The 56318-nt window shown below is 45.9% G+C and carries 64 protein-coding genes and 2 tRNA genes (2 of these 66 only partly in view); 11 read left to right on the top strand and 55 right to left on the bottom strand.

What is annotated here, in order from left to right; translation table 11 throughout:
* A protein-coding gene (locus PKF022_RS04475) for a hypothetical protein (RefSeq protein WP_216231726.1) crosses the window boundary here: on the top strand, positions 1-87 show its end. 96 nt of this gene lie to the left of the window's left edge; 87 of the gene's 183 nt are visible here — the last part of the coding sequence; its start codon lies beyond the left edge, outside the window; the stop codon is at positions 85-87.
* A 60-nt stretch (positions 88-147) separates the two neighbouring features.
* On the opposite strand, the gene bamC is transcribed toward PKF022_RS04475, so the two are convergent.
* The 9 genes from bamC to PKF022_RS04430 all read right to left on the bottom strand — a co-directional run bounded on the left by bamC (position 148) and on the right by PKF022_RS04430 (position 11576).
* On the bottom strand, positions 148-1293 hold the full coding sequence (bamC, locus tag PKF022_RS04470; protein ID WP_281777468.1) for an outer membrane protein assembly factor BamC: 1146 nt from the start codon (positions 1291-1293) through the stop codon (positions 148-150).
* Positions 1293-2165, bottom strand: a complete 873-nt coding sequence (dapA, locus tag PKF022_RS04465; RefSeq protein WP_281777378.1) for a 4-hydroxy-tetrahydrodipicolinate synthase — start codon at positions 2163-2165, stop codon at positions 1293-1295. The genes bamC and dapA overlap by 1 nt, the downstream gene beginning before the upstream one ends.
* 77 nt (positions 2166-2242) lie before the next feature.
* Entirely contained in the window at positions 2243-2806 is a 564-nt protein-coding gene (locus PKF022_RS04460; protein WP_281777377.1) for a class I SAM-dependent methyltransferase, read from the bottom strand.
* A 9-nt stretch (positions 2807-2815) separates the two neighbouring features.
* The gene (locus tag PKF022_RS04455) at positions 2816-4018 is read right to left on the bottom strand and encodes a tryptophan--tRNA ligase (RefSeq protein WP_281777376.1); all 1203 of its coding nucleotides are present in this window, start codon (positions 4016-4018) and stop codon (positions 2816-2818) included.
* A gap of 28 nt (positions 4019-4046) precedes the next feature.
* On the bottom strand, positions 4047-4898 hold the full coding sequence (locus PKF022_RS04450; protein WP_281777375.1) for a 3',5'-nucleoside bisphosphate phosphatase: 852 nt from the start codon (positions 4896-4898) through the stop codon (positions 4047-4049).
* A gap of 9 nt (positions 4899-4907) precedes the next feature.
* A complete protein-coding gene (gene zapE / locus PKF022_RS04445) occupies positions 4908-6011 on the bottom strand; it encodes a cell division protein ZapE (protein ID WP_281777374.1) in 1104 nt (367 codons plus the stop codon).
* Positions 6012-7448 (bottom strand): dihydrolipoyl dehydrogenase, encoded by a 1437-nt coding sequence (gene lpdA, locus PKF022_RS04440; RefSeq protein ID WP_216231722.1) that lies wholly within the window; start codon positions 7446-7448, stop codon positions 6012-6014.
* A 12-nt stretch (positions 7449-7460) separates the two neighbouring features.
* Positions 7461-8672, bottom strand: coding sequence for a 2-oxoglutarate dehydrogenase complex dihydrolipoyllysine-residue succinyltransferase (gene odhB, locus PKF022_RS04435; RefSeq protein ID WP_216244677.1), 1212 nt, complete (start codon positions 8670-8672; stop codon positions 7461-7463).
* Positions 8673-8720: 48 nt separating this feature from the next.
* Positions 8721-11576 carry a 2-oxoglutarate dehydrogenase E1 component gene (locus tag PKF022_RS04430; protein WP_281777373.1) on the bottom strand — a complete coding sequence of 952 codons (2856 nt, stop codon included), beginning with the start codon at positions 11574-11576 and terminating at the stop codon, positions 8721-8723.
* 299 nt (positions 11577-11875) lie between these two features.
* Between PKF022_RS04430 and PKF022_RS04425 the strand changes: the two genes are divergently transcribed.
* Positions 11876-12574, top strand: a complete 699-nt coding sequence (locus tag PKF022_RS04425) for a helix-turn-helix domain-containing protein (protein ID WP_281777372.1) — start codon at positions 11876-11878, stop codon at positions 12572-12574.
* Between the two features lie 77 nt (positions 12575-12651).
* Here the strand turns inward: PKF022_RS04425 and PKF022_RS04420 are convergent, their stop codons facing one another.
* The 16 genes from PKF022_RS04420 to PKF022_RS04340 form a co-directional block, all read right to left on the bottom strand.
* Positions 12652-12936, bottom strand: a complete 285-nt coding sequence (locus tag PKF022_RS04420; protein WP_216231718.1) for an H-NS histone family protein — start codon at positions 12934-12936, stop codon at positions 12652-12654.
* 189 nt (positions 12937-13125) lie between these two features.
* Positions 13126-13533, bottom strand: a complete 408-nt coding sequence (locus PKF022_RS04415) for a PaaI family thioesterase (RefSeq protein ID WP_281777371.1) — start codon at positions 13531-13533, stop codon at positions 13126-13128.
* A 34-nt stretch (positions 13534-13567) separates the two neighbouring features.
* Positions 13568-13644, bottom strand: a tRNA-Pro gene (locus PKF022_RS04410).
* A 25-nt stretch (positions 13645-13669) separates the two neighbouring features.
* On the bottom strand, positions 13670-14020 hold the full coding sequence (locus PKF022_RS04405; protein ID WP_216190180.1) for a MerR family transcriptional regulator: 351 nt from the start codon (positions 14018-14020) through the stop codon (positions 13670-13672).
* Positions 13998-14321, bottom strand: a complete 324-nt coding sequence (locus tag PKF022_RS04400; protein WP_068321512.1) for an integration host factor subunit alpha — start codon at positions 14319-14321, stop codon at positions 13998-14000. The genes PKF022_RS04405 and PKF022_RS04400 overlap by 23 nt, the downstream gene beginning before the upstream one ends.
* A gap of 49 nt (positions 14322-14370) precedes the next feature.
* Positions 14371-16827 (bottom strand): phenylalanine--tRNA ligase subunit beta, encoded by a 2457-nt coding sequence (gene pheT / locus PKF022_RS04395; protein ID WP_281777370.1) that lies wholly within the window; start codon positions 16825-16827, stop codon positions 14371-14373.
* Positions 16828-16857: 30 nt separating this feature from the next.
* Positions 16858-17904, bottom strand: coding sequence for a phenylalanine--tRNA ligase subunit alpha (pheS, locus tag PKF022_RS04390; RefSeq protein WP_281777369.1), 1047 nt, complete (start codon positions 17902-17904; stop codon positions 16858-16860).
* A gap of 25 nt (positions 17905-17929) precedes the next feature.
* Entirely contained in the window at positions 17930-18295 is a 366-nt protein-coding gene (gene rplT, locus PKF022_RS04385; protein WP_011902675.1) for a 50S ribosomal protein L20, read from the bottom strand.
* 25 nt (positions 18296-18320) lie between these two features.
* A complete protein-coding gene (gene rpmI / locus PKF022_RS04380; protein WP_011902674.1) occupies positions 18321-18518 on the bottom strand; it encodes a 50S ribosomal protein L35 in 198 nt (65 codons plus the stop codon).
* Between the two features lie 127 nt (positions 18519-18645).
* A complete protein-coding gene (gene infC, locus PKF022_RS04375; RefSeq protein WP_205627502.1) occupies positions 18646-19170 on the bottom strand; it encodes a translation initiation factor IF-3 in 525 nt (174 codons plus the stop codon).
* A 42-nt stretch (positions 19171-19212) separates the two neighbouring features.
* Positions 19213-21135, bottom strand: a complete 1923-nt coding sequence (thrS, locus tag PKF022_RS04370; RefSeq protein ID WP_281777368.1) for a threonine--tRNA ligase — start codon at positions 21133-21135, stop codon at positions 19213-19215.
* Between the two features lie 100 nt (positions 21136-21235).
* Positions 21236-21312 (bottom strand) — tRNA-Val (locus tag PKF022_RS04365).
* A gap of 18 nt (positions 21313-21330) precedes the next feature.
* Positions 21331-23364, bottom strand: a complete 2034-nt coding sequence (locus tag PKF022_RS04360) for an HD domain-containing protein (RefSeq protein WP_281777367.1) — start codon at positions 23362-23364, stop codon at positions 21331-21333.
* A gap of 21 nt (positions 23365-23385) precedes the next feature.
* Complete coding sequence (locus PKF022_RS09645) at positions 23386-25221, bottom strand: alpha/beta fold hydrolase (protein ID WP_348773178.1); 1836 nt, start codon at positions 25219-25221, stop codon at positions 23386-23388.
* Between the two features lie 81 nt (positions 25222-25302).
* Entirely contained in the window at positions 25303-25953 is a 651-nt protein-coding gene (locus tag PKF022_RS04345) for a CoA transferase subunit B (protein ID WP_281777366.1), read from the bottom strand.
* A gap of 42 nt (positions 25954-25995) precedes the next feature.
* Positions 25996-26697: a CoA transferase subunit A gene (locus PKF022_RS04340; protein WP_216231710.1), complete on the bottom strand. Its 702-nt coding sequence runs from the start codon at positions 26695-26697 to the stop codon at positions 25996-25998.
* A gap of 158 nt (positions 26698-26855) precedes the next feature.
* Between PKF022_RS04340 and PKF022_RS04335 the strand changes: the two genes are divergently transcribed.
* The 4 genes from PKF022_RS04335 to PKF022_RS04320 all read left to right on the top strand — a co-directional run bounded on the left by PKF022_RS04335 (position 26856) and on the right by PKF022_RS04320 (position 30438).
* Positions 26856-28526 (top strand): electron transfer flavoprotein-ubiquinone oxidoreductase, encoded by a 1671-nt coding sequence (locus PKF022_RS04335; RefSeq protein ID WP_281777365.1) that lies wholly within the window; start codon positions 26856-26858, stop codon positions 28524-28526.
* A gap of 84 nt (positions 28527-28610) precedes the next feature.
* On the top strand, positions 28611-28997 hold the full coding sequence (gene gloA / locus PKF022_RS04330) for a lactoylglutathione lyase (protein WP_281777364.1): 387 nt from the start codon (positions 28611-28613) through the stop codon (positions 28995-28997).
* Positions 28998-28999: 2 nt separating this feature from the next.
* Positions 29000-30172 carry a GNAT family N-acetyltransferase gene (locus PKF022_RS04325; protein ID WP_281777363.1) on the top strand — a complete coding sequence of 391 codons (1173 nt, stop codon included), beginning with the start codon at positions 29000-29002 and terminating at the stop codon, positions 30170-30172.
* Positions 30169-30438 (top strand): DUF1289 domain-containing protein, encoded by a 270-nt coding sequence (locus tag PKF022_RS04320; protein ID WP_281777362.1) that lies wholly within the window; start codon positions 30169-30171, stop codon positions 30436-30438. Before PKF022_RS04325 ends, PKF022_RS04320 begins: the two co-directional genes overlap by 4 nt.
* Before the next feature lie 35 nt (positions 30439-30473).
* Here the strand turns inward: PKF022_RS04320 and PKF022_RS04315 are convergent, their stop codons facing one another.
* Both PKF022_RS04315 and PKF022_RS04310 read right to left on the bottom strand, forming a co-directional pair.
* Complete coding sequence (locus PKF022_RS04315; RefSeq protein WP_281777361.1) at positions 30474-32081, bottom strand: ABC-F family ATPase; 1608 nt, start codon at positions 32079-32081, stop codon at positions 30474-30476.
* A gap of 103 nt (positions 32082-32184) precedes the next feature.
* Positions 32185-32895 (bottom strand): queuosine precursor transporter, encoded by a 711-nt coding sequence (locus tag PKF022_RS04310; protein ID WP_281777360.1) that lies wholly within the window; start codon positions 32893-32895, stop codon positions 32185-32187.
* A 104-nt stretch (positions 32896-32999) separates the two neighbouring features.
* Between PKF022_RS04310 and PKF022_RS04305 the strand changes: the two genes are divergently transcribed.
* A complete protein-coding gene (locus tag PKF022_RS04305; RefSeq protein ID WP_216231704.1) occupies positions 33000-34178 on the top strand; it encodes an acyl-CoA dehydrogenase in 1179 nt (392 codons plus the stop codon).
* Positions 34179-34186: 8 nt separating this feature from the next.
* Here the strand turns inward: PKF022_RS04305 and mnmH are convergent, their stop codons facing one another.
* From mnmH to PKF022_RS04220, 17 genes are all read right to left on the bottom strand, one after another.
* Entirely contained in the window at positions 34187-35260 is a 1074-nt protein-coding gene (gene mnmH / locus PKF022_RS04300; RefSeq protein WP_281777359.1) for a tRNA 2-selenouridine(34) synthase MnmH, read from the bottom strand.
* 6 nt (positions 35261-35266) lie between these two features.
* The gene (locus tag PKF022_RS04295) at positions 35267-35686 is read right to left on the bottom strand and encodes a thioesterase family protein (protein WP_216214645.1); all 420 of its coding nucleotides are present in this window, start codon (positions 35684-35686) and stop codon (positions 35267-35269) included.
* Positions 35687-35708: 22 nt separating this feature from the next.
* Positions 35709-36053: a TIGR01244 family sulfur transferase gene (locus PKF022_RS04290; protein ID WP_216214643.1), complete on the bottom strand. Its 345-nt coding sequence runs from the start codon at positions 36051-36053 to the stop codon at positions 35709-35711.
* A 56-nt stretch (positions 36054-36109) separates the two neighbouring features.
* Positions 36110-36556, bottom strand: a complete 447-nt coding sequence (locus PKF022_RS04285) for a YeeE/YedE family protein (protein WP_281777358.1) — start codon at positions 36554-36556, stop codon at positions 36110-36112.
* Position 36557: 1 nt separating this feature from the next.
* A complete protein-coding gene (locus PKF022_RS04280) occupies positions 36558-36995 on the bottom strand; it encodes a YeeE/YedE thiosulfate transporter family protein (RefSeq protein ID WP_281777357.1) in 438 nt (145 codons plus the stop codon).
* A gap of 19 nt (positions 36996-37014) precedes the next feature.
* Positions 37015-38136 carry a YeeE/YedE family protein gene (locus PKF022_RS04275; protein WP_281777356.1) on the bottom strand — a complete coding sequence of 374 codons (1122 nt, stop codon included), beginning with the start codon at positions 38134-38136 and terminating at the stop codon, positions 37015-37017.
* A 21-nt stretch (positions 38137-38157) separates the two neighbouring features.
* Positions 38158-38469 (bottom strand): hypothetical protein, encoded by a 312-nt coding sequence (locus tag PKF022_RS04270; RefSeq protein ID WP_216214634.1) that lies wholly within the window; start codon positions 38467-38469, stop codon positions 38158-38160.
* A gap of 77 nt (positions 38470-38546) precedes the next feature.
* A complete protein-coding gene (locus tag PKF022_RS04265) occupies positions 38547-39467 on the bottom strand; it encodes an MBL fold metallo-hydrolase (RefSeq protein ID WP_281777355.1) in 921 nt (306 codons plus the stop codon).
* 43 nt (positions 39468-39510) lie between these two features.
* A complete protein-coding gene (locus PKF022_RS04260; RefSeq protein ID WP_281777354.1) occupies positions 39511-39948 on the bottom strand; it encodes a DsrE family protein in 438 nt (145 codons plus the stop codon).
* A 20-nt stretch (positions 39949-39968) separates the two neighbouring features.
* On the bottom strand, positions 39969-41699 hold the full coding sequence (soxB, locus tag PKF022_RS04255; protein WP_281777353.1) for a thiosulfohydrolase SoxB: 1731 nt from the start codon (positions 41697-41699) through the stop codon (positions 39969-39971).
* Positions 41700-41746: 47 nt separating this feature from the next.
* Entirely contained in the window at positions 41747-42385 is a 639-nt protein-coding gene (soxX, locus tag PKF022_RS04250; protein ID WP_281777352.1) for a sulfur oxidation c-type cytochrome SoxX, read from the bottom strand.
* A 19-nt stretch (positions 42386-42404) separates the two neighbouring features.
* Positions 42405-43220, bottom strand: a complete 816-nt coding sequence (soxA, locus tag PKF022_RS04245; RefSeq protein WP_281777351.1) for a sulfur oxidation c-type cytochrome SoxA — start codon at positions 43218-43220, stop codon at positions 42405-42407.
* Between the two features lie 52 nt (positions 43221-43272).
* Entirely contained in the window at positions 43273-43581 is a 309-nt protein-coding gene (soxZ, locus tag PKF022_RS04240; RefSeq protein WP_068321433.1) for a thiosulfate oxidation carrier complex protein SoxZ, read from the bottom strand.
* Between the two features lie 54 nt (positions 43582-43635).
* On the bottom strand, positions 43636-44088 hold the full coding sequence (gene soxY / locus PKF022_RS04235) for a thiosulfate oxidation carrier protein SoxY (RefSeq protein ID WP_215361666.1): 453 nt from the start codon (positions 44086-44088) through the stop codon (positions 43636-43638).
* Between the two features lie 81 nt (positions 44089-44169).
* A complete protein-coding gene (locus PKF022_RS04230; protein ID WP_281777350.1) occupies positions 44170-45261 on the bottom strand; it encodes a c-type cytochrome in 1092 nt (363 codons plus the stop codon).
* Complete coding sequence (soxC, locus tag PKF022_RS04225; RefSeq protein ID WP_281777349.1) at positions 45245-46645, bottom strand: sulfite dehydrogenase; 1401 nt, start codon at positions 46643-46645, stop codon at positions 45245-45247. The genes PKF022_RS04230 and soxC overlap by 17 nt, the downstream gene beginning before the upstream one ends.
* A 35-nt stretch (positions 46646-46680) precedes the next feature.
* Entirely contained in the window at positions 46681-46968 is a 288-nt protein-coding gene (locus tag PKF022_RS04220; RefSeq protein WP_281777348.1) for a metalloregulator ArsR/SmtB family transcription factor, read from the bottom strand.
* Between the two features lie 160 nt (positions 46969-47128).
* On the opposite strand from PKF022_RS04220, the gene modB reads away from it, so the two are divergent.
* From modB to PKF022_RS04205, 3 genes are read left to right on the top strand one after another with little or no spacing between them, the layout of a single operon-like run.
* Positions 47129-47782: a molybdate ABC transporter permease subunit gene (modB, locus tag PKF022_RS04215; protein WP_281777347.1), complete on the top strand. Its 654-nt coding sequence runs from the start codon at positions 47129-47131 to the stop codon at positions 47780-47782.
* Positions 47782-48891 carry an ABC transporter ATP-binding protein gene (locus PKF022_RS04210; RefSeq protein WP_281777346.1) on the top strand — a complete coding sequence of 370 codons (1110 nt, stop codon included), beginning with the start codon at positions 47782-47784 and terminating at the stop codon, positions 48889-48891. Before modB ends, PKF022_RS04210 begins: the two co-directional genes overlap by 1 nt.
* Positions 48892-48912: 21 nt before the next feature.
* Positions 48913-49812 carry a prenyltransferase gene (locus PKF022_RS04205; RefSeq protein ID WP_281777345.1) on the top strand — a complete coding sequence of 300 codons (900 nt, stop codon included), beginning with the start codon at positions 48913-48915 and terminating at the stop codon, positions 49810-49812.
* 90 nt (positions 49813-49902) lie between these two features.
* Here the strand turns inward: PKF022_RS04205 and PKF022_RS04200 are convergent, their stop codons facing one another.
* The 8 genes from PKF022_RS04200 to PKF022_RS04165 all read right to left on the bottom strand — a co-directional run bounded on the left by PKF022_RS04200 (position 49903) and on the right by PKF022_RS04165 (position 54220).
* Positions 49903-50121: a DUF2892 domain-containing protein gene (locus PKF022_RS04200; RefSeq protein ID WP_216231688.1), complete on the bottom strand. Its 219-nt coding sequence runs from the start codon at positions 50119-50121 to the stop codon at positions 49903-49905.
* Between the two features lie 18 nt (positions 50122-50139).
* The gene (locus PKF022_RS04195) at positions 50140-50457 is read right to left on the bottom strand and encodes a metalloregulator ArsR/SmtB family transcription factor (protein ID WP_281777344.1); all 318 of its coding nucleotides are present in this window, start codon (positions 50455-50457) and stop codon (positions 50140-50142) included.
* Between the two features lie 11 nt (positions 50458-50468).
* Positions 50469-51446, bottom strand: a complete 978-nt coding sequence (locus PKF022_RS04190; RefSeq protein WP_281777343.1) for a rhodanese-like domain-containing protein — start codon at positions 51444-51446, stop codon at positions 50469-50471.
* Between the two features lie 10 nt (positions 51447-51456).
* Positions 51457-52083 carry a hypothetical protein gene (locus PKF022_RS04185; RefSeq protein ID WP_281777342.1) on the bottom strand — a complete coding sequence of 209 codons (627 nt, stop codon included), beginning with the start codon at positions 52081-52083 and terminating at the stop codon, positions 51457-51459.
* A 7-nt stretch (positions 52084-52090) separates the two neighbouring features.
* Entirely contained in the window at positions 52091-52324 is a 234-nt protein-coding gene (locus PKF022_RS04180; RefSeq protein WP_281743416.1) for a hypothetical protein, read from the bottom strand.
* A 17-nt stretch (positions 52325-52341) separates the two neighbouring features.
* Positions 52342-52908, bottom strand: coding sequence for a DUF6691 family protein (locus PKF022_RS04175; RefSeq protein ID WP_281777341.1), 567 nt, complete (start codon positions 52906-52908; stop codon positions 52342-52344).
* 1 nt (position 52909) lies between these two features.
* The gene (locus PKF022_RS04170; RefSeq protein WP_281777340.1) at positions 52910-53437 is read right to left on the bottom strand and encodes a YeeE/YedE thiosulfate transporter family protein; all 528 of its coding nucleotides are present in this window, start codon (positions 53435-53437) and stop codon (positions 52910-52912) included.
* Positions 53438-53635: 198 nt separating this feature from the next.
* Positions 53636-54220 (bottom strand): rhodanese-like domain-containing protein, encoded by a 585-nt coding sequence (locus tag PKF022_RS04165; protein ID WP_216231681.1) that lies wholly within the window; start codon positions 54218-54220, stop codon positions 53636-53638.
* 200 nt (positions 54221-54420) lie between these two features.
* Here PKF022_RS04165 and PKF022_RS04160 point away from each other — a divergent pair, with 200 nt between their 5' ends.
* Positions 54421-54729, top strand: a complete 309-nt coding sequence (locus PKF022_RS04160) for a high-potential iron-sulfur protein (protein WP_216231680.1) — start codon at positions 54421-54423, stop codon at positions 54727-54729.
* A gap of 82 nt (positions 54730-54811) precedes the next feature.
* Here the strand turns inward: PKF022_RS04160 and PKF022_RS04155 are convergent, their stop codons facing one another.
* The 3 genes in view from PKF022_RS04155 to PKF022_RS04145 are tightly spaced (at most 29 nt apart) and all read right to left on the bottom strand, a layout consistent with a single transcriptional unit that may run on beyond the window.
* Positions 54812-55528 (bottom strand): Crp/Fnr family transcriptional regulator, encoded by a 717-nt coding sequence (locus PKF022_RS04155; RefSeq protein ID WP_281777339.1) that lies wholly within the window; start codon positions 55526-55528, stop codon positions 54812-54814.
* Between the two features lie 10 nt (positions 55529-55538).
* Positions 55539-56156: a class I SAM-dependent methyltransferase gene (locus PKF022_RS04150; RefSeq protein ID WP_281777338.1), complete on the bottom strand. Its 618-nt coding sequence runs from the start codon at positions 56154-56156 to the stop codon at positions 55539-55541.
* 29 nt (positions 56157-56185) lie between these two features.
* A protein-coding gene (locus PKF022_RS04145) for an O-succinylhomoserine sulfhydrylase (RefSeq protein WP_281777337.1) crosses the window boundary here: on the bottom strand, positions 56186-56318 show its final stretch. It continues 1076 nt past the right edge of the window; 133 of the gene's 1209 nt are visible here — the last part of the coding sequence; its start codon lies beyond the right edge, outside the window — the gene reads right to left on this strand; it ends in the stop codon at positions 56186-56188.

Here is a 56318-nt window from a genome sequence, read left to right as displayed (position 1 = left end):
GCTGCTCCAGCTGCTCCTGCTGCTGAAGCTCCTGCTGCCGCTCCTGCTGCACCAGCTGCTGCTCCTGCTGCTGACGCTAAGAAGTAATCTTCTTCATGAAGAAAAAAAGCCGCTGAAAAGCGGCTTTTTTATTTGCATTAAATCGCCTTACTTCGTCAGTTGATCAGTTAACAAAGTCAACAACTGGAAGCCAGCAGGTGTATTTTCAGGTTTGCCATCTGCATTTTGTACATACACATTGGCAGAATTCTCACCCGTGCTCTTCACAATCACCTGATACTTTTTAGCCTTCAGACTAGAGTCATCTTTGCTACTAAACAGATTTGAGAAGAATCCTTTGGTATCACCCAAGTCTTTTGGATTAACGTAGCGCACAAAGTAAACACCAGCGGTACGGTTACGATCTTCTACTGTAAAGTTTGAGCGGTCCAAAGCTAAACCAACATCGCGCCAAGAACGATCAAAACTCGCACTCAGTTCGATATAGCCCTGGTTAGGACCTTCTTGAACAAACTTCGCTTTAGGAGTCTTAGGACCAAGCGGCGCCGCAACCATTGCCTTCGCCTGCTCTTGCGTCATTCCCAAACGTTCCATGAGGCGCTGCAAAAATACTGCCTCAAGCTCTGGATCATTGGGGCGCGCAGTCCAAATGGTGTACAAACAGTTACCAGTGGTATCGGAGACGCACTTCTCTAAAGCGCCCTTTTGAGTAATATAAATTTCAGTTTCATTTGGCTTGGCAACTTCCAAACGGGTTTTATATTTATCCCGCTCACCAGTATCCGCTATTGAGTCTAAGACCTTATTCAGCGTTGATCGAATCCAGTCTTGCTGAATCTTCGCGCGATTTTCTGCCCAATCGGTTTCCATAATGCCGGTAGATGGTGAGTCAACTACCAACAAGAAACCATTCTCTTGCCAGAAATCTTTAACTTGTGGATATAACTCAGCAGCAGGTTTTTCGACAACCAACCAACGTCTTTCACCATCTCGCGCAATACGCATGCCTGGAATACCAGTCATCACATTACTTCTCATCTGTATAGACTTCTTGGCGGCAGCATTGTATTCGGACATCGTAGCTGTACCGTCTTGAACAATATAGCGACGATCTGCTTGGGCAGTAATTAAGTCAGGTGGATACGATAAATTTGGACCGCGTACTGCACCAGCACTCTTGTAGTCAACCGTATCGCTACTGGTCACTGACTTACATGAAGTTAACGCAACCGATGCAATCGAGAGCAAAGCCAAGATCGATAAATATCGACGGATTAATGGAAGCAAATTCATCATAATAAGTTGGCCTGTTTTAAAGCTGCCTTTAACGGCTCACGTAGGGAATTGCTTAAGGGAGTTAGCGGCAAACGAATGCCGGCAGTAATTTTGCCCATCTCATGCAGAGCCCATTTAACCGGGATCGGATTTGCTTCTGTAAACATGGCTTTGTGAACTGCAATCAATTGATATTGAATTTCACGAGTACGCTTTACATCATCCGACATGGCGGCAACGCAGAGCTCATGCATTAAACGAGGCGCAATGTTGGCGGTAACTGAAATATTTCCTTTGCCACCCATCAACATCAGCATTGCAGCAGTGAGATCATCACCAGAAAACACGGAGAAGTCTTGATGACCGGCGCGCTTGAGATCATTCATTAACAAAGTGCCACGCTCCAAGCTACCGGTAGCTTCTTTAATGCCGATAATGCCTGGCACACCGGCCAAACGAACAACAGTATCGCCATTCAAATCAGCAACCGTTCTTCCAGGAACGTTATACAAAATAACTGGCAGATCTACTGACTCAGCAATCTTTTTAAAATGGGCATACATACCATCTTGGGTAGGTTTGTTGTAGTACGGAACTACTTGCAAGCTGGCATCTGCGCCTACTTGCTTCGCGTATTTGGTTAGCTCAATTGCTTCAATCGTAGAGTTGCCACCAGTACCAGCAATCACCGGAATGCGTCCAGCAATCTGCTCGACTGTTACGCGGATGAGTTCGCAATGCTCTTCAACAGAAACTGTAGGAGATTCACCGCTGGTGCCAACAATTACAATTCCGTCAGTGCCTTCAGCGACATGCCAATCCAATAAGGAGCGCAGACTTTTGTAATCTAAGCTGCCATCTTCAAACATCGGGGTAACAATAGCGGGCATGCTGCCAGCGATGGGCTTTTTACTACCTTTGGAATGAGCTGTATTTGTCACCGAATATGCACCGATTTTTAGCTGTCTTAACCCTGAAATTGTAACGGAATGCGCTGTTTTAGCTCACCTTTTACAGCGCATAGGCGCTGAACCATAGCTGGTTTGGGCTCATCCACATAAATATCCTCATAAGCCACTACTTTAAGCTCGTGGCGGGCTGCAAATGCGAGCAATTCCCCAGGATTAAGAAGGAAATTTGGGTTCGAAGGCTTACCAAATTCCCCATTACCCAGGGCAAAGGTTTCATAGATTAAGACGCCCCCTGCTTGCAGCATTTTGGGTAGTTTGTCTAAATGTGGCCGATACAGGTAATTGGTTACAACAATAGCGCTGAAATTACTCCCTATGAGGGGCCAATCCGCTTGTTCAAGATCGCAACTCTGAAGAGAAATCAGCGGATGGTTTAAAGACTCTATTGCTGCAAGATTTTGGTCAACTGCCAATACCTGGTGGCCTGCATTTGCCAGCCACTCTGAATGACGCCCAGATCCACAGGCAAGATCCAAAACAACACCATCCTTTGGAATGAGCGGGGAAAACCGCTTCACCCAAGCAGATGCATTGGAAATCACATCATGGGCATTAGGCAAGATTAATCCTCAATCGTAAGCCAGTCCCATAGACTCGCGAACCTCACGCATGGTTTCTTGAGCAACCTTACGTGCCTTATCGCAACCATCAGCAATGATGGAGCGTAACAAACTAGGATCATCTAAATACTTCTGCGCACGCTCAAACATGGGTTGCTGCTCAGCCAGGATCGCATCAATAACAGGCTGCTTGCACTCCAGGCAGCCAATGCCAGCGGATTTACAACCCTTATCTACCCACTGCTTAGTCTCCTCATTAGAGTAGACGGTATGCAGCTGCCAAACCGGGCAACGTGCTGGGTCACCAACGTCGGATCTACGAACGCGAGCAGGATCTGTAGGCATCGTGCGAATCTTCTTAATCACATCCTCCGGATTTTCACGAATACTAATCGTATTGCCATAGGACTTGGACATCTTCTGTCCATCAATACCAGGCATGCGAGAGGCCGTAGTCAATAATGCTTGTGGTTCAGGCAGGATAATTTTGCGAGCACCCTCCAAGAAGCCAAAGAGTCTCTCGCGGTCAGCCATAGATAGGCTTTGCGCTTCTTGCAGCAATGCTTTTGCTTGCTCTAGAGCTTCGTCATCTCCACGCTCCTGAAAAGCAACGCGTAATTCGGCGTACATCTTGGCGCGTTTGCTTCCTAATTTTTTAACAGCTTCTAATGCTTTTTCTTCAAAGCCAGGCTCACGGCCATACAAGTAATTAAAGCGACGGGCTACTTCACGAGTCATCTCTACGTGGGGCACCTGGTCTTCGCCTACAGGAACAAACTGAGCGCGATAGATCAATATATCTGCGGCTTGGAGCAATGGATAGCCCAAGAAACCATAGGTTTGCAGGTCTTTTTCTTTGAGCTTTTCGATCTGATCTTTATAGGTAGGCACGCGTTCCAACCAACCCAATGGAGTACCCATTGAAAGCAATAAAAACAGTTCGGCATGTTCAGGCACTTTGCTTTGAATAAACAAAGTGGCTTGGTTTGGATCTACGCCAGTTGCCAACCAATCAATCACCATATCCCATACGGATTGCTCAATTACATCTGGGGTTTCATAGTGGGTAGTTAATGCATGCCAATCGGCTACAAAAAAGAAACAGGGGTATTCAGACTGCAAACGTACCCAGTTCTTTAAAACACCGTGGTAGTGACCTAAGTGCAAATTACCGGTTGGGCGCATACCAGAGAGAACGCGTTCAGCAAACATCTGTATTTTTTTCTATGTGATTAATTATTTAGTGGAAGGCAGACCATACTGGAGTCAGGTGGTCTGGTAAGTGTGGCAAATTACCTAAGTCAATGTGGCTCTCATTCGGGTCATGAAAGTCTGAACCGCGAGATGCTAAAAAACCATACTGCTGAGCAATCTTTGCAAAAGTTTTATATTGATCTGGACTGTGACTACCGGTAATCACCTCAATCGCCAGGCCGCCAAGATCTTTAAAGTGCTTGTAGAGCTCGTCCATCTGCATTGCATTCAATCTACTGTAACGACCGGGATGGGCAATAACAGCCACACCCCCTGCCGACTTAATCCAGTGAACTGCATTATCCAAGTTCGCCCACTGATGCGGGACATATCCCGGCTTTCCTTCAATTAAGTAATTCTTGAATACATGTTCAGTATTGCGGCATACGCCCTGCTCTACTAAAAAACGTGCGAAGTGAGTTCTAGAAATTAAGTCGTGGTTACCTGCGAAATGCAGTGCCCCTTCATAAGCACCCGCAATACCGACTTTGAGTAATTGCTCGGCCATCAGTTTGGCGCGATTCGCGCGACCATCTCGCGTTTGACGCAAACCTTCAATAATTCCAGCATGCTCTGCATCAATTCCAAGGCCGACTATGTGAATGGTCTCACCCATCCAGGTGACAGAAATTTCTACTCCAGAAAGGTAATCAATTTTTAATGTGCTAGCTGCCTCTCGGGCACGCTTCTGGCCGCCCAACTCGTCATGGTCAGTCAGGGCCCACAAATGCACTCCATTTGCTTTGGCGCGCTCGGCCAATTCTTCGGGCGTCAAAGTACCGTCAGAAATCACTGAATGGCAATGCAAATCTGCATTTAGGGGTGAAAAGCTGCTCATGACCCTATTTTAGGTCAAGCTGGTATCAATTACCCGACGCGGCGCGTCGAGGTAGTCACGAGACTGCATCTCGATCAAACGGGACACGGTTCTGGAGAATTCAGCGGTAATTTGACCCTCGGTATACAAATCCGGGGCTGGAACCTCAGCAGAAATGATGAGCTTGATCTTATGGTCGTAAAGGACATCAATGAGCCAAATAAAACGACGGGCCTCATTAGTCATTCTGGGTGGCATATAGGGCACCCCTGACAGAATGACTGTATGAAACTGGTTAGCAATCTCCAGGTAATCATTTTGAGAGCGTGGACCGCAGCACAGAGTTTTGAAGTCAAACCAGACCACACCGTCTGCCATGTGTAAGGGTCGCAGTTCACGGGACTCAATATTGAGTACAGGATTACGGGTCTCCTTTTGATTGCCAATGAGTGTTTGAAACATTTGTCCTAGCGTTGCTTGGGTCTCGGCATTGACGGGTGTTAGGTAAGCCTCCACTTGGGCCATCTGCACGCGGCGGTAATCATTGCCTGCGTCCACATTGAGCACGTCAAGCTTTTCTTCAAGTAGCTTGATGGCAGGAATCAATCGATCACGATGTAAACCATTGGGATATAGCTGATCTGGGCGATAGTTAGATGTCATCACAAACTGCACGCGATCAGCAAAGAGAGCGCTAAGAAGGCGATACAGAATCATCGCATCGGCAATGTCGTTAATATGAAACTCATCGAAACAAATCAAGCGATAACGATTCGAGATGCGCTTAGCTAATTCATCTAGCGGATCTGCTAGGCCTGATAGCTCATGGAGCTCACGATGGACTTCGCGCATGAACTCATGAAAATGAATACGGATCTTTTTTTCTAGTGGCGAAGCTGCATAAAAGCAGTCCATTAAGAAAGACTTGCCGCGTCCTACCCCACCCCATAAATACAGACCACGTGGGAGATTCGGCTTGAATATCTTTTTCTTTAGGGTATTACTGCGGATTTCCTTGTATGCAATCCACTCGTCTTCGCATTTCTGTAGACGCTCTACAGCGCGAAGCTGCGCGGGATCACTCTGATACCCGCGCGTCTTTAACTCTTGTTGGTAAAACTCAATGGTTTTCAATTACATATTTAATGCACGTGAGTCTGTCGCTAACGCTGCTTCGCGCATCACTTCAGACAAACTTGGATGTGCATGACAGATACGAGCAATATCTTCTGCTGCTGCTTTGAATTCCATAGCTACTGCTGCTTCAGCAATGAGGTCAGAAGCATTAGCACCGATGATATGAACGCCAAGGATCTCATCTGTCTTAGCATCAGCCAATACTTTGATGAAACCATCAGCACGACCCATGCCTAATGCACGGCCGTTAGCAGCAAATGGGAATTGACCTGCTTTATAAGCAACACCAGCTTCCTTGAGCGCTTGCTCTGTTTTACCAACCCATGCAATCTCAGGATCGGTATAAATAACCCAAGGAATGCAGTTGTAATCGATATGTGGTTTTTGACCAGCAATCACCTCAGCAACTAAGACACCTTCGTCTTCTGCTTTGTGTGCCAACATTGGTCCACGCACTACGTCACCAACGGCGTACACGCCAGGTGCTGCAGTAGCGCAAGTGTGGTCATCAATAGGAATGAAACCACGCTCATCCACTTTGAGGCCAATCTTGTCTAAACCTAATTTGTCAGTGTTTGGTACGCGACCCACTGAAACAATTAAGCGATCACATTCCAACTTAGCAGCTTTACCAGCGCTGTCAGTGTAATTAACTACTACACCTTTCTTATCAGCCTTCACATCGCCAATTTTGACGCCAGTATTAATGCTCAAGCCTTGTTTTGCAAAAAGCTTCTGCGCTTCTTTAGCGATACCTGCGTCGCAAGCAGCTAAGAATGAAGGCATTGCTTCCAGCACGGTTACTTCAGCACCGAGACGACGCCATACAGAACCTAACTCTAAGCCAATAACGCCTGCACCAATTACGCCTAATTTCTTAGGGGCAGAATCAAACTTCAAGGCGCCTTCGTTATCGCAAATCAATACGTTATCTACAGCGATACCTGGAAGATGACGCGCCTTAGAACCAGTTGCAATGATGACATTCTTTGCAGTAACGGTTTCTTTGTCTTTGCCATCAATCTTCACTTGATAACCATCAGCGCCCTTGCCTTCAAATGACGCATGGCCTTTTAACAAAGTGATTTTGTTCTTGCGGAACAAGTACTGAATACCACCAGTCATCTTGGTAACGATGTCATCTTTGCGGGCGATCATCTTCTTAGAGTCGATGCTAACTGCACCCACTTTAATTCCGTGATCAGCAGCATGATGATTGATCTTCTCGAATTCCTCAGAAGAGGCCAACAAGGCCTTAGAAGGAATACAACCAACGTTCAAGCATGTGCCACCTAAACGTGGCTCACCCTTAGGATCATCATAAGAACTAGATTCAGCACAGGCAACCTTAAAACCGAGTTGCGCTGCACGAATTGCGGCGATGTAGCCACCAGGGCCACCACCAATAACTACTACGTCAAAAGCTTGGCTCATGATCTTCCCTTCTTACAAATCAAGGAGAAGACGTGAAGGATCTTCCAACGCATCCTTCATGGCAACCAAACCAAGCACAGCCTCACGGCCGTCAATGATGCGGTGATCGTATGACAAAGCAAGGTAGTTAATTGGGCGAACAACTACTTGACCGTTTTCAACAACAGCACGGTCTTTAGTAGCGTGAATACCCAAAATTGCAGATTGCGGTGGGTTGATGATCGGCGTAGAAAGCATGGAGCCGAATACGCCACCGTTAGAGATGGAGAATGTACCGCCTGTCAATTCTTCAATAGACAACTTACCTTCGCGAGCTTTAGTGCCGAACTCAGCAATCTTCTTCTCGATATCAGCCAAATTCATTTGGTCAACGTCACGCAAAATTGGAACTACCAATCCACGTGGCGAGCTCACAGCGATACCGATATCAAAGTAACCGTGGTAAACGATGTCATTACCGTCAACAGAAGCATTCAAAAGTGGGAATTTCTTCAAAGCGTGTGTCGCTGCTTTTACGAAGAAAGACATGAAGCCTAACTTCACGCCATGAGTTTTCTCAAACTGGTCTTTGTACTTATTACGCAAAGCAATCACTGGACCCATGTTGACTTCATTGAAAGTAGTCAAGATGGCATTGTTCGCCTGTGACTCAAGCAAACGCTCAGCAATCCGAGCGCGCAAGCGGCTCATTGGAACGCGCTCTTCTGGACGATCGCCCATTGGAATTGGTGCGCTTGGCAATGCAGCAGACTTAGCGCCACCTGCAGAAGCATTCAATGCATCACCTTTAGTGATACGACCATCTCGCCCAGAACCGGCAACTTGACCAGCATCGACACCCTTCTCAGCAAGAATTTTTGCAGCTGAAGGAGCTGCGGCTGCGCCAGCTTTAGCTGCAGGAGCGGCTGCTTTTGCCGGTGCTGCGGCTGCAGGAGCAGCAGCTGGTGCAGGTGCGGCAGCAGCAGGAGCTGCAGCTGCAACAGCAGTGCTATCAATCTTTGCAATTAATTGCTCAGCAACCACAGTACCGCCGTCAGCAACAACGATCTCTGTGAGCACGCCAGCTGATGGAGCTGGTACTTCGAGTACCACTTTATCTGTTTCGATTTCGATCAAGATCTCGTCTTGACCAACAGCGTCGCCAACCTTCTTTTTCCATTGCAACAAAGTTGCTTCAGCAACTGACTCTGAGAGTTGGGGAACTTTAACTTCGAAAATAGCCATGATTAATCCTGTTTATAAATATGTGTGTATGTTGAGTTATGAATACGATTATTTCGTAATCACGTAACCTTTGAGTTTGGCAAATGCCGCATTCAGTAAAGACTTCTGCTGTTCTTGGTGGAGATGGGCATAACCACAAGCTGGTGATGCTGATGCAGGACGGCCTGCATAGCCCAACTTCATGCCATCAGACATGTTTTCCAAGATATTGTGTTGCACAAAGAACCAAGCGCCTTGGTTTTGTGGCTCGTCCTGACACCATACAACCTCTTCTAGCTTTGGATACTTCTTCAATTCAGTAGTCACTGCTTTGTGCGGGAATGGATACAACTGCTCCAAGCGAATAATGGCAACATCGCCAATCTTCTTCTCGGCGCGTTGCTTCACCAAGTCGTAATAGACCTTGCCAGAACACATTACCAAACGGGTAACCTGCTTAGCGTCGATAGATTCATCACGCTCACCAATCACAGTTTGGAAGCCACCTTTTGTGAATTCAGACAAAGGTGATGCAGCTTCTTTATTACGCAGTAATGATTTTGGAGTCATCAAGATCAGCGGCTTGCGGAACTGACGAATCATTTGACGACGTAATACATGGAAGATTTGCGCTGCAGTAGTCGGCTGAATGACTTGCATATTGGTATCAGCACACAACTGCATGAAACGCTCAAGACGTGCTGAGGAATGCTCAGGTCCTTGACCTTCATAACCGTGCGGCAACATCATTACCAAGCCATTAGCACGACCCCACTTCACTTCGCCAGAGGCGATGAACTGGTCGATAACCACTTGAGCACCGTTTGCGAAGTCACCGAACTGGGCCTCCCAAATAGTTAAAGTGTTTGGCTCTGCTGCAGCGTAACCGTATTCAAATCCAAGTACAGCCTCTTCAGACAGAATCGAGTCAATCACCACAAATGGGGCCTGATCTTTAGTAACGTGCTGAAGTGCGATATAGGTGCCGGTATCCCATTTCTCACGGTTTTGCTCATGCAATACCGCGTGACGGTGGGTAAAGGTACCGCGTCCACTATCTTCACCAGATAAACGAACTGGATAGCCACTTGCAACTAGGGATGCGAAAGCCATGTGCTCACCCATACCCCAGTCAATATTCGCTTCACCACGTCCCATTGCAGCACGGTCGTTATAAACCTTGGCAACCAATGGATGCGCTTTAAAGCCCTCTGGAATAGTGGAGATCTTTTCAGCCAAACGCTTCCACTCTGTCAATGGAATCGCTGTATCAGCTTCATCAGTCCACTTCTTATTCAAGAATGGAGACCAATCCACGGCAAACTTGCCTTTGAAGTTACTCAATACTGGATCGGACGTTTGCTTACCCTCATCCATTGCAGCGCGATACTCTTTAACCATCAGGTCACCAGTACCAACCGGCAATACACCTTGAGTTTCTAACTTGTCAGCATAGAGCTTACGGGTGCCAGGGTGTGCTGCAATGATTTTGTACATCAATGGCTGAGTCATTGCAGGCGTATCTTGCTCGTTATGGCCAAGCTTACGGAAGCAGATAATGTCAATCGCCACGTCTTTATGGAACTTCATGCGGAACTCAACAGCCAGCTTGGTTGCCAAGACTACCGCTTCAGGATCATCACCATTCACGTGCAATACAGGAGCATCAACAATCTTCATGACGTCCGTACAGTACAAGCTAGAACGCAAGTCACGCGGATCAGAAGTTGTGAAACCAATTTGGTTATTAATCACGATGTGGACTGTGCCACCGGTAGAGTAACCACGAACCTCAGACATCGCTAAAGTTTCTTGCATTACACCCTGACCTGCAATCGCAGCGTCACCGTGGACCAATACTGGCATAACTTGATCGCCCAACATATCGCCACGACGCTCCATACGAGCACGCGCAGAACCTTCAACTACTGGGTTAACGATTTCCAAATGGGATGGATTAAATGCCAATGACAAGTGAACCGGACCGCCAGGAGTCGAAATATCGCTTGAGAAACCTTGGTGATATTTAACGTCACCGGCAGGTAATGTTTCTGGGCCCTTATGCTCAAACTCAGCAAATAAGTCTTTAGGCATTTTGCCTAAGGTGTTTACCAATACGTTGAGACGACCACGGTGGGCCATACCAATGACGATCTCTTGAACACCTTTGTTACCCGCATCACGAATCAACTCGTCCATACAGGCAATAAAGCTCTCACCACCCTCAAGGGAGAAACGCTTTTGACCTACATACTTTGCCTGGAGGTAACGCTCAAGACCTTCAGCAGCAGTCACACGATCCAAGATCTGACGCTTTTCATCCACATTAAATTGTGGGGTTGAGCGAATGGACTCCAACTTCTCTTGCCACCACTTCTTAATTTTTTGATCGGCAATAAACATGAACTCGACACCAATCGTGCCGCAATAGGTTTCGCGCAATGCCTGGAGCAAATCGCGCAGAGACATTTCGTTCTTGCCGAAGAATGTATTGCTTGTATTGAAGACGATGTCCATATCGCCATCAGTAAAGCCATAGAAAGCGGGATCTAACTCAGGAATATCCTGGCGCTCTGTCCGCTTCAATGGATCTAAGTTTGCCCAGCGATTACCGACGTTACGATACGCGGCAATTAACTGCTGAACAGCAACGCGTTTGCGGCCCATCTCTGAGTCAGCCGAATCAGAAATCGTTCTGATTGGACCTTGCTTAGCGCGCTCAGCAAATGAAGCAACAATCGGTCCGTGTGCAATGTCAGTTCGAGATGAACCATCAACTGCTGGAACCTGTTTCACGTTATCGAAATAATCTCGCCAATGATCAGCTACGGAAGCTGGATCGTGCAAGTAAGATTCGTAGAGTTCCTCTACGTAGGGGGCGTTTCCGCCGAAGAGATAGGAATTATCTCTTTGATCCTGCATCATGATGCTCACCTTTCATCGGGTTTCCCGATTAAAAACTGTGGTTAAAACCATCCGCTCTACGGCTATACCGCTTCACGAATTGATCTGTGCAAATACCGGTACTACAACAGTAATTTAACACGAATGACCATTGATTCATAAAGGGCTTTCCCTGATTTAAGGGGTTTTGGGGGTATCCCCTTATTTAAGGTAATTAATAAGAAGTTTCCTACCTTGCTTTAAAGATTCGCCGACAGATTCAAATGATTTTGATTTTTATTCTCTAAATCTTCAAACAAATAAATGAGATTAAGGGAAATATGAACTCAATGACCCCAGAAACTGAATACCTCAGCACCCGTCAAAGCGCCAAGATTTTGCAAGTTTCCTTGGGTACCGTTCAAAAAATGGTTGAATTAGGTGAGTTAATCGCCTGGAAGACTCGTGGCGGCCATCGACGCATATTGGCAAGCTCTCTAGATCAGCAGCTACAGCGAAGAAAAAGGGCTATGCGGCAAAAGACCACCCAGAACTGTGTTGCCATGGGAATCTTTAGAAGATCTGAAAATGGGCAAGAATTAATAGATGCCATTGCCGATTGGCAGCTCAAAGTGGATATGGAAATGGCAGTCGATAGCCTAGAGGGCCTGATGAAGGCTGTTTCAATAGCCCCCGATTTAATCTTTTTAGATGCCCTCATTCCGCCGGTAGAGCAAGTGCATTTGATCCATTATTTGAGTAAAAACAAGGACACACAGCGTATACCTATTCTAGTAGATGAAGGTTTTATCAAACTTCATCCAGGGGTAGTCACTCTAGTTGATGAGAATTCTGGGGGCAAGCCCCCATTAAGCGAAAGCATCAAAATGGAGCTGGAAAACGGCTTAATTGACATGAATCCCCTCATTATTGGCTATCCAGCCACCAATCCTGAGATAGAAGGCAGCTGGGCACATGGAAGTAGACATGAGCTACTTGAGCCCCTCTTTGTTGAGGCCCTCGCTAGAAAGTGCGCATAGCGCGCAATTAGATGCTAAGGAAATGATAAAGGCCGCTATTAGCGGCCTTTATCCTAAAACTCAATTAATACAGTAACTTAGATTAAATAGCTACTACGATCCCTGCCCTCGATCCATTTAGGAGCTTTGCCGCGACCGGTCCAAGTTTCGCCTGTGGACGGGTTACGGTATTTAGGGGCAACCTTGCCACCAGCACTCTTAGCGCCCGCTTTACGGCTAAATAGGTCTGAGGCGCTCAATCCATATTGCTCAATAATGAGCTTGGCTTTGGCAATACCATCTGCCTTTTCTAGGGCAATTGCTTCTTTAATCTGTTTATCCAACTGTTCGCGTTGGGCTAAAAGCTCTTTATAAGAAGGCATATTCTTTTCACTCTCCGAATAATAAGTTGTTTTATACAGTAGATATAAACCGTATTAGGGAGTGATTATATATAAATTAATTAATCTGGCAATATATATTATTGGGATTATTAACCTATATTTATCAGTGCTATATCTATTAAATTAAATAAAAGACATAATCTTTATAAATACTATAGATAATTAAGTTCAGCTTGATTTTCTCAACATGAAAGTACCGCTAGATTTGGCCGTAATCTCCCCAGCCTCATTTAAGACAATCGCTTCACAGTAATTAATGGTTTTGCCTGGTTTCAATATGGTGCCCTCAACGGCGATTTTGCCAACGCTGGGACGTAAGAAGCTAACGGTCATATCAATGGTCATGGCACCCAAAGGCACGTCGGTCGTACTTCTGGCTGCAGCACCCATCGCAAAATCGAGCAAAGTCATGATCACGCCGCCATGAGCGATACCAAAACTATTCTCATACTCAGGTCTAATTTCTAGGCTAATCCGTGATTTGCCGTCTTTTGCATACTCTGGCACTACGCCCAAGTGAGCTAAAAAAGGAATCTTGAGGCCAAAATACTCAATAGATTTATCAGTGCTTGTCATGGAATCGAGTTTGAAATGATGAGAAGAAGTTGTATGGTCGGGGCGAGAGGATTTGAACCTCCGACCACATGCACCCCATGCATGTACGCTACCAGGCTGCGCTACGCCCCGACGAAAGACAAAATTGTATCAGTAACTATTTAGAGAGAATTTGCAGAACAGCTTGCAATTCTTCACGTAGACGGAGGTCGCCGCGAGCCTCTTCAAGGCGATTGCGTGCACCACTAATCGTAAAGCCCTCTTCGTATAAAAGTGAGCGAATTTTTCTGATGAGTACTACCTCATGGTGCTGGTAATAGCGACGGTTACCACGTCGTTTTTGCGGACTTAATTGGGAAAACTCTTGCTCCCAATAGCGCAATACGTGAGAACGAACACCACAAAGATCTGCCACTTCACCAATAGTGAAATAACGCTTAGCTGGTATCGGGGGAAGTTGAGAGCTCAGCAGCGCTGAGCTGGCATCAAACTCGGTTTTCTCGAGCATGTGACTCCACTACATCTTTAAGCTTTTGACTAGCGTGAAAAGTAACTACACGTCTAGCAGCAATCGGAATCATTTGACCTGTCTTTGGATTTCGGCCAGGACGAGCCGATTTATTGCGCAACTGGAAATTACCAAAACCAGAAATCTTTACTTCTACGCCGGTCTCAAGAGATTGGCCAATGCGATCAAAGAAAGCATCAATCATGTCTTTCGCTTCACGCTTATTCAATCCAACCTGATCAAAGAGAGCCTCTGATAGCTCATTTTTAGTAACGGTATCGTTAGAAATCAATTCGGTCATTGCATGTCTCTTTGGTAACTAATTATTCGATTTATATCTAATACTAAACCTAGCGCAGACGAGCCGCACATTTTTTCTCAACGGCAGCCAATAAAGCAGCCATTACTGCGTCAATTTGGGGGTCTTGCAATGTTTCATTAGGATTTAACAGGGTGACACGGAAAGCTAAGCTTTTCTCATCGTCTGCCATACTACTTGAACCTGCCTTGGGCTTGAACTCGTCAAAGAGCTCAATATTGCGGACAAAATTCTGTTTACTCGCAGCCATGACATCCAGCAAAGATTGCGCAGAAACACTTTGTTTCACTACCAATGCTAAATCTCGTTGCACTGCAGGGAATTTACTTAATTCTTCAGGAACCGGTAATCCCAGTTCACGAATCGGCTCTAAGTCCAATTCAAATAACACTGGTGCTTGCGGAAGTTCGTAGGACTGTTGCAAGCCTGGATGCAATTCACCTATCCAACCAATTGCAATGTTGTTTTTGCCGGCTTTCAAAATCACCTGCGCTGAGCGCCCAGGATGTAATGCTGGATGCTGCGCTGCTTCTGTCACGAAATGTAGCGGATCTAAGGCGCGTTCAAGATCACCCTTCACATCGAAGAAATCAACTGTACGCGTTGCATTGGCCCATTGCTCTGGAACAAATGAGCCATAAGCCAGGCCGCCAATTTTTTGCGGCTGATGAAAACCAGCTACTTTGCCAGCTTCTTCTTGAACATTAGCATCACGCTTAAATACACGACCAGTCTCAAATAGACGTGCACGCCCTGCTCCGCGGTTCAAATTGGACTTCAGGCTGGAAAGCAAGCCACCCCACAGATTGCTACGCATCACGCCATATTGATTGGCGATTGGATTGAGCACCTTAATCAGGTCTTCCTCTTTAGCCCCTGCAAGACGCTGTTCGCTCTCAAGATCAGTGAAACCAAAGTTTACAGCCTCTTGATACCCTTGTAATGCAAAACGCTGACGTAACAAATGAATGCCGCGCTTCGCTTCCGCTTGAGCACTCATCTTTAATGAGGCGACTGGCGGTTTATCGGGAATATTTTCGAAGCCGTACATACGTGCAACTTCTTCAATTAAGTCCTCTTCGATCTCAATATCGAAACGATAGCTTGGAGGAGTAACAACAAACGCATCACCCTCTTGCTTGAATTCAAAACCGAGACGCTTAAATACATCAGCCACTACTTCGCTTGTCAGTGGAATGCCGATGACTTTTTCCGCTCTAGCCAAACGCATTTTGACCGGCTTACGCTCTGGAACATTGAGAACCTGATCATCCACTGGACCTGCTTGACCACCGCAAACCTCAATAATTAAGGCGCTGAGATACTCTAAGCAATTAACCGTATGTTGCGGATCTACACCGCGCTCAAAGCGATGGGCTGCATCTGTACTGAAATTAAAGCGGCGGGCACGACCTTGGATCGCTGAAGGCAACCAATAAGCGGCCTCAACGTAAATATTCTTGGTGTCATCGGATACTGCGCAGTGATTTCCACCCATAATGCCTGCAAGCGCTACTGGACCGGATTGGTCTGCAACCACGCCCGCATCTTGTATCTTGCCAGCAGAATCTGGGCCCTGCAAAGTCACTGTCTGGCCATTCAGAAGCTCGAGTGTCTCACCTGATTTAGCCCAGCGCACAGTGATGTCGCCATTCAATTTATCAATATCAAATAAGTGTGTAGGCTGACCCATCTCTAACATCACATAATTCGATAGATCTACCAAAGCAGAAATACTTCTTTGACCGGCATTACATAGACGCTGAACCATCCAATCAGGTGTTTTGGCTTGCGGATTCACACCACGAATGACACGGCCTGCAAAGCGACCACAAAGTTCTTTGTTCTCTACTGTGACTTTGCGCTTATCTTGAATGGTTACTGCCGGCGGTGTCCACTTTGGCGCACAGAGGGCGGCACCAGTAATTGCTGAAACTTCTCTTGCCATCCCCATCAATGAGAGGCAATCGGCTTTGTTTGGCGTTAATTTGATAACGAAGATTTGATCATCGAGATTGAGGTATTGGCGAATATCTTGACCAACTGGAGCATCCGTAGACAACTCTAAGATGCCTTCATGGTCATCACCCAAACCGAGCTCACGACCAGAACACAGCATGCCTTGGCTTTCTACGCCACGCAATTTACCCACTTTAATAAGAAAAGGCTTGCCGCCTGATTCTGCTGGAGGCAATTCAGCACCAACCAGGGCGCAAGGAATCTTAATGCCAGCACGCGCATTGGGTGCGCCACAAACGATTTGCAATTCTTGGCCTGTGCCGGCATCTACTTTGCAAACGCGCAAACGGTCTGCATCAGGATGCTGCTCTGCAGAGAGAATTTGTGCAACGACGATCTTGGTAAAAGCAGGTGCTACTGAATGCTGCTCTTCAACCTCTAAGCCGGCCATAGTCATGGCATGACCAAGCGCATTACTATCTAGCGATGGGTTTACATACTGACGAAGCCAAGATTCAGAAAATTGCATAGCGCGATCTAATATTTAGAAATAATTGGGTTATGCAGGGAACTGCGCCAAGAAACGCAGATCGTTTTCAAAGAACAGACGAAGATCATCTACGCCGTAACGCAACATGGTTAAGCGCTCTAATCCAGATCCAAAGGCAAAGCCGGTATAACGCTCTGGGTCGATACCCATATTGCGCAATACATTCGGATGAACTTGCCCTGCTCCAGAGATTTCTAACCAACGACCAGCAAGCTTACCGCTACCAAAGGCCATATCAATCTCAGCTGATGGCTCAGTGAATGGGAAATACGATGGGCGGAAACGCACTTGCAATTCATTTGTTTCAAAGAAGGTTCTTAAGAAGTCTGTATAGACGCCCTTGAGGTCTGCAAAGGAGACGCTCTCAGCAATCCACAGGCCTTCAACCTGATGGAACATCGGTGAATGGGTTGCATCACTATCAACACGATAAGTTCTGCCTGGTGCAATCACTTTGATTGGTGGCATCACATCAGCGTTAGCGTATTTCTGAACATGCTCACTCGCATAACGAACCTGAATAGGGCTAGTATGTGTGCGCAACAACAAAGGCTTCTCGTTCGAATCTTTGCCGTCGATATAAAACGTATCCTGCATTGAACGTGCAGGATGATTCTCGGGACTATTCAGGGCAGTGAAATTAAACCAATCGGTTTCAATTTCAGGGCCATCTGCTACATCAAAACCAATCGAGCGGAAGATCTCTTCAACGCGTTCCCAGGTGCGCATCACAGGATGCAAGCTACCTACTGCTTGGCCACGGCCAGGCAAGGAAACGTCAATAGACTCAGCCGCAAGACGTTGCATCAACACAGCATCAGCCAAAGCTTGGCGACGCTCTTGTAACGCAGCTTCTACTTGAGTTTTGATTTGATTAATTTGGGCGCCAGCACTCTTGCGCTCCTCAGGCGACATTCCACCAAGCGCTTTTAAACGCTCAGTGAGAACACCTGACTTACCGAGATACTTGGCTTTCGCGTCCTCTAGAGCTGCCGCATCGGCAGCCCCGAGGAAATCACGTTTAGCATCCTCGACAATGTGGTCGAGAGAAACCATTGCAGCTTAGTTTAGAAAACTAAGATTAAGCTGCAGCGTTTACTACGGATTTGATCCGAGTAACCAAAGCAGCGAAAGCCGCTTTGTCAGCAATGGCCATATCAGAAAGCACTTTACGGTCGAGTTCGATCGCAGCTTTCTTCATACCATTCATGAATACGCTATAGGTCATGTCATGCTGACGAACTGCCGCGTTGATACGAGCAATCCACAAAGCGCGGAATACACGTTTCTTATTGCGACGGTCACGGTATGCATATTGACCAGCACGCATAACCGCTTGCTTAGCAATACGGAATACGTTCTTACGACGGCCACGGTAACCTGTAGCGGCATCGGTGATTTTCTTATGACGGGCTCTTGCTGTAACCCCACGTTTGACTCTTGGCATTTAATTCTCCTAATCTAGTCTGAGGTTAAGCGTATGGAAGCATAGAGCGAATTGACTTAACGTCAGCTTTCGCAACTTCTGTGGAACCACGGAGGTGACGCTTATTCTTAGTGGTCTTCTTGGTGAGGATGTGGCGTTTGAAAGCCTGACCTCGTTTGATCGTTCCGCCTGCGCGAACCGTGAAGCGCTTTTTAGCGCTACTCTTGCTCTTCATCTTGGGCATAAAGCACCCCTTCAATTACTTGTGCAACATAGGTGGTAACCGACGGTTACTCTTCCTGTACCCAGAAGCACTTCAAACTACCGGCACCTTTCAGCGCCTCCCTACATAAGAACTAGGTAGAACCTAGTTACTTAGCCTTACGAATGGGGGCCAACACCATCACCATCTGGCGGCCTTCCATCTTTGGAAACTGTTCGACTTGGCCGTATTCAACGAGATCCAACTTCAAACGCTCCAACATTCTGACTCCGATTTCTTGGTGGGCCATCTCACGACCCCGAAACCGCAGCGTAATCTTTGTCTTATCGCCATCTTCTAAAAAGCGGATTAGATTGCGTAGCTTCACACCGTAGTCACCATCATCAGTACCAGGGCGGAATTTCACTTCCTTCACCTGAATGACTTTTTGCTTCAGCTTTGCTTCATGCATCCGCTTGGCTTCTTGGTATTTGAATTTGCCGAAGTCCATGATGCGGACTACAGGTGGAACAGCCGTCGGAGCAATTTCAACCAAATCGGTTTCTTTCTCTTCTGCTGCAGCCAAGGCTTCACTCAACTTAACTACACCGATGGGTTCACCATCGATTCCAATCAAACGCACTTCGGGAGCAGTTATTTCCCGGTTAATGCGTTGCAATTTTTCAGTAGCGATCTTCTTAATTCCTTTAAAAAAACAATAAAAACCGTTCTAACCCTAGCTAGGCTCGGGTCCGACTTTCTGGGAAATATCCTGCTGGAGTCGGGCAACGAAGGCATCAAGAGGCATTACGCCTAAATCCACTCCGCCACGGGCACGAACGGCCACCGTATTACTTTCAGATTCTTTATCCCCTACAACGAGCAAAAATGGGATCTTCTGTAATGCGTGCTCGCGTATTTTATACGTAATTTTCTCGTTCCGCAAATCAGATTCGACTCTAAACCCTTGTTTTTTCAGCAATTGCTGCACTTGTTGTGCGTATGCAGCAGAATTTCCTGAGATATTAAGGACTACAGCCTGGGTCGGAGCAAGCCAAACTGGCATGTTTCCTGCGTGATTTTCGATCAAAATGCCGATAAAACGCTCTAAAGAGCCCACAATTGCTCTATGGAGCATGACTGGGGTCTTACGGCTATTGTCTTCAGCCACATATTCAGCACCCAAACGGGCTGGCATGGAGAAATCCACCTGAATCGTGCCGCACTGCCAAGTACGTCCAATGGAGTCTTTGAGGTGATATTCGATCTTTGGACCGTAAAACGCACCCTCGCCTGGCAATTCTTCCCATTCCTGGCCGGAAGCCTTCAAAGCGCCACGCAAGGCATCTTCAGCTTTATCCCAAATAGCGTCATCGCCAACGCGTTTAGCTGGACGTAAAGCGAGCTTTACAGCAACCTCAGTAAAACCAAAATCTTGATAAACGGCGCGCACTGCTTTATCAAATGCAGCGACCTCGGATTGAATTTGATCTTCAGTACAGAAAATATGGCCATCGTCTTGTGTGAAGCCACGTACGCGCATCAAACCATGCAAAGCGCCCGATGGCTCATTGCGATGACATTGACCAAATTCACCGAAGCGCAATGGCAACTCACGATAGCTATGCAAACCAGAGTTATAAATTTGTACGTGACCAGGACAGTTCATCGGCTTTAATGCATAAGCACGATTCTCCGACTCTGTCGTAAACATATTCTCTTTGTAGTTGTCCCAGTGGCCGGATTTTTCCCAAAGACCACGATCCAAAATTTGTGGCGCTTTAACTTCTTGGTAGCCTTCTTGCTGATACACGCGACGCATGTATTGCTCAACTTCTTGCCAAATTGACCAACCTTTTGGGTGCCAGAAAATTAAGCCTGGAGCCTCTTCTTGGAAATGAAATAAATCGAGCTGCTTACCGAGGCGGCGATGATCACGCTTCTCAGACTCTTCAAGCATATGCAAGTAAGCATCTTGATCTTCTTTGCGTAACCAGGCTGTGCCGTAGATACGCTGCAACATCTCATTCTTACTATCGCCACGCCAGTAGGCGCCCGCAAGCTTCATCAGCTTAAAGACCTTGAGCTTGCCAGTAGATGGTACGTGCGGGCCGCGGCACAAGTCGGTGAACATGCCTTCGGCATATAGAGATACATCTTCACCCTGCGGAATGCTGGCAATCAATTCTGCTTTGTAGTTTTCGCCCTGCTTCTTAAAAAACTCAACAGCTTCATCACGTGGCATTACGGTACGAGTGACTGGCTCGTCTTTTTTAGCCAGCTCAGTCATCTTCTTTTCTAAAGCAACTAAGTCATCCGGAGTAAATGGGCGGTGATATGAGAAGTCATAATAAAAACCATTCTCGATCACTGGGCCAATCGTAACTTGCGCTTCAGGAAATAATTCTTTTACAGCGTATGCCAATAGGTGAGCAGTCGAATGACGAACAATTTCTAACGCTTCAGGACTCTTATCAGTAATGATGGCTAGTTGACTATCTTTATCAATAACAAAACTGGTATCCACCATCTTGCCGTCAACAATGCCACCTAATGCGGCTTTTGCAAGACCGCTACCGATGCTTTGTGCAACATCCGCTACGCGAACTGGTGCCTCAAACTCACGTTTTGATCCATCGGGCAGAGTAACTACAAGCATGATGACCCCATCTTATTTACTGAACTACATTCCTGACATCTTTCCCAAAAAGAAAGCGCGGTAGCTTTAGGGCATCCGCGCCTCTTTGGGTCTTATTCGTTGGTAGGCTCGATTGGACTCGAACCAACGACCCCCACCATGTCAAGGTGGTGCTCTAACCAGCTGAGCTACGAGCCTATACAGCCATAGAGTTTATCACCGGCGGCGCACTTGGGTGACCCCTTTGACCTCTTCTAAGCTGTTTTGAACCACTCGTAAGACTTCAGAATCCTTCACCTCAACCGTTAAAAGGATCTGAGCTAAGCCTTTTTTAGCTGATTTACGTAAATCAATCACATGCACACCCTGCCGCGTGAGAATCTCAAAGAGCTCCCGCATGAGCTCAGGTCGATCTAGGCCAGTTACAACCAAATCTGCTGGGAATACCCGTTTTTGCTCCTGGTTGACGATAGGATCTGCGGCCGAAGCGGTCCACGCAGTTTGAATCACCCGTTCTGGCGCGCGCTCAAGCAGACCCCTAAAGGTTTTACAAGAGCGTCGGTGAATTGACACTCCTCTGCCCTGCGTCACAAATCCAGCAATAGCATCTGGTGGAACAGGTCTGCAGCAACGCGCTAGCTGAGTGAGTAGCGAATCCACTCCAACCACCAAGACATCGCCGCTTTGCGCGTGCTTACGCGTACTGCTGCGCAGAATAATCTCGGGCGTAGCAGGAGTAACTTTAGTTTCTGAGTTGGCATCTTGCTTGTTATCAATCGTCTTAATTGACTGACCAGCTTCCTCATCGTCCAATGCATTAAACCAAGCGCGCACTCTTTGGCGCGCTCTTTGCGAACGAAGGTAATTTTTATCAGGGCTAATCCAGTCGCGCGATGGGCCACCATGCTTCACGGCAATAATCTCGACTGTTTGACCATTTTGTAGAGGGGTCTCTAATGGCACCATAGCGCCGTCCACTCTTGCACCCCTACAGCGATGACCTAGACTGGTATGTACAGCATAAGCAAAATCAATGGGCGTTGAGCCCTTCTCCAATGAGATCACCTTACCTAATGGCGTGAGTACATAAATATGATCGTCAATCTCATGATGTTTGAGTTGCTCCCAAGCATCTTCTTTCCAGGAGATAAGCTGACGAGCCCACGCAATTTGCCTCTCATAGGCCACTTCTGCGCTATGCGTTCCTTGTTGATGGTTAATGCTGGGCTTATTGGTTTTTGCTAGATTGGGTGGCGTCGCCATACCAACGTAGGCACCCTCTTTGTAGCGCCAATGTGCTGCCAATCCATACTCAGCCTGCTGATGCATTTCTTGTGTACGCACCTGAATTTCAAATGCAGTACCGTCATCATTCATCACTACTGTGTGCAATGATTGATAACCGTTGGGCTTAGGCCTTGCAATGTAATCATCAAATTCTCGTGGTACTGGTTGCCAAACGTTATGCACGATACCCAGCACGGCATAGCAAGACTTCACATCATCAACTAAAACTCGAAATGCTCTGACGTCATACAGATTGGCAAAGTCTAAGGATTTGCCTTGCATCTTTTTCCAGATACTGTAGATATGCTTAGGTCGACCAAGTACTTCACCATCAATTTGCGCAGCCTTGAGTTCTTCCTGTAGCTGCAACACAATTTGATCGATGAATGACTGACGCTCAATACGTTTCGAATCGAGCATCTTGGCGATCTCTCGATAGGTTTCTGGAGATAGCGCCCGAAACGCTAAGTCCTCCATCTCCCATTTCATCTGCCAAATACCCAAGCGATTCGCTAATGAGGCATCAATATTCAGGATTTCCTGCGCCCAAGCAGCTGGCATCTCCATTTTCTCTTGAGTGATCCAGCGCAGAGTCTGCAATCGAGATGAGAGATAGATCAGCACCACCCTTAAGTCATCACCAAATGCTAGAAGCATTTTGCGCAGCATTTCTTCTTGGCCGGTAACACTGAGTCCACCATCATCACGCATCAATTTTGCTTGGGCCTGACGCAAACCGCGATAACCAATCAATAACTTGGCAGGCTCTTCACCAATCAATTTAATGAGCGCTTCTTTACCGTGGGTACGCGCAATATTATTTGCCGCAACTAGGGTTGCTTCGTCTAAGTTGAGAGTTTGCAGGATCTTCGAAACCCCAAGCGCATGTGATTCAGCTGGCTCGCCATACCAGGCATCCTGAAAGACGGCTACTTTTTCGGATGTAGTGGGATTATTTGCCATAGGCAAAATGATTTGTAGGAATTAGCTGAAGAATTCTTTTGCCAACGCAATTTGCTCTGGCTTCACAAATGCAGGAGCATGGCCTACGTTTGGAATCTCAATACTGCGAGCATAGGGATTTACTTTGCACATTTGAGCAACGGTTGCAGCAGACAGCAAGTCAGAATTTCCACCCCGCACAATCAGCATCGGAATATGAATTTGCTTAAACGCATGCCACATCGCCATTTCGCCTGCCTTTGCCATGATTGGATTAACAGAAGCAAAAGGCACCGAAATATCTGGGTCGTAATGCATGATCCATTTACCTTCCTTCTGAATCAACATAGGGCCGTTATAGATTTCCCACTCTTGCGGAGTGTGTTCACCAAAACTGGCGCAGATTTCATTCAAGCGAGTAAGCGCATCTTCACGACTGGCAAAAGCAAATGGCTGCCCTACGTAAGAGCCCAAACGCTTGATAGCCTCAGACTCAATCTTCGGGCCCACATCATTGATCAACATGCGACGTATTGGCGAGTTTGGCATTGATGCATAAACCATTCCAATGAGACCGCCCATCGATGTACCAAACCAGTCCACTTGAGTTACACCAAGTTTTTTCACTAAGGAGGCAATATCTGAAACGTACTGTGGTACGGCATACAGCATCGGATTGCTAAGGCGGTCTGAATCACCCCTACCAACAATATCTGGACAAACAACGTAATAATCCTTGCACATAGCTAGTGCGAGGGTCTTAAAGTCACTGCCCCGCCTGGTGAGACCATGAACACACATCAATACTGGATTACCTGGATTGCCCCATGCGTGATAGGCCATGCGATGTTTTTCATCGCCACTAGAGCAGTCGACGTAAAAAGTTTCGCCATCATGAAATACATTTGCAGCTTGCGCTTCATTGTGAATTTCATGATTTGCGTGATCATGCTCATGCTCATGATCATGGTCTTCACCAATCACCTCAGGCTGTAAGGTCACATGATCAATACCATGCTTATCTAACAACATTTCATTAATTCTGGCCATGATCTGTGGCCACTCTTGAATATCGGCAATTTCAATATGGCCAATCAATGCTGGAAAGCTTGGAGTCATCTCCCAAACATGTAAATCGTGCACCGCAAGTACGCCCGGGACTCTTCTTAAATCAGTGCCAACTTGTAAATAGTCAATGTGGAGAGGCACACCCTCCATGAGAAAGTGATACGACTCATGCAGAATGGAGATGGTTGATTTCAGAATCAGTAGCGATACCAAGATAGACAAAATGGCATCAATTGGCATCCAGCCCGTTAACTGAATGACAACGCCTGCAACCAACGCAGCGATTGATCCCAGCAAATCGCCCATGACATGAACTAAGGCTGCACGAGTATTCACGCTCTTCTTATCACGCGACAACACCCATGCAACCACGATATTCATCAATAAGCCGATAGCAGCGACAACAGTGACGGTAAGGCCATCCACCTTATGTGGCTCATAGAATCGACTAATTGCCTCAACCATAATCCATACAACTAAAGCCAGCATCACAATGCTATTGACAAATGCTGCCAGGGCTTCTGCTCTGCCAAAACCAAATGAATGTTTTGGGGATGGTGGTCTACGAGAAATAATTTGCGCCAATAGCGCAAGTCCAAGCGCTGCAGCATCGGTAACCATATGCCCGGCATCGGATATCAATGCCAATGAGTTAGCAAAGTATGCTGCCGCGCCTTCAATACCTGAAAAGCCTAAAGTGAGTACTAAGGCAATTAAGAGTAAATTTTGATTAGAAACTTGCTTGCTATGGGTGTGTTTTGCATCACCCTTTTTATGGGCATGAAGCGAAGGATCAATGCCCGAATTCATCTTGGGTACTGAGGATTTTGAATGAGGAAAATGGAATCCCGACATAGTGATTCCATTATTTCATTCATCTGGATTAATTGCTCAGAAACCCGTTGTATCAACAGGGGCACCTGTCTTTGCAATAACTTCTTCTTTTGTCACACCAGGAGCTAATTCAACTAAGTTCAAGCCCGATCGGGTAATGTCCAAGACACAAAGATCGGTAATGATCTGGCTAATGACGCCCACACCGGTCAAAGGTAATGTGCACTTAGGCAAAATCTTCAGCTCTTCTGTGCCATCCTTTTTCTTGGCAACGTGCTCCATCAACACAACAACATGTTTTACGCCGGCCACCAAGTCCATAGCGCCGCCCATGCCTTTGACCATTTTTCCTGGAATCATCCAGTTAGCCAAATCACCATATTCGCTTACTTGCATTGCACCCAAAATCGCAATGTTGATTTTGCCGCCACGAATCATGCCAAAGGAATCTGCGGAAGAAAAAATAGATGAACCGGGTAAAGTAGTCACGGTTTGTTTACCGGCATTAATCAGGTCGGCATCAATCGTTTCTTCAGTTGGGAACGGGCCAATACCTAATAGACCATTTTCAGACTGAAGCCACACTTCCATATCTTTTGGTACATGGTTAGCCACCAAAGTAGGCATACCAATACCCAAGTTCACGTAGTAACCATCTTTTAATTCTTTAGCAGCACGGGCTGCCATCTCATCTCTAGTCCAAGCCATGTCGATCTTCCTAAATATTCTGTTCTGTTGCCGTTCGGGAAATTAAGCTGTTGCAGTCATTGTGCGCTGCTCAATACGCTTCTCTGGAGTCTTATGGAGTACCAATCGGTGCACATAAATACCAGGCGTATGAATCTCATCGGGATGCAGCTGACCGTTCTCAACAATCTCCTCTACTTCAGCTACCGTGATCTTGCCAGCCATTGCTACAACCGGATTAAAGTTACGCGCTGTGTAGCGATAGACCAAGTTTCCTGACTTATCTGCTTTCCAAGCTTTCACCAAAGAAATATCAGAAATAATTGAGCGCTCCATGATGTATTTCTCGCCATCGAATTCTTTTTCCTCTTTACCTTCAGCAACTAAAGTGCCAACACCAGTCTTGGTGTAGAAAGCAGGAATACCGCAACCACCGGCGCGCAGTTTTTCTGCCAAGGTTCCTTGCGGCGTAAATTCCAACTCCAACTCACCAGCTAAATACTGACGCTCGAATTCTTTGTTCTCGCCCACATAAGAGGCAACCATCTTTTTAACTTGGCGAGAGTTCAGCAATAAACCCAATCCGAATCCATCTACGCCTGCGTTATTAGCAATTGCAGTGAGGTTTTGAACGCCCAAATCCTTTACCGCCTGAATTAATGCCTCAGGAATGCCGCAGAGACCAAAACCGCCAACAGCTAATTTTTGTCCGTCTTTTAAGATGTCCCGCAAGGCATCGACTGCCGATGGGTAAGTTTTATTCATAACTTTTGTCCTAATATTGCCAAAAAGGGTAAAAAAGCAATCATAACGCTTTGGGGCCGTTGATCCAGACGGTCTTGGCACTAATTCGGATTTTGGCAGTTGGAACTAAACTATTAGGGCTTAAATACCCTATTTTTGAGAAATTTCGGAGAAATCAAATGAATGCTGCTGAACTGGTCGAGCAATTTGGGCCCAGAGACTCCATGGACTATGACTTAGTCATCGTTGGAGGCGGCCCTGCAGGCTTATCGGCCGCCATTAAAACTAAGCAACTAGCAAATGCCTCCGGCAAAGAGATCAGCGTTTGCGTGCTGGAAAAGGGCTCTGAAATCGGCGCTCACATTCTTTCTGGCGCGGTGATGGATCCAAAGGCGCTTACTGAGTTATTTCCAGATTGGAAAGAATTAGGTGCGCCACTCGACACCCCAGTCTCCGAAGATCAATTTTTATTTTTAACCAGTGAAAGCTCCTATCAAGTTCCGAATTGGATGCTGCCCCACTGCTTTAAAAATGAAGGCAACTATATTGTTAGTCTTGCAAACGTGACACGCTGGCTTGGACAACAAGCTGAAAATCTCGGTGTTGAAATTTTTCCCGGTTTTCCTGCAGCAGAAATTCTCTATAACGATCAAGGCGCAGTTTGCGGAGTGATTACTGGTTCAATGGGTTTGGATAAAGAAGGCAACCCTACCGATCAATTTCAACTTGGTATGGAATTGCGTGGCAAGTACACCCTCTTTGCTGAAGGTTCACGCGGTCATCTCGGCAAACAGCTCATCTCTAAATTTGCATTAGATAAAGATGCCGACCCACAAAGCTATGGCATTGGGATTAAGGAGCTCTGGGAAGTGGAGCCCTCCAAGAGCAAGCCTGGGCTGGTTGTCCACACAGCAGGCTGGCCATTGGAGAGTGATACCTATGGCGGCTCATTCCTCTATCACTTAGGTGATAACAAGGTTGCAGTTGGCTTGGTGGTTGGACTCTCATACAAGAACCCTTACCTCTCTCCTTTCGAAGAATTTCAACGCTATAAGTTGCACCCCAAGATTCGGGAAACTTTTGAAGGCGGTAAGCGTATTGCATATGGTGCGCGTGCATTAACTGCAGGCGGCTTAAACAGCCTGCCAAAAACTGTGTTCCCTGGTGGCGCACTCATTGGTTGCGATGCTGGCTATTTGAATGCGTCACGCATCAAAGGTAGTCATGCAGCCATTAAGACCGGCATGCTTGCTGCAGAAGCGGCAGTCGCAGCGATTAATGAAAACCGTTCTGAAGATGTTTTATCTGCTTACCCAACTGCATTCCAAAATAGTTGGTTACATACAGAACTCAATCAAGCGCGCAACTTCAAGCCATGGATGTCAAAAGGTCTCTATCTCGGCACCCTAATGGTTGGTTTAGAGCAAAAGTTATTGGGCGGCAATATGCCATGGACGGTTCATCTGAAACATGCTGACCACGAATGCCTAGAGCCGGCTGCTCAACACAAGCCCATTGACTACCCGAAGCCAGATGGGAAGATTACCTTTGATCGCCTTTCATCCGTATTTATTTCCAATACGAATCATGCCGAGAATCAGCCTATCCACTTAACTCTGAAGAATGATTCCGTGCCTGTGGATATCAATCTCAAAACCTATGCAGGCCCCGAGCAACGTTACTGCCCTGCTGGCGTATATGAGTACGTAGAAACTGACGGCAAACCACGTTTGCAAATCAATTCGCAAAACTGTGTTCATTGCAAAACCTGTGACATTAAAGATCCAACCCAAAACATTATCTGGATTACTCCAGAAGGTGGTGGTGGACCGAACTACGCATCGATGTAAAGCAATGCAATACAACAAGCCCCGGTTAGATGCCGGGGTTTTTCATTAAAAACAGGAATCAATAAATAGCGTTATATTTAAACCATGATGATCCTACACACTATGCTGCGCGTTGGCGACCTGAATCGCTCTATTAACTTCTACACCAAAGTATTGGGAATGAATTTACTACGTACAACTGAGCGTCCTGAGCAAAAATACTCGCTCGCTTTTGTGGGGTTCGGCAAAGGTAATGGAGATGGACAAGCTGAGATTGAGCTAACCTATAACCATGGAGTTTCTAGCTATGAGATGGGAACAGCCTATGGTCATATAGCCATTGGTGTTCCTGATGCCTATGCTGCGTGCGCCAAGATTAAGGCAGCTGGCGGTAATGTCACTCGTGAAGCTGGTCCAGTAGCTGGCGGCGATACCATCATTGCATTTGTGACCGATCCTGATGGCTACAAAATAGAGCTCATTCAGCGCTAATCGTGGCCCAGCCCGATTCATATCAACTAGACATACTTGATCGCTTAAGCGATATTCCGTGCGAGGAATGGAATGCTTTACTTCCTGCTGATGCAGGCCCCTTTCTGCGCCATGAATTTCTTAGCACTCTAGAAGAGACGGGTTGTGTTGGAGGCAATACTGGGTGGCAAGTCGCACACCTGCTCCTAAAAGATCATGGCCAACTGATAGGTGCAATGCCTCTGTATTTGAAGCAACATTCGTATGGAGAGTTTGTGTTTGATTGGTCATGGGCTCAGGCTTATGAGCAGCAAGGCATGCAGTACTTTCCCAAAGCGCTCTGCGCCATCCCCTTCTCCCCTGTACAAGGCTCCAGAATTCTTAGCGCCAGTCACATTGATGCCGACATGGTTAAGCAGCATGTCATTACAGGGTTAAAAACTTTAGTTATTCAAAACAATCTGTCTTCAGCGCATGTTTTATTCCCTTACGCCTCAGAATCTAAAAACCTTCAAGAGCAAGGCTTCATGCTACGTGACTCTGTGCAATTTCATTGGCATAACCAGGGCTTTGAGAACTTTGAACAATTTTTAGCAGCCCTCACAATGAAGCGCCGCAAAAATATTCGGCGCGAGCGCGAGCAAGTGACAAAAGAATCTATTCACTTTAGGCATGTGCCAGGAATATCTTCAACCGATGATGATTGGGAATTTTTCTATCGCTGCTATGAAAATACCTACTTAGAGCATCGCTCTAATCCATATCTCAGTGAGACTTTCTTCAAGCTATGGGCTCAGAGAATGCCTGAGAATCTTCATTTAATCATTGCTGAACGTGCGGGCCATCCTATTGCTGCATCATTACTAGTGATAGACCCGAAAACCTCCAAGGCTTATGGCAGATATTGGGGTGCGATAGAACACATTCCCTGCCTCCACTTTGAAACTGCCTATTACCAAGCCATTGAATACTGTATTGCTCAAAAGATCCAAACCTTTGAAGGTGGTGCTCAAGGTGAGCACAAGATGGCTCGGGGATTTCTTCCCACCACGATTCAATCAGCGCATTTTATTGCTGATCCACGCTTTGCCAAAGCAGTCCAACACTTCTTAGATCGAGAGCATCAAGGGATTGGAGCCTACGTCGATGAGCTTGCCGAGCACAGTCCTTTGAAATCGTCTAAAGTACAGCCATGAATTCTGGAAGCAACGATACTAAATCAGCCTCGCAAGACGGTTCTCACTCCCTATCGACTGGGGACAATGAGTCCGACTCCCCTTGTATTGGTGTATGCACCACTCTTTACGATGAAATCTGCCAAGGATGCGGTCGCACTCTCGGAGAAGTCAGTAATTGGGTATTCTTTTCTCAGGAAGAAAAAGATTCGGTGTGGAAGCGCATTCGCGAAGAAGGTACTGCGACCCGCTTTCAACGACAAGTCAAAGAAAATAAGCCCGCTTAGGGGCTTATTTTTAAGTAGCTACTAGTGAGGTTGCTTTAACCTTCTAATGCCTGACTGCGCAAATACTCTTCGTACGTTCCTGAGTAGTCAGTAACCGTGCCATCCATCTTCACTTCTAAGATACGATTAGCCAAAGCAGATACAAACTCACGGTCGTGAGAAACAAAGATCAAAGTGCCGTCGAATTTCTCAAGTGCAATTTGTAAGCTCTCAATGGATTCCATATCCATATGGTTTGTCGGCTCATCCATTGCTAGCACGTTATATTTTTGGAGCATCAATTTGCCCCAAATCATTCTGCCCTTTTCACCACCAGAGAGCACCTTAACGGACTTGCCAATATCATCGCCAGAGAATAAGAGGCGACCTAATGTGCCACGAATAACTTGATCGTCATCACCAGTATTACGCCAGTTGTTCATCCAATCCATGAGCAATTCGTCTTTTGCGAACATCTCAGTATTGTCTTGAGGCATCACACCAACGTTAGCGTTCTCAGCCCATTTCACATCACCGCTATCAGCAGCAATACCTTCAAAGCGTTTGCTTAGAATGGTCTTGAGCAGTGTCGTCTTACCAGCACCGTTTTGTCCGATGATGGCAATCTTCTCGCCAGCACGAACGCCTAATTTGAAATTCTTGAAGATAACGCGGTCATAAGCCTTAGTTAGCGCATTGCACTCTACCGCCATGTTGTGCAGCTTCTTCTCAGTATCAAAACGAATAAATGGGTTCTGACGTGATGAAGGCTTTACTTCAACAATCTCAATTTTCTCTAGCTGTCTCTGGCGTGAAGTCGCTTGGCGTGCTTTAGAAGCGTTTGCAGAGAAGCGAGCTACGAAAGCTGCCAATTCAGCAATTTTCTCTTTCGCCTTCACGTTATTACTCAGCTGCTGAGTGCGAGCCTGAACAGATGCCAGCATGTAGGAATCGTAATTACCTGGATAAACCTTCAAGGTTCCATAGTCCATGTCGGCCATATGCGTACAGACTTCATTGAGGAAGTGACGATCATGGGAAATGATGACGATGGTGCTCTTAATTTGATTGAGGATGTCCTCAAGCCAATGAATGGAGTGAATGTCCAAGTTATTGGTTGGCTCATCAAGCAGCAATACATCTGGATCAGAGAACAATGCTTGCGCTAGCAATACACGCAATTTCCAACCTGGCGCAACATTGCTCATTGGGCCGTTGTGTTGCTCAATGGGAATACCAATACCCAATAACAACTCACCTGCTTTTGCTTCAGCGGTATAACCACCGTACTCAGCGTATTTGCCTTCAAGCTCAGCAGCCTTCATGTAATCTTCATCAGAAGCATCTGGGTTAGCGTAGATCGCGTCGCGTTCTGCCGCTGCCTTCCACATCTCTTCGTGCCCCATCATTACTACGTCAAGAACGCGTACATCTTCGTATGCAAATTGATCTTGACGCAATTTACCCAAACGAATACCGGGATCTAAGCTCACGTTACCGCTAGTTGGCTCAAGCTCGCCACCTAAAATTTTCATAAAGGTTGACTTACCGCAACCATTTGCGCCGATGAGGCCGTAACGATTACCGCCGCCAAACTTCACGGAAATGTTTTCAAACAGAGGCTTCGCCCCAAACTGCATGGTGATATTAGATGCTGACAGCACGGATGTTTTCTAGCTTTCTGAAATTCAATAGTTACCCCGGAGGGGCAAAGACCGTTATTTTAACGGCTTAGACGTCTTTGTTGGCAGGAAGCCGCAGTCTTGCTTAGACTTTGACCCTAAATGGGGTGAAATTTGTATGAATATCGTAGAAATCCTCGTTTTCCTTGCGCTTAAGGAAGTTCACGACCCAATAGGTCATGGGGGTAGCCAAGATTTCCCATGAGGTCTTCAGGACATACTGGGCCAGTGCTACCTGAATCAATTCATGGATTGGCCAGATGCCATAGAAAGCCAATACATAAAAAAAGGATGAATCGACCATCTCGCCCACCGCCGTAGATCCAATGGTACGCATCCACAGAAAACGGCCCTGGGTCCACACCTTCATCTTTGCCAATACATAACTGTTGACCAGGCTTCCACACCAGAAAGAAAACATAGAAGCTAAGGCAATTCGCCAAGAGTTTCCAAATACCGTTTCTAGCCCGTGCTGATAATTAGCCATATAGTCGCCAGGTGCAACCGGTAAGGCAATGACTATTTGCGCCATGATTGCGGCAAATGCGAGAGCAGCAAAGCCAGCCCAAACCGCTCTACGATCGTAAGCGTACCCATAGACTTCCGTGAGGATGTCGCCAAAGAAATAGGCGATGGGGAAAAATAGAATTCCCCCGCCAAATGGCACAGTCCCAAAATACGGCAAATCAATTACGGCCGCCTTACCAGCGCCAATAAAGTTCGAGCACAATAAAACCACCACGAAGGCAGTCAGAATCAGGTCGTAATAACGATGGTGGCGTCTAGGCGAGTCCATAAGTCCAGAAAAATGGATAATAGAAACAGAATATCTGTATTCCTGAAAATTCGCAGGGTGCAGGCAAAAAGTAATAACAACACCGCATAGAGGATGACAAGGTAATGAGTAAAGTAAGTTTTAACTGGGCAGACCCCCTACTTCTTGACACCCAGCTGACTGAAGAAGAGCGTATGGTTCGCGATGCTGCCGCTGAATATGCTCAAGGCCGCTTAATGCCGCGTATTCATGATGCCTATCGCAACGAAACAACTGATCCTGCCATCTTCCGCGAAATGGGTGAGCTTGGCCTTTTAGGAATCACCATTCCTGAGCAATATGGTGGAGCAAATCTCAACTATGTCTCTTACGGTTTAATCGCTCGTGAAATCGAACGCGTGGATTCTGGTTATCGCTCCATGATGAGCGTGCAGTCTTCCTTGGTGATGGTTCCAATTAATGAATTCGGCAGCGAAGCCCAAAAACAAAAGTACCTACCTAAATTAGCTAGTGGCGAATGGATTGGTTGCTTTGGTTTAACCGAACCTAACTATGGCTCAGATGCTGGTGGCATGATTACTCGCGCCAAGAAAGTTCCGGGCGGATTTTCTTTAACTGGCTCCAAGATGTGGATCTCCAACTCCCCGATTGCAGATGTGTTTGTAGTTTGGGCAAAGAATGATGAAGGCATCATTCGCGGCTATATTCTTGAAAAAGGCATGAAGGGCTTAAGCGCTCCAAAGATCACTGGCAAGATGGGCCTACGCGCGTCTATCACCGGCGAAATCGTGATGGATGAAGTGTTCGTACCTGCCGAGAATGAATTCCCAGAAATTGAAGGCCTCAAAGGCCCCTTCACTTGCTTAAACTCCGCACGCTATGGCATTGCCTGGGGAGCACTTGGCGCTGCTGAGTGGTGCTGGTATGCCGCTCGCCAATACACCATGGATCGCAAGCAATTCGGTAAGCCACTGGCTGCGAATCAATTGATTCAGAAAAAATTGGCTGACATGCAAACTGAGATCACTTTAGGACTTCAGGGCTGCTTACGCCTAGGTCGTATGAAAGATGAAGGCATTGCTGCCCCAGAAATCACTTCCATCATGAAACGTAACTCTTGCGGCAAGTCTTTAGATATTGCGCGTATGGCTCGTGACATGCATGGTGGTAACGGTATCTCAGATGAGTATGGAGTTGTGCGTCACATGCTGAACTTGGAAGTCGTTAACACCTACGAAGGTACTCACGATATTCACGCCCTTATTTTAGGTCGTGCACAAACAGGCATTCAGGCCTTCAGTTAATCAACTAATTAAGCACCTAGCTTACTTGCGATGGCCTTTGCTGCTCTAGCAAAGGCCTCATCACTATCATCATCTAGCTGTACAAAATTCTCAATTCTGTATTGAGGAAAGTTACGCACAATCGATGACTGATAAGAAGGATCGTAATGCTTTACCAACAACTCTTCAACAAGCTCAGGAAAATTACCCGCATCAATTGCATCATTCCATTTAGCAATCTGCACTTTTCCGTAATGAGCGGTTAGCAATGCTAACTTACGCTTGAAATTATCGGTATCGGTTAGAAAGTGATGGTATTCACGAATTAACCAGGACACTCGTGTTTGAGTACTCGATCTCAATTCAACACAAGACCCATTGCGAATTTTTTCCATTAAAGCATCAGGTACATGTAATCCCCCCACCTTCTTGCTTTCGGACTCCACAAATACTGGCTTAGCAGGGTCAAGCGAACGCAAGGCATTCCATAGCGCAGTCTCAAAGCCTTTTTGCGATGGCTGGTCTTCATTAGGCTCATTACCAAGCACTGATCCACGATGAACCGCCAAGCCCTCTAGATCAAGGATCTGAGCCCCTAATGCACCGATCTCTTGCAGCACTCGTGTTTTGCCGCTGCCCGTCATTCCACATACAACCTGAAATGAAAATTGACCAGCTGCCTGGTCTAAGCCATCAATCACTGTGCGACGAAAAACTTGATAACCGCCTTCTAGCTGCTTAGCTTTCCAGCCAATCCGATTGAGAATATGAGTAAAGGCGCCACTGCGTTCACCACCACGCCAGCAATAAATTAATGGACGCCATTCACGAGGTAATTCTAGGAAGTGATTTTCAAGATGAGTAGCAATGTTTTTGGAGACCAACGCTGCCCCTAGTTTTTTAGCTGCAAATGGAGACTCTTGTTTATAAAGCGTTCCTATTTTTGCGCGCTCTTCATTATCAAGAACGGGGTAATTAACTGCACCAGGAATGTGATCTAAAGCAAACTCTGCTGGAGATCTCACATCAATCACGAGATCAAACTGACCTAGCTCAGATAAAAATTGATCAACTCTTAAGATATGTGGATTGCTGGGTTGCACGATAGACTAGCGCAACTTTTGCAAAATATGCTCAGGCCAAGGCGCTGATTTATTGGTGGTGAGATCTACCCAAACCATGGTGGCGCCACCAATAGCCGCCTCGACTTCAGGCGAGGTAGTTAAAGCCATGCTGGTATAGACATCCAAACTAGTTCTGCCAATGGCGCCAATGGAGGTCTTTAATATCAACTCGCCTGGGAACGAGAGTTGTTGATAAAAATTACAAAAGCCATTCAGCATCAACATGGATTCACGACCAGGGGCAACCTCGTAACCCATCGCGGTAATCCATTCACAGCGGGCTTGCTCCATGTAGCGAAAGTAAATAGTATTGTTCACGTGCCCATACGCATCCATATCACCCCAACGAATAGGCATGATCATCTCATGCACTAATTTTCGCTCTTCGGGAATGGTGATGCGCATGGTTTAGCGAGTGCTCTTTAGCTTAACCAAGCTGCAAAGCAAGTTGGTACAAATTAGTTGAGCGTGCGCCAGAGCGGCAGAAAGCGAGAACCGGTCCAGGCAAAGTTTTTAAGAGGCGCGCCATTTCTTGTACTTGAGCCGGGGTGAATGCGCCCGGTACTACTGGCAAGTAAACATAATTCAATCCTAACTTTTCAGCTTCAGCTTGGATCGCAGCATTCAAAGGTTGGCTTGGGCCACCCTCACCATCAGGACGGTTATTAATCACGCTCTTGTAGCCTTGCTTGGCAATTTCAGCTAAATGGCTTGGGTCGATCTGACCGAGAGTGCCAAACTGAGCGTTATGGCAAGAAATAGGAAGACTCATGAAACCCTCTACATTCAATTAATTATGCAATAGGGTCGATTTTAAATCAGGCTCGCCTAGATGTTCGTGGGCTTGTTTTTATGGGCAGTAAAGAAGCGCTCGCAGATCTCCATGCCAGCTAGCATGGCAACCACAAACACCAAGGCCTTGAGGTGGCCTGCGCCTAGGGCAACTAGAGCTGGACCAGGACAAAAGCCAGCGATTCCCCAGCCAGCTCCAAAAATTAAGCTGCCAATAATCAATGGCTTGGTAATGTCTCTGCGCGTAGGGATATGCAGTGCCCCACCAAAAAAAGCTTCAGTTCTTTTGCTAACAACGTAGAACCCGGCAAGACCAACAATCACGGCACCCATCATGACAAACATTAATGATGGATCCCAGTTACCGGTTAAATCCAAAAATGCCAAGATCTTCTGCGGATTGCTCATGCCGGAGATAATTAAACCCCAACCAAAAAGCACACCAATTGCGTACTGACCAAAGAGGCTGAAATTTTTTCTCATCTCAAACTCCAATCAAGTGGCGCAGCACGTAAACAGTGATAAAGCCTGCGCCCATAAAAGAGAGCGTGGCAACTAATGAACGTGGTGATAAGCGTGACAGACCACAAATACCGTGGCCACTAGTGCAGCCAGATCCATATTGAGCACCAAAGCCAACTAGGAGGCCAGCAATCACAATCGCAATCCAATCTGCTTCAATTTCCACTACCGGGAATATGCCAAAAAATAACGCTGCCAGAAATGGCGCAGATATCAAACCAAAAACCAACGCAACACGCCATGCTGAATCAGTCAATTTAGGATGCAGTAAGCCAGAAACAATTCCGCTGATACCCAAAATACGGCCATGCAATAAAACATATAGAGCCGCCGCAACTCCAAGAATCATCCCGCCCAATAAGGAGGGAATGGGGGTAAAAGACATCCAATCAATTTGCATTATTCAGCCGTATTTAAAATTAACTGCAAGGGTTAGGAGCAAGGCGTATTTGTAAATAACGTAGACCTATATAAGCCCCAAAGATAAATCCAGGCAAGGCCAGCAATGAACCAATAGCAAGAGTGGAGATACCACTCAAGCCCTGCCCTACTGTACAACCCAAAGCAGTTACGCCACCAAAGCCCATCAGCGCGGCGCCAACTAAATGGTTGGCGGTATCTTCAGTATTACGGAAGGATTCCCAACGAAATGATTTGGTTGCAATTGATACTGCAGTAGAACCCAAAATCATTCCTACAACAGCTGCAATACCCACTGTGATTACTTTGGATGTATCGCTATACATCATCAACCAATCCAAGGAATAGGCATAAGGTGCAACGAACGAAAGACTTTCCATGCGACCAGAATTCGTTACCAAAAATACTTCTTCTAAAGTATTTGGATCTTCAGCCACATATCCCAAGTTACCTGATACCCACCACACCGCACAGATTGCCAATCCTACGGCAATGCCAGCAAATAGATTTTCAGCAGTCCAAAATGCTTTGTTAGCTAAGGCATAAGCAATAAAGGCAGCGCCAATGATTAAGCCCAGGGCTAAATGAAGCTGAGGACGCGCAATGCCAAGGGGTGCGCTTAAAAGACTAGGTAAATCTTGCGGTGTATTAAAGGCAATAAAAAACGTATCCAAAGTGTTGATGCGCACTACACCCAAGAAACCGCGCATTGTCATATACGCCGTTAATCCGAGGACCATAAACACCACAATGGACTTTAAGTTGCCACCACCAATGCGGATCAAGGTTTTACTGCCGCACCCTGAAGCCAGCACCATACCTAAACCAAACAAAACACTACCAACGATTGTGGAAAGCCACAAAAATTTATTGCCGGTATAAAAACTTTTCAGCGGATCAATCAAGCCAAGGTAAGACATCAAGGTAAAACCAATAATGGCAACACCGATAGCCAAAAACCATTGCTTTAAACGGCCCCAGCTAGACATGATGAAAATGTCAGAAACTGCACCCATGCTGCAAAACCCAGTTTTCTGCATAACGGCACCTAGAAAAAAGGTGATGGCAAAAGTAGCCCAGAGAACGGACTTACTTAAAGAACTAATATCTACAACATCCATAGCGATCAAATCTTGAAAAAATTAAGGTTTAAATTTGTAAAACTGTTTATTGAGAAAGGCGGTGACATCCGCTTCATCCTCTGGGAATAGATCAAGCCGTAGTTCGGTATTACATAGACCAACCATCTTTTTCAAATCAGCCAGCGATTTCACCTTGCTATCAGAGCGGGTGTAAATCATGTCGCCATTACCAAAGCCGGTTTTCTTGGCATGACAGGCATAGCATTTTTGCTGGTCTATGGTCTTGCCATTAGCCAAATCTGGAGCAGCGAGCGCTGGAGTGCTAATAAGGGCACTGAATGCGATTGCTGAGATAGATCGGAGAAAAGTCATTTTCATTACAAATCAAGGATTTAGCATTAATCCTCTATTTTAAGGCCCAATGGCTGAATTTGCCTTAGTTGCTTGTCTTACTCAGCCTGGATCGACAGATAGACGTTATAGGCATTCATGCGGTTAGCAGCCCTAAACAGCGGCATCCCCTCGTATTCAGACCAATCAGCCTGTTTATAGGCATCCTCGAAAGGATCTAGGTTAATGGCGGCTTCAGACATGGACTCACGCAAATACTTGAGGTAATTCCTGGTGAAGGCGATATCTTCAGCCGGCTTAACAGAGTAATTGCCGTGCCCTGGGATCACAATATTGGGGTTGAGTTTTTCAATCTCATCTAGAGCAATCAGCCACCCTTTGCTATCGGCGTTCCCAACAAATGGAATGCGACCCCTGAATACAAGATCACCAGCAAACAATACTTTTTCTGAAGGCACGTACACCATGAGATCTTCAGGAGCATGCGCAGGTCCAACTCTACTTACGAAGAAGTCCACCCCACCAACGGTCAACTTTGTTTTTTGACCCACCCATACATCCGCAGAGATTAATTTGGTATTTGCATTAACCCAAGGAGCGAAATCGATTCTTGAAGCTATCAAGCGTTGCTTGGCGGTTTCAGAAGAGAGGTAATTTCTACCCTCACCTTGCGCATAGATCTTTGCACCGATTTTTTTAAACTCTTGCAATCCATATACATGGTCAGCATGGTAATGACTCACGATGAGAGCCACTATCTTTTGTGGAGTAATTTTCTTGATTTCAGCAATGAGCTTTTGCGCCAGAATCGGCGAGCCCAAGGCATCAACAACCACCACCCCGCCTGGGGTTACAACAAAGCCAGCATTAGAAATAAAGTTTTGATTAGCGCTGCTTCCCATTTCTGGGAAGCCTTGTACAAAATAGGTATGGGGCGCTACCTGTATTGGCTTTAGCTGAATCGTATCGCTAGGCTTAACCTGTCCAAAAGCCGAATCCAAAAAGATAAGGGATCCCATCAGGATCCCTGCAAGACTTTTAAAGCAATTCATATAAGACTGTTTAAGGCTTGATGTAAGCAAAACCATCTTTATATTGCAGATCTGCCACACGAACCACACCTGATGGTGTGAAGTCAGCATCTAAAGTGAACTGATCTTTTTTCAAGTTACGATTCTTGAGCGTAATCTCGCAAACCTCAAACTTCACACCACGAGACTTTAAAGCGCCAACTAAAGGTGCGTATTCCACATTATTCTTCTTATCTTTCGCCCCCTCCATCATGATGTCCACGCCATTGGCATGGGTCACCACAATAATGGTAGTTTGAGGCGCTACGTCTAAATGATTACGGATATTGCGCAGACCTTTTAGACCTTGGGTCTCAGCATCATCAATGTGGTAAACCACTTTTGTATTACCTGTAGATTGAGCTGAAACCAAAGAACCAAAACCTAGCGAAAAAGTCAAAAAGGCAATAATGGAAAGTAGTTTTTTCATTTCACGTCCTATGACTTAAATTAGATCGAAACCATACCGGGATTATTTGCAACACCCTTAATGATTGGCTCATTGAGCTTGACTGCTTTAACCACCTTAACATCACGCAGGTGACGCTCAATCACATCCCAGATTGGCTCGCCGCCAGCATTCTTGGCTTCTTCGCTAACGGGTGCCCAGCCTGCAACTTTATAAGTCTTGCTTGCCTCAATTGGCTTGCCGTTTAAGCGCATATCTGTAATACGCTTACCGGCTGTTTGCGCAGGATCAATGGTGTATTGCATACCACCAACGCGGACCATATCGCCACCTTGTTGATAATACGGATCTGGATTAAATAAATTATCTGCCACGTCCTCAAGAATGGTCTTGATGGTTTCACCACTCATATTAGTAACCGTGGTGTACGGATAAGTAATCGCCGTTTGATCCATCAGGTTCTCGCGAGTGATTGCTTGGCCCGGCAGGAGGCTAGTGCCCCAACGGAAGCCTGGTGAGAAAGCAATCTCCGCATTCTTTTGCGCCATGAGGCCATCTAAGATAAGTTGATCAAAGCTACCATTGAAGTTGCCACGACGATACAAGAGGCCTTCAGTAGTAGCTAATTTTTCATTGAGCTTAGCTTCGAACGGCGCTCTAATTTTGGTAATCAACTTGCTCATTGCTGGATCGGCTGGAATCATGTTCGAGAATATTGGGAAGAGCTTGTAGCGGAAATCAACTGCCTTACCGCCCTTCACATCAAAATCGAGCACACCCAAAAACTTGCTATTAGATCCAGCATTGGTAACTAGAGTGACACCACCGGAATTCTTAACCTTGACAGGAATGGGAACACCATCGTGCGTATGTCCGCCCATAATGGCATCAAGACCGCTTACGCGAGAAGCCATCTTCAAATCCACGTCCATACCATTATGGGAGAGCAGAATCACAACCTTGGCTCCCTTGGACTTCACTTCATTAATGGTCTTCTGGAGGTTTTCTTCTTGAATACCAAAAGTCCAATCTGGCGTGAAGTAACGTGGGTTAGCAATTGGTGTATACGGGAAGGCCTGACCAATAATGGCTACCTGAATACCGTTCTGCACTTTCATGACATACGGATTAAATACTGAATCACCAAAGTCGGCTGTTTTAATATTTTGCGCAACAAAATTGACTTTGCCTTTGAAATCGCCATTCACGATTTCCATCACACGCTTCTCACCTAAAGTCATCTCCCAGTGAGGTGTCATTACATCCACACCTAGCGCAAGAGCAGCATCGACCATATCTTGACCATTGGTCCAAAGAGCCGTACCAGAACCCTGCCATGTATCGCCACCATCAAGCAATAAAGCGCCTGGACGATTTGCTTTCATTTGCTTAACCAATGTAGCCATATGGGCGAAGCCACCCATCTTGCCGTAGTTCTGGGCTGCAGCAACGTAATCCAAGTAAGTGAATGCATGCGCATCGCGTGTTCCAGCTGGAATACCATTGGCTTTTAAGAAGTATTCTCCAACCAAATGCGGAGTCTTGCCCTCTTGTGCGCCAATACCTAAGTTGACATTAGGCTCGCGGAAGTAAATTGGTAATAACTGCGCATGACAGTCTGTGAAATGCAAGAAGTGGACATTGCCGAATTTAGGCAAATCATAGTATTTCTGTGCGGTACTCTGAGCATTCACGAAATTGGACTGCAAACTCAATCCGCCTGCTGATGCAATAGCCAAAGCCTGCAGAAAGTCGCGACGATTTAATGACATATATATTCCCTTAAGAAAACAGGCCTGTCGGCCTGTTCTTTGATTCGTTATTGATTAACTGGAGAGGCAGGATCAAGCAGTAAAGCCATGACATCCTGAATCTGCTGCTCATTTAAGAGCTTGAAGTGCGCAAATCGCGGCATATTACTGCAGGCGTTGTACGCCTTGGAGTTATTGATGCGATTCCAAGTATATGTAACCACTTCAGGTGAGTAACCGCGCATTTTTCCGTAACCAGTCAATGATGGCCCAATGTTTCCATAAGAAATCTCTTTAGGGTCGATCTGGTGACAGTTATAGCAACCACCGCCAATTACGGTATCAGCCTTATCAGTCCAGGTTGCACCGCGCCCACTTTGCGCAATCTTCTCGCCATTCTTCCAGTCGCCAATATATTTGCCATCAGACGGCTGCTTAATAGAATCCATATTGATTTTCTGAATCTTGTCGCGCATCTTCTCACCCTGCTTGCTATTAGCAAACACAGGATCAGAGCAAAACTTTTGCGTAGCGTCTTGATCAATGCGATCTAAGCCTGCTATACCCTGAGCTCTAAAGCTATCGGCCATCATCTTATTGAACTTTGGATCATTCTTTTGTTGAGCCACAGCTACGTTTTGCAGCAAGCTTGAAGCAACAATAAATCCAGCAATAGTTAAGAGCTTTTTGATGTTTGTATTTTTCATGATCTTTGTCTCTTATCTCTTAACGCTTTAATCCAGGAGTTTCAACTGTTCCGCCATTTGCGGTCTTTGACATATACATAGACAAAGCAATCGTCACATCTGAACCATAAATTGGGAATGGGAAACGCTGCTGACGATAACAATCGTTCAGGCGCTGTTGCATTGTCCAGAACTGACCGCTAGAAACGCGATACGCTGGCCAGTAACCCCAACCCATAGCGGCACCTTTTTGCTCCGTTAAGTTAGGCAAATCTTGCAAACGAATACGTTTACCGTTTTCAGCATGGCAAGATGCACATGAGAAATCCATTGGGCCACCCTGGAAGAAGAATGCGCGCTTACCGAGCTCATACATTTCTTTTTCTTTTGGATGATTCGTGCTCACCTTAATTTTGTCGCCTTTAGATGCAGTGACTACATAAGCAACAATCGCCTCCATATCCTTTTTAGGACCTTTTTGGAATGGAGCATCAATCATTTCTTGCGGATCACGACCTTGAAGGACTTGCATACAAGTCATCAAACGTGATTCGAGATCTTGCACTTTATTTGTATCTTTAAAGTAGCGCGGCAACTGTGCTGCTGCGCCCTTCACAACACCAGCCCCTAGACCTAAATCACACTTCTCAAGAGTAGCATTTTTAGGACCTGCGGGTTTTTTCCATAGATCTTCACCAGCTGCTTCATAAAGCTCTGAAGGGTTGCCATCAGCGATCATCTCGCGATATTTAGCGATATCGTCTGTTGCACTTTTTTGCGCAGAGACTGACGATGACACTGCTAATAAGGTGGCCAACAATCCAGAGGCCAGCCCTAAAGTTAATTTACGCTGCATTTGCAACCCTTTCAAAACTCAGGTGATAGTAAAAATCTATGGGGACGAGCAATTAAGAAGCGGTTGCTTCGTCGGTGCGCTTGTCACCCTTGCTATCTACCCAGCTCACAACAATCTTGTCGCCCTTAGCACCCTTGTATTTGAAGTTCAAGAATGGATCCTTAGAAACCGCTGGACCAAATTGACCATTCAATACATCTTTGCCATTTGCTTTGACATTGATTGTGCTGATGAACCAAGCTGGAATTGTCTTGCCGGAAGCGTCTTTACGCTGACCAGATTCCATGTCGTGTTTCATCAAAATTTTTACATCCACAATTCCACCGTTCTCAGCAGCTCTAACGCGCATTGGATCAGCCATGTTTTCCTCTTGTAATCTAGTAATTAATTAATGGTTTTCAGATAAGTTGGGGTATTAACCGCCGCAACCACCTAAAGTTACTTTCACTTCCTTAACGGACATACTCCATTTGCCATCAGCTTTTACCAAGGCGTATACATTGGAGGTCTGACCCATCTTGATACGGGTAGTAACAAATGACTCGGTGCCCGCAGGAATGAAGAATTGAGCAGCTAAGGCACTTGGGTTTTTCTCAACCAAGATGGCCATTTGCTCTGCTTTGAGAGTGGTTGTAATGCCAACTGGCACTACTGCACCGTTTTCTGCAATGTCAGGGGCATTCAAAGTGACTGCACCAGACTTCTCTGGGCTACCTGCACCCAAGATCTTAAATACATCGTCAAGGCTCTTGCCTTCAAAAGCGGCTTTATTCCACTCCTGTGCTTGGGCCACGCTAATAAGACCCGCAGAAGCCATCAAGCCAAATACGGCCGAATATTTCAATAAACTGCGTCGCTGCTGATTCATAAAAACTCCTTTATTAATCTCTTACTGTGAATATATTATCTGCTTTCTAATAAACCATACTGGTAATTACTTAAGCGCCCCTTATTTGCCCCCTGAAAGCACCCATTCAACTAGTGCTTTACGATCTGCATCTGACAATTGCGCTTGTGGTGGCATCGGAATTGAACCCCAAACTCCAGCTCCACCATTCTTAACCTTGGCCATCAATTTATCTACAGCGCCACTTTGATCTTTATATTTAGCCGCAATATCTGCTATGGATGGTCCGACCAACTTAGCATTTGGGGCATGGCAGGCAGAGCAATTCTCATTCTTAAATAACGCTGCAGCACCTTTAGGGGCATTGGCATGAGTATCTTTAGCATGCGCTAAACCTTCTCCCGCTGCACCAGGTAGCTTTGCAATTGGTGGCTTTGTCGTATCAGCACCACGATACGGGCCATACATACGATTTTGATCTGCGATATTGCCATGAGCATCACGCGCAAAATCAGGCAAAGTAGAACCGATTTGAACAAACGCTACACAATTATTCATACAAGCAGAACCATTGACATCAGGTTTGTCTTTTACATTCCAGAAGCCATGCTTTCTTGTCATGCCGTTACGGTTAGGCATTTTTGCTTGAACTTCAGCAATATTAGTATTGCTGAGAACGAAATCATCTGGAACCACTTCGCCAATGCTCAAGATAAAGGCCACTAAAGCATACGTATCATCGGGAGTTAAAGACCTAGGCGCATTCCATGGCATTGCACGATAGATGTAATCCCACAAAGTAGAAACAGTAGGAACCTTCATTAAAGTGGTTCGCTGTGGCTGCTTCATATCTGCAAGAGAAGCCACTCTTCCGGTCTTAACATCATCCTTGGTCGTGCCGCCAGTAATCGGCGTAAAGATCTCATTTGACTCACCGAAAATACCGTGGCAACTAGCGCACTTGGCTTCCCAAATTGTCTGTCCTTGTTCAACTGAACCAGATCCTTTTGGCAATCCTTTGAAATCAGGACGCACATCAATATCCCATGCCGCTACTTCAGCTGGGGTGGCATTACGACCAACTCCAGGAAACTTAGCAGAACCCTGCGTTCCTTGCGCATAGGCAAGATTAGCCACCAATAATGCTGCGGACAACAGCCCTAAACGAGCAATCGATTTACCCAACTTGTACATTGCTCACCTCGCCGTTTGAATCTAATTTCCAAGACTGAATTGCATTGTTGTGATAAATCGAACGCGTACCACGAACATTACGCAACGTTTTAATTGAAGGTTGGATGTAACCTGTGTCATCAACCGCTCTAGATTGCAATATTGCAGGCGATCCATCCCAAACCCAATCAATATTGAAGCGAGTAATTGACTTGGTGAGCACAGGTGTCTCGAGACGCGCTTGACGCCAGTTATTGCCACCGTCAAATGAAACGTCTACACGCCTAATCTTGCCGCGACCAGACCAAGCCATGCCACTCACGTTATAGAAACCTTTGTCGAGCAATTGCTGACCGCCTGAAGGCGTAGTGATAACTGATTTGCATTCCTGGATAGAAGCATACTGACGGTGAATACCATCTGGCATAAGCTCAATATAGTGAACGGCTTCATCTTTTGCATTCCAAGGCATATCGCCCACTTCAAGACGACGCAACCATTTAACCCAGCTAACGCCTTGTACGCCTGGAACCACCAAGCGCAATGGGAAACCGTTTTCTGGACGGAGCATCTCGCCATTCATACTCCAGGCGACGATAGTGTCATCTAGGCAGCTTTCCAAATTGATAGTACGAGTCATGCCAGAACCATCACCACCTTCAGCAAGTAAGAACTTGCCTTTTTTCAAATCGGCACCGCACTCATCAAGCAATACTTTCAGTGGTACGCCTGTGAATTCGCAGCAGGACAACATGCCGTGTGTATATTGCACTGTAGGAACAGCAACGTTACCCCACTCCAAACCAGTGTTAGCTCCACACTCAATAAAGTGAGTACGAGAAACTGAAGGTAAACGCATCAAGTCGTTCATCGTAAAGACGCGAGCATTTTTCACCATACCGTTCACCATCAATCGATGGGTCTCAGGATTTAAGTTGTACCAACCCTGATGATGGCGCTCAAAGTGCAAACCGTTTGGAGTAATTGTTCCGAACAAGCCCTGCAAAGGTGTAAAGGCAACAGATGCTGCTGATACACGCGTTAAGCCAGGTGACTCACGGCGAATTAAATTAGCCTCGTAAATTGAAGGGACGCCATAAGGCATGGTGGCAACGTTCTTACCAAGCGTTGTTTGCCATTCTTGTTTTTCTAAAATTGCTGGGTCGCCCTCGCCTGCAGCAAACGCCAGTGGTGCAGCCAATCCTGCTGCCGCTCCGCCAACTGCAGACATGAAGCCTTTGCGCAAGAAGCCACGGCGCGTTTCATCAAGGCCATTGGCATTGATGTCGGCAATTAACTCTTGAGAGATAAAGTGCTCTGGTGCTTTAACTAAGCGGGCTCTATTTACCGACTTTTCAACTGCCGAGATATCCTCGACACTTAATTCAATTTGCTTCTTAGTCATTTGACCTCTACTTGAAAAGTGATTTACTGCAAAACTTAATGAATACCTTCAGCAATCTTTGCGCAGACTGACTGACACATTTCTACAGTTGCATTGTCTGCAATTGAGTAATAAACCGTTACACCCTCTTTACGTCTGAGCAATATTCCCGCTTTATGCAAGGCCAAAAGATGCCTTGAAACATTCGCCTGACTTGAGCCACACATTTCGACTACTTCAGAAACGGACTTTTCTCCACTGCAGACTGAATACATGATGCGAAGGCGCGCTGGTTCAGACAGCACATTGAAATAGGTGGCGACCTGAGAAAATACTTTCTCCATCTGTTTCGGAGATAAGTTTTTGGTCGCTTTTTGAACCCTAGATTTCACCTAAATCATCGCCTTGTAGTATATATGCATGTATACGCATATATTGGACTCCTGAAGTAGCTAAATCGGTATAGTGAGTTACCCTATATTGCTTAGCAATACAATCAAAACGATGGATATAGACGCAATCCTTCTTTCGCTAAAGCTGGCAGTTTGGACTTTGGCTCTCATCATCCCTTTTGGGGTTTGGGTAGCCCATAGCCTGCTTAGCCTCAATAGAAGCAAGCCCTGGGTAGAAGCAGCCTTAGCTCTCCCACTCGTTCTGCCACCTACTGTTTTGGGCTATTACCTGCTGGTTGGCCTGGGTGGGAAGAGCTTCTTGGGCTTTCCATTAGTTTTTTCCTTTACCGGCATCTTGATAGCCTCCCTCATAGTCAACCTACCTTTTGCCATACAGCCCATTCAGCGCGCCTTTGAAGCGATTAATCCAGAAATACGCGAAGCCGCCCAAGTAAGCGGCCTATCCAATTGGCAAATCTTTCGTTTAATTGAGCTTCCGCTGGCCTGGAGAGGCATTACCAGCGCTGCCGTGCTGACTTTTGCCCATACCCTGGGTGAGTTTGGCGTTGTCCTGATGGTTGGAGGCGCCATTCCAGGAGAAACAAAAACGGTATCCATAGCTATATACGACAAGGTGCAGAGTTTTGATACTGCCGGCGCTGGGGCGCTTGCTTTGCTTCTTCTAGGCATTTCACTGCTTGCGATTGCCCTCTCTTATGGCGTCTTTGGAAGAAGAGCCGCCCCACAGAGCAAAGGGAGAGGCTAATGCTCAAACTCAAAATTAACCAAACCCTCCCTAATCCATTGCAAATTAACTTAGACTGCGCTCCTGGTCAATTGCATGCACTTGTAGGGCCGTCTGGTAGCGGCAAGACTAGCACCCTTAGAACTATCGCCGGACTGAGTCAAGCGAAGTTCGGAAAAATTGAGTGTGATGGAGAAACCTGGTTTGAAGCGAGCGAACTTTCAGGGGTAATTAAAAACCTAGCCCCAGCACAACGCTCTTGCGGCTTCTTATTTCAACAGTACGCCCTCTTTCCGCATCTTTCGGCCATTGAGAACGTCATCATCCCGCTGCAAAACTCCGCCTATGAAACGAATGAACGCAAAGCAATCGCCCAAGATTGGTTAAGTCGCATGGGGATTGCCGAACTTGCCCATCGTTTACCAAACCAACTTTCGGGTGGGCAACAGCAGAGAGTCGCATTAGCTCGAGCACTAGCGCGGCAGCCCAAAATTTTGTTATTGGATGAACCATTCTCCGCAGTGGATGCGCCAACGCGTCAGAGTCTTTACAAAACCCTTGCTGACTTACGCAAGGACTTGAACATTCCCATTCTGCTAGTAACCCATGATTTGCGCGAGGCGGACCTGCTGGCTGACCGCATTACCGTTATTGATAATGGAATTAGCCTGCAAACGGCTCCACCACAAGTCTTATTCCAAAGACCCAGAAACTCACGCGTAGCTGAGTTGGTAGGCATCAGCAATATGTTTCATGGAATATTTAATGCAGGAAATCTCACTTGGGATGGTTGTAAAAAAACGTTTACTGTGGCTGACAAAGGAAAGATTCCCCCAAACGCGCAAGTTGCTTGGGTGATTCCACAGGATGGATTAAGGGTCTTTAACGCACCAACCCCTGCCAGCATTCCAGCTACTACCGTAGAAATTAGCAGCTTAGGTCAAATTGCCGTTGTGCAGCTACAAATTCAAAATAGTGCGCACAAAATTGAATGGGTTGCTTCAGCATCTGAAGTTAAAAGACTGAGCATGGAAGTTGGCAGTCTAATGCATATTGAATTCGATGGACATCAAATTCATATCATGCCCCTGCGCCCCATTAATGATCCAAGACGATTTGTAGATCATTAATACGCAACACATGACATCGTCATGAGCATAAAGTTAAATCTACTTTTAGCAACTAGGCCTGCATTTCTCACAATCACACTGCTGGGCTGCTTGATAGGCCTTGCATTACCTAGCGCTACCAAGGCAACTTTTGGAATTAACTTTCTAGCCCTCAGCTTGGCTCTTTTTGCTCACGGAGCAGCTAACCTACTAAACGATTACTTCGATCACCTCAACGGATCTGACCAGAATAATGAAGATCGCATTACCCCATTCACCGGGGGCAGTCGCTTCATACAAAACCAGATATTCAAACCGAGGCAAATACTTCTGCTTGGTATCACCCTCATCTTATTAAGCGCAGGATTGGGCCTCTATTTATGCTCACAAACTACATGGCATCTAATTCCCCTTGGAATGATTGGGATATTTATAGCTTGGGCATATTCTGCCCCTCCTTTTGAGTTGATGTCTAAAGGAGTTCTTGGTGAATTAGCAATCTCAATAGCTTGGTCACTTGTGGTCATTGGTTTTGCCAGCATCCAAATAAACGCTATTGCATACGAAGCAATTCCAATTGGTGTTGCGTTCGGATTAATTGTGTCCAATATATTGTTGGTCAATCAGATTCCCGATATTAGGGCTGACCAACTTGCGCATAAACTCACGCTTGCAACACAAACTACTCGCAATGAATTAGCTCGTTGGTATCTAACTGTAATTGCCTGCTCTTATGCACTGCAGATGATTGGCATCCATTACTTTGAATTGCCAAAGGCAGCTCTCATCACGCTCCTCCCTTTGCCAATATTTTTGTACTGCGCAAAAGAGGTTTCAGCGGAGATAAGCGAGAAAGAGAAAATGAAGAGGTTGATTTTGAATAATTTAGTAGCCATTCACCTTTACGCACTGCTTTTATTCTTTGGGCTACTGTGGGTCTAATTGATTGGATATAGAAGTCTTTTATCCAAGTTTCGGTGATAAAAAATAAGGGGCAACTAAGTGCCCCTTATTTGCTTTTGCTGAAGCAGCTTATTTACAGCAACCGCCACCGCCACAAGAAGAATCAGTACCGCAAGTATTAATTCCCAACAATGGATAGGCCGGGCAGAATCTAAATAGACCCGTTGCAAGCGGTACTACACCAATCCAGCCCCAGACACCAACAGTGCCAGTTGCAGCCAGGCCAATTAATACCAGGCCCACCACCATACGTAACATACGATCAATACCGCCAACATTGCATTTCATATTAAAGCTCCTTTTAAATTATTTACTACAGTAATTTTGATAAAGCACATTCATCACTTCTAAGGCAACATGATTGGAATGCGAGTAATAAATTTGCTTACCCTCTCTTCTGGTTTTCACCAACGCTTCATTCCTTAAAACGGTAAGCTGCTGCGATAAGGTTGGTTGCTGAATATCAAGGGATGCCTCCAGCTCACCCACACACTTCTCCCCTTGACTAATTTGACACAACAACATCATCCGATCGCGATTAGAAAGAACCTTCATCAAGCGACAGGCATCATCTGCTGATGACTGCATCTTTTGTAGATTGATGTTGGTGGCAAGAAGAGACATGACACGCAACCTTAGTTAAGCGGAACGCCTACCAATGGACGACCTTCAAGAGTCCAAAGATATAAGGAGCCGTCATACAGCTTGGTGGATTTATTACCTACCAGCTCTGACAATACAAACCAACCACCAGCTGCCAAATGGCCGCTATTGCAATAACTAATGGCTGGTGATTTTGGATTAATGCCGTTTGCTGTCAACAATGCGTTATAAGTGTTTTTATCCCAAAAATACAGTGCACCCTTTGAAGTTTTTGCCAACAACTCTGGGGCCAATTCTTTTGCGCCAGCAATGTGTCCATAAGCACCTACATAGTCACGCTTGCTTAAGCCGAAAAATTGAGCTGGTTGACGAGCATCAATCAAATTCACCTTACCGCTTTTTGATGCAGAGGCTACTTGCTCTGAATTAGCAATCAATTCTTTACGCTCAGCTTTTGCAGTCCAGTTTCCACCGGTCTTGGTTGAGGGGCTCACTACAAAATCACGACCTTCAGCAAGCCAGCCTGCCATGCCACCATCTAAAACGGCAATATTGTCTTCACCATAAACCTTGAACTGCCAATAGGCTCTTAGGGCTTCGTCCACATCGGAAATATCCAATCCAATTGGTACCAAAACGATAGGCTTGTCAGAGTTAACGCCAACAGCTTGAATAATTTTTTCAAAATCTGCCTTTTCAGGAATCAAGTATTTAATCTTTTTTCCATCAATCATACGATCAGCTCTAACCTTTTTAAAGTCTAACAAGCTAGAGTCTGAAATATGGCCGCCAACCTCTACTAGCACCTTTTTTCCAGTCTTTTTATCGACTTCAAATTCAGGGCTACGTACATAGCTAGCCACATCGCCTCTTACCTCCAAAATTTGCACCTCAGATTGGTTTGCAGCAAGCCAATCAGCACTAACCACTGGCCCAGGCAATGTAATAGCCTGCACGAAACTTACCATGCTAGCCAAGACAAGAGCTGCTGCCCATTGAATCTTTTTCATTTCTACTCCCTTATGAATTAACTACCAATAAATTCTCTGAAAGACGACCTAGCAGATCAATCTTGCACTCCGTTAACACATGATGCTTTCTAGAATTCAGCACAAGTGCACGACCACCAAACTCAACCTCCATTGATGCAATCTTTTGATCGCGATCCACAATCAATTTTTCAATATCTGTACTAAATAATTGAATAAGTGCACCAATCCAGTTGCTTACTGGTGCCATACGACCTTTGACCGCCATCTCAAAGCTCTTTAAGGACTTGATGACCAAGTCCGAATCGATCATTTCCTCGCCTGTGACCCACTGATTTGTTGTAAATAAACGGGTTGGTAAGCCCTTTTGATTTAATGCAATGCCAATAAGATGATGAAAGCTCTGTGCGTCCCGTTTGATCACATGAAAATGTCCATGCTCTCCATCGGGCATCTCATCAGCTGAATGCGCATGGTAATAAAACTCATAGCCACTATTCACATCAGCTAAGTCATTGTTCGGATAATGCTGCCACTCAACAAAATCCTTGGCACCGCATAAAGCAGCTTCATTCAATGTACGCCCAGATTTAGCGTACTGCATTTGAATGCTTGCCAGCTTCTGAGCGGCTAACCAAAGATTGGATTGAGTGAGCATTTAAAAGTTACTCCGCTGCCTTACGCTTCTTTGGCCCACAAGGATTGGCTGGCCCACATGGGTTAGCTGCCTTTTTCTTTGCTGGACCACAAGGATTGGAGGCTTCTTTTTTAGGACCGCAAGGATTCTTTTGCTCAGAGCTTGTTGGGTTCGCAGGCGCATCAGCAGAAAGGGCGAGCGGTGCTGCAGATAAACCCGCCAAGGCAAGCGCCAATGCAGCTACAGTAGATTTCTTAGACATATTTTTCCTTTTAATGATTAAGCTTGAGAACTAACAGGACCTTTGGATTTCTTCTCCATCCAAGAGCCCAAGACAAAAACACCAACGGCCGCGAAAATCATTCCGACATCAATCGACCAATCTGAGATATTGAAAGCATCTGGCAATGAATCCGCTTTAGTAAATTCGCCTAAAGTAGTTAACGCCTCTATGCTTGGATAAATAGCTGCAAAAAATACGGTACCCAAAAGCAGGCCAAGCAAAAAGATTGCTGCGTCAATGCGACCAGACATTAAACCAACTACTGATGTTCCAGGGCAATACCCACCAATTGCGAAGCCAGCACCAACAAGCGCCCCACCTAAGGCAGCTGCACCCAAGAAAGTTGGCGGGACAAACAAACTACCAGCATCAACCAGCCCAGTCTTTTCTAAGACCATGAGCCCTAGCGCAGCAAACACAATAGCGGTGAACATGACCTTAAACACGGACCAATCCGTTAGTCGAAATTGGCCAGTTAACTTATTGGGATTGCCAAAACCCGCACGCTCCAAAACGAAACCAAATGCAGCGCCTAAAAGAAGCCCCGAAAGAATTTCGCTCATCTTATTTCCCCTCTTTCAAGAAGCGGCTTACTAATAAACCCACCGCAAAGAATGTGCCAAGGAAAGTAAATCCAGCCAAACTAAGTACCGCGGCGCCAGATAAACCCAGACCACTAGTACATCCTGCAGCAACACGTGCTCCAAAGCCTGCCAAGATGCCGCCAAATAATGCGGTGATAGGACGCTTAGATCCTCCGAGAAACTTCTTTCCATCCAATTGAATGTAAATTCTCTTTGCTAGGAATGCAGATAACAATGCACCTAAAGCCACTCCGATCACCTGCCAGGTAATCCAAGCATTTAAAGGCTTGCCTTCTTCTACCATTCCACCCAAATAATCATTTGCATTGGTAGCAACTGGTGCGACATACATTCCAACCCATGCAGTCAAACGGGTAGTAAATCCCGTTGCCCCAAGCCCATGACCTGTGACTACAAAAGTTGCCAATAGAACCATTCCAAGCAGGATGCCTGCTAGCAATGGGTTCATATACGGCGCTGGTTTCGCCTGCCCTGCTTTATTTACCATCTTTACTGACCTCATTTAAGGTTTAAATAATATATACAATTATATATTATCAATTTAAACTGCAATGTCAATAGGCATAAGCAAACAAGTCGACAGAATTTGATCTACATCATGAATGAATGGGTCTTCATACAGGGGTTAGGGAATAAAAAAGGGAGCCGTGGCCCCCTTCGAATTTCGGGTCTTAAGTTAATAAGATTAGAACTCGCCTTTTACGGTTGTTAATCCCAATGCATCCCAATCCAACATGCCGCCACGATAGTAATAAATCTTCGTTGCCGGGAAGCCATCGCGTGTCATCGCCGCCATTGCCATTGGGCTTTGAGGACAAACAGGACCGTTACAGAATGCATAAACCTTCTTAGCCTTAGAGCAATCCCACTTAGTTGATCCAGCAGCAGGCTTTTTGCAACCTAACTCATCCATGCGCATAGCAACTTCTGTATACGGTATACCAACTGAGCCAGGGATTGTTCCCTTTACGCGGTCATCGACAACGCGCATGTCTACCACTATTGAATCTTTGTCATTCAATGCATTAAGCACATCGATCTCATCAACTGGAACAACGCCCTTGATAGGAATCAATGGCTGCAACCAGCCTTTATTCTTGGCACAAGGCGTCATCACACGAGTGATTTCTACCGGACCCTTTGGGGTGTTAACGACAAATTTGGTGGATTTATCAATAATCTGCAGTAGCTCAGGACTTGCAGGTGCAGCAGATTGTGCTGATACGAGGCCTGAAAACAACATCAGACCAAGAGAAATAAACTTTTTCATAAAACCCTCTATGTATTATTTTGTCACAAAACGGTGATTTAAATGCTTATATACGCATTTATGCATATTTACATAGTGTGAGGCCTAGACTTGCTAAACTTAATACAGAGAAACCCCTATTGTTGAAGGTGTTATCCCCTTTAATATCCAACATAGCTAGTTATTCGAACTTTTTTACTCACCTGAACACTGGAGTCTTTATGAAGAATAGTCGTCGTCAATTTATGATTTTGTCTGCTGCTGGTGCCTGCACATTGGCATTGAACGGTAAAGTTCAAGCCCAAGCAATGGTTGCTGAGACCGACCCACAAGCTGCTGCCTTGGGATATAAGGCAGTTGCAACTGCCGTAGATAAAGCGAAATACCCTAAATATGCAGCTGGTCAAGAGTGCGATAACTGTGCTTTGTTCCAAGGTAAAGTGGGTGATGCTACTGGCGGCTGCTCTTTGTTCGGCACCAAGAAAGTTGCTGGCAAAGGCTGGTGCTCTGCTTACGCTAAGAAGGCTTAATTAAAGATTTAGTTAAGCACTAAGGCAAAAAAGACTGCTACGGCAGTCTTTTTTATTATCTATTGCCCATGTGCTATTAGCACTAAGATCCTGCTTGAGAAAAGCTTTTAAGCTTTTCCACATTCGGAATCTGAATAGTCAGCCTGCTGATATTGGAGATCAACCCCTGCTCGGCCATTGAGGCAAGAGCCCTGCTGATGGTCTCAAACTTCACATCCATCATTAAGCCCATATCCTCACGCTTAAAGAGAGGTGCAACCGCCATGTCTCCAGACACCTTTGCAACTCTGAGAAAAAAGCGGGCCAAGCGCACCTCAATTCGACCAGTATTGATTTCAGAAAACCAGGATTCAGATTGAGCCAAAGCTTCACCCCATTTTTTAACTATCTGGCGGTGTAGACGTGGCGACTCTTCACCTAGGCTGGAGATGATTGCTTTTGGAATGCGGCATAAATGAACATTCGATAAAGCGCTAGCGGAATGAGCATAACTCTCCTCCAGCAAGGCTTCCATACCAAATAAGTCTCCAGGCATAACTAATCGCACGATTCTGCTGGAGCCATCCGAATTAACATGCAATAACTTGATATACCCTTCTCGCAATGTATACAGATGCTCTGCAGACTCACCCTGTATGTAAATGCCTGAATTGGCTTCAAAGCGGAGATCATCAATAGGTGAATGAATTTTGGAAAAATCTTCCTCATTCAATTCGGCAAATAGTGCCGAGCTACGAATAGAACATGCATTGCAATCGCTGTTACCCTGCCATGCACTTTTAATTTCAATGGTCTTCATAAGAGAAAACTCACTTTTTAGCAACCAAACCTAAGATTGCGGACATACCGGTATGCCTTGGGCCCTCGGAGAGCTCTTTCTCGTAACTTACTAGCTCAAGAACCTGAAACTCTTTCGCAAGATCCCGGATTAACTCCTCTGTGTAGAGATGCTCTATTAAGCTTGGTCCACCAGTTTTATATTCCAATTGCTTTGGTGTGTAGCCTTGCAGAATAAAGATGCCGCCTGGCTTCAAAGCTTCGTAGCTCTGTTTGAAGATGCGCTCGCGCATAGCGGGATCGGCAAACTGGATAAAGATACCAATCACTGCATCATATGTATTAGCTTGCCATGTAAAACTATCAGTATCTGAGAATGAATACTCAACCTCGACTTGATTGTCTTTAGCAAGCTGCTTTGCTTTAGCCAGCGCAATATCAGATGCATCGAATCCAATAACTTGCATTCCTTGTTTAGCAAGCCAGACACCATTGCGCCCCTCACCATCGGCGATGCAAAGGACTTTATCTTTTGACTTCAGATACTGACTTGTCTTTTCAACAAGATATTCATTGGGCTCTTTGCCAAAGATGAATTCTTCTTTATCAAAGCGCTCATTCCAGAACTGGGTAGCATCAGCAAAACTCATTGGGATATTCTTTTCAACTTGAGTTTTATTTACTTCTTTAAGCCGCCAACCAAGTCATTCTTGAGATCATTAATATTCTCCAGGCCCACTGCAATACGCACCAAGCCATCCGTGATACCAGCAGCTATTCTGGCTTCAGGAGGCACGCGGCAATGCGTTGTT

It is taken from the genome of Polynucleobacter sp. KF022 (genome assembly GCF_027924105.1).
Lineage (GTDB): Bacteria > Pseudomonadota > Gammaproteobacteria > Burkholderiales > Burkholderiaceae > Polynucleobacter.
The sequence above is the reverse complement of the archived record's forward strand: the minus strand, read 5'-3'. Positions and strand labels throughout refer to the sequence as shown.

Coding starts and splice junctions, on each gene's coding strand:
- soxX (WP_281777352.1), bottom strand. CDS start 42,385: ATGAAAAATACAAACATCAAAAAGCTCTTAACTATTGCTGGATTTATT.
- pheT (WP_281777370.1), bottom strand. CDS start 16,827: ATGCAATTTTCTGAATCTTGGCTTCGTCAGTATGTAAACCCATCGCTA.
- PKF022_RS04430 (WP_281777373.1), bottom strand. CDS start 11,576: ATGATGCAGGATCAAAGAGATAATTCCTATCTCTTCGGCGGAAACGCC.
- PKF022_RS04320 (WP_281777362.1), top strand. CDS start 30,169: ATGAATTCTGGAAGCAACGATACTAAATCAGCCTCGCAAGACGGTTCT.
- PKF022_RS04260 (WP_281777354.1), bottom strand. CDS start 39,948: ATGAAAAAACTACTTTCCATTATTGCCTTTTTGACTTTTTCGCTAGGT.
- PKF022_RS04180 (WP_281743416.1), bottom strand. CDS start 52,324: ATGTCTAAGAAATCTACTGTAGCTGCATTGGCGCTTGCCTTGGCGGGT.
- PKF022_RS04265 (WP_281777355.1), bottom strand. CDS start 39,467: ATGGGATCCCTTATCTTTTTGGATTCGGCTTTTGGACAGGTTAAGCCT.
- PKF022_RS04165 (WP_216231681.1), bottom strand. CDS start 54,220: ATGAAAAAGTTTATTTCTCTTGGTCTGATGTTGTTTTCAGGCCTCGTA.
- PKF022_RS04425 (WP_281777372.1), top strand. CDS start 11,876: ATGAACTCAATGACCCCAGAAACTGAATACCTCAGCACCCGTCAAAGC.
- PKF022_RS04155 (WP_281777339.1), bottom strand. CDS start 55,528: ATGAAGACCATTGAAATTAAAAGTGCATGGCAGGGTAACAGCGATTGC.
- PKF022_RS04190 (WP_281777343.1), bottom strand. CDS start 51,446: ATGAAAAAGATTCAATGGGCAGCAGCTCTTGTCTTGGCTAGCATGGTA.
- thrS (WP_281777368.1), bottom strand. CDS start 21,135: ATGCTTGTAGTTACTCTGCCCGATGGATCAAAACGTGAGTTTGAGGCA.
- modB (WP_281777347.1), top strand. CDS start 47,129: ATGGATATAGACGCAATCCTTCTTTCGCTAAAGCTGGCAGTTTGGACT.
- pheS (WP_281777369.1), bottom strand. CDS start 17,904: ATGGTTTCTCTCGACCACATTGTCGAGGATGCTAAACGTGATTTCCTC.
- soxA (WP_281777351.1), bottom strand. CDS start 43,220: ATGCAGCGTAAATTAACTTTAGGGCTGGCCTCTGGATTGTTGGCCACC.
- PKF022_RS04450 (WP_281777375.1), bottom strand. CDS start 4,898: ATGAGCAGCTTTTCACCCCTAAATGCAGATTTGCATTGCCATTCAGTG.
- PKF022_RS04360 (WP_281777367.1), bottom strand. CDS start 23,364: ATGGCAAATAATCCCACTACATCCGAAAAAGTAGCCGTCTTTCAGGAT.
- PKF022_RS04405 (WP_216190180.1), bottom strand. CDS start 14,020: ATGCTCGAGAAAACCGAGTTTGATGCCAGCTCAGCGCTGCTGAGCTCT.
- PKF022_RS04415 (WP_281777371.1), bottom strand. CDS start 13,533: ATGACAAGCACTGATAAATCTATTGAGTATTTTGGCCTCAAGATTCCT.
- PKF022_RS04175 (WP_281777341.1), bottom strand. CDS start 52,908: ATGAGCGAAATTCTTTCGGGGCTTCTTTTAGGCGCTGCATTTGGTTTC.
- PKF022_RS04230 (WP_281777350.1), bottom strand. CDS start 45,261: ATGTACAAGTTGGGTAAATCGATTGCTCGTTTAGGGCTGTTGTCCGCA.
- PKF022_RS04400 (WP_068321512.1), bottom strand. CDS start 14,321: ATGACCGAATTGATTTCTAACGATACCGTTACTAAAAATGAGCTATCA.
- PKF022_RS04340 (WP_216231710.1), bottom strand. CDS start 26,697: ATGAATAAAACTTACCCATCGGCAGTCGATGCCTTGCGGGACATCTTA.
- PKF022_RS04345 (WP_281777366.1), bottom strand. CDS start 25,953: ATGGCTTGGACTAGAGATGAGATGGCAGCCCGTGCTGCTAAAGAATTA.
- PKF022_RS04285 (WP_281777358.1), bottom strand. CDS start 36,556: ATGAGAAAAAATTTCAGCCTCTTTGGTCAGTACGCAATTGGTGTGCTT.
- PKF022_RS04310 (WP_281777360.1), bottom strand. CDS start 32,895: ATGGACTCGCCTAGACGCCACCATCGTTATTACGACCTGATTCTGACT.
- PKF022_RS04170 (WP_281777340.1), bottom strand. CDS start 53,437: ATGGTAAATAAAGCAGGGCAGGCGAAACCAGCGCCGTATATGAACCCA.
- PKF022_RS04185 (WP_281777342.1), bottom strand. CDS start 52,083: ATGCTCACTCAATCCAATCTTTGGTTAGCCGCTCAGAAGCTGGCAAGC.
- PKF022_RS04420 (WP_216231718.1), bottom strand. CDS start 12,936: ATGCCTTCTTATAAAGAGCTTTTAGCCCAACGCGAACAGTTGGATAAA.
- PKF022_RS04455 (WP_281777376.1), bottom strand. CDS start 4,018: ATGTTTGCTGAACGCGTTCTCTCTGGTATGCGCCCAACCGGTAATTTG.
- rpmI (WP_011902674.1), bottom strand. CDS start 18,518: ATGCCCAAGATGAAGAGCAAGAGTAGCGCTAAAAAGCGCTTCACGGTT.
- PKF022_RS04195 (WP_281777344.1), bottom strand. CDS start 50,457: ATGTCTCTTCTTGCCACCAACATCAATCTACAAAAGATGCAGTCATCA.
- gloA (WP_281777364.1), top strand. CDS start 28,611: ATGATGATCCTACACACTATGCTGCGCGTTGGCGACCTGAATCGCTCT.
- soxY (WP_215361666.1), bottom strand. CDS start 44,088: ATGAATCAGCAGCGACGCAGTTTATTGAAATATTCGGCCGTATTTGGC.
- soxB (WP_281777353.1), bottom strand. CDS start 41,699: ATGTCATTAAATCGTCGCGACTTTCTGCAGGCTTTGGCTATTGCATCA.
- odhB (WP_216244677.1), bottom strand. CDS start 8,672: ATGGCTATTTTCGAAGTTAAAGTTCCCCAACTCTCAGAGTCAGTTGCT.
- PKF022_RS04305 (WP_216231704.1), top strand. CDS start 33,000: ATGAGTAAAGTAAGTTTTAACTGGGCAGACCCCCTACTTCTTGACACC.
- PKF022_RS04210 (WP_281777346.1), top strand. CDS start 47,782: ATGCTCAAACTCAAAATTAACCAAACCCTCCCTAATCCATTGCAAATT.
- PKF022_RS04205 (WP_281777345.1), top strand. CDS start 48,913: ATGAGCATAAAGTTAAATCTACTTTTAGCAACTAGGCCTGCATTTCTC.
- PKF022_RS04335 (WP_281777365.1), top strand. CDS start 26,856: ATGAATGCTGCTGAACTGGTCGAGCAATTTGGGCCCAGAGACTCCATG.
- PKF022_RS04295 (WP_216214645.1), bottom strand. CDS start 35,686: ATGCGCATCACCATTCCCGAAGAGCGAAAATTAGTGCATGAGATGATC.
- PKF022_RS04275 (WP_281777356.1), bottom strand. CDS start 38,136: ATGGATGTTGTAGATATTAGTTCTTTAAGTAAGTCCGTTCTCTGGGCT.
- PKF022_RS04220 (WP_281777348.1), bottom strand. CDS start 46,968: ATGGAGAAAGTATTTTCTCAGGTCGCCACCTATTTCAATGTGCTGTCT.
- PKF022_RS04290 (WP_216214643.1), bottom strand. CDS start 36,053: ATGAGTCTTCCTATTTCTTGCCATAACGCTCAGTTTGGCACTCTCGGT.
- PKF022_RS04200 (WP_216231688.1), bottom strand. CDS start 50,121: ATGAAATGCAATGTTGGCGGTATTGATCGTATGTTACGTATGGTGGTG.
- lpdA (WP_216231722.1), bottom strand. CDS start 7,448: ATGAGCCAAGCTTTTGACGTAGTAGTTATTGGTGGTGGCCCTGGTGGC.
- dapA (WP_281777378.1), bottom strand. CDS start 2,165: ATGCCCGCTATTGTTACCCCGATGTTTGAAGATGGCAGCTTAGATTAC.
- PKF022_RS04280 (WP_281777357.1), bottom strand. CDS start 36,995: ATGCAAATTGATTGGATGTCTTTTACCCCCATTCCCTCCTTATTGGGC.
- soxC (WP_281777349.1), bottom strand. CDS start 46,645: ATGACTAAGAAGCAAATTGAATTAAGTGTCGAGGATATCTCGGCAGTT.
- PKF022_RS04150 (WP_281777338.1), bottom strand. CDS start 56,156: ATGAGTTTTGCTGATGCTACCCAGTTCTGGAATGAGCGCTTTGATAAA.
- PKF022_RS09645 (WP_348773178.1), bottom strand. CDS start 25,221: ATGAATTCGGGCATTGATCCTTCGCTTCATGCCCATAAAAAGGGTGAT.
- PKF022_RS04160 (WP_216231680.1), top strand. CDS start 54,421: ATGAAGAATAGTCGTCGTCAATTTATGATTTTGTCTGCTGCTGGTGCC.
- rplT (WP_011902675.1), bottom strand. CDS start 18,295: ATGCCAAGAGTCAAACGTGGGGTTACAGCAAGAGCCCGTCATAAGAAA.
- bamC (WP_281777468.1), bottom strand. CDS start 1,293: ATGAATTTGCTTCCATTAATCCGTCGATATTTATCGATCTTGGCTTTG.
- soxZ (WP_068321433.1), bottom strand. CDS start 43,581: ATGGCTGATCCAATGCGCGTTAGAGCTGCTGAGAACGGTGGAATTGTG.
- PKF022_RS04270 (WP_216214634.1), bottom strand. CDS start 38,469: ATGACTTTTCTCCGATCTATCTCAGCAATCGCATTCAGTGCCCTTATT.